The following is a 56,397-nucleotide window of genomic DNA, read 5'->3' as shown; positions in this document are numbered from 1 at the left end:
GAACCTGAAGCAGGCCTGCAACGTCGAACTGAGCTTCAACGTGGTCGAGTGGCAGGTGCTGCTGAATGCGAGCCGGGCGCTGCCGGACGCCCAGAGCCTCCAGGGCTCGATGGCGCTCAACGTGTCCTCGCCCTCCTCCGATGCCAGCGTGATGGCGCGCTACTTCGCGGGCGACCGATTCCCGCCGAACGGCTTCAACTTCCCCAACTGGAAGGACGATCAGTTCGACGCCGCCCTCAAGGCGCTCGCCGAGACCACCGACGCCAAGGTGATCGACGCGCAGACCACGATCGCCCACGAGCGCCTCGTGGACAACCCGCCCTGGCTGTTCGTCGTCCACGACCTCAATCCCCGTGGCATGTCCAAGAAGATCCACGGATTCGTCTCGCCGCAATCCTGGTTCGTCGACCTCACCCTCGTCAGCGTGCAGTAAAACCGATGCCCGATCTCGATCCCGTCCACGCCTCAGCGGCCGAGCTCGCCCGGGCGATCCGTGCGCGCAGCCTCTCGCCGGTCGACGCGGTCGACGCGCTGCTCGGACGCGTCGACCAGCTGGAGCCGAAGCTCCAGGCCTTCACGGAGGTCTTCTCCGCGGATGCACGCCTCGCCGCCGAGGGGGCGGAAAGGGCGATCCGGTCGGGCCACGCGGTGGGGCCGCTCCACGGCGTGCCGGTGGTGCTGAAGGACCTGATCGACCTGGAGGGCCGGATCACCATGGGCGGATCCGCCGCCCACCGCACGAGGCGGGCCGAACGCACCGCCACCGTCGCCCGGCGCCTGATCGCGCAAGGGATGATCGTGCTGGGCAAGACCCACACGGTGGAGTTCGCCTATGGCGGCTGGGGCACCAACCCGCATCTCGGCACGCCCTGGAATCCCTGGGATGCGGAGGTTGCGCGCACCCCCGGCGGGTCGAGCAGCGGCACCGGCGTGGCGGTGGCGGCCCGGATGGCGCCCTGGGGCATCGGCACCGATACCGGCGGCTCCGTGCGCCTGCCGTCGGCCTTCTGCGGACTGACGGGGCTCAAGGTGACGGTCGGGCGCGTCTCGACCTGGGGAATCGTGCCGCTCTCGACCACGCTGGACTCGCCCGGCCCGCTCGCCCGCACGGTGGAGGATGCGGCACTCCTCTACGAGGCGATCTCCGGCCCCGATCCGCTGGATCCGACGACCCGCGGCGTGGCGCCGGACTCCCCCTGGCCGACGCTCAACCGCGGGGTGCGCGGCCTGCGTTTGGGCCGCATGCCGGCGGTCGAGCGCGACGGCGTCGCCGCCGACATGCTGGCTGCCTACGACGACGCCCTCGACCAGCTCGCCCGCGCGGGCGCGGAGATCGTGGACGTGGCCCTGCCATTCCGGTTCAGCGACTGCGTGGCGATGAGCGCGATCACCAACGCAGAGGCCTATCTCGTCAACGGCGCCCTGGCGGAGGACCCGTCCTCACAGCTCGGCGATGCCGTGCGGGCGCGGATCCTGGCCGGTGCCACGGTCTCGGCGCAGGATTATCTCGCCACGCTCCAGCGCCGCGCCGCCATGAAGCAGGCCTATGCCGCAGCGCTCGATGGGATCGACGCCCTGCTGACGCCGACGACGGAATCAGCGGCCGTGCCGCTCGCCGCGGTCGACGAGGGGCATCTGCCTTCGCGCTTCACCCGGTTCGGGAACCTGCTCGATCTCTGCGCCCTGGCGCTGCCGAACGGCTACACCGCCGCGGGCCTGCCGCTCTCGCTGCAGATCGTCTGCCGCGGCTACGACGAGGCGATGGCGCTGCGGATCGGGCAAGCCTACCAGCAGGCCACCGAATGGCACCTGCGCCGGCCAGCCTTGTGAGGCGTGCGGTCGGGCAGCGCGTCACCGGTCGAACAAGCCCCCGATCGACGCGAGCCACCACCAGGCAAACCGATTGCTTCGCGCCGCTGGCAAAGACGCGCGGGCGCGCATCCCTCAAGCCGCCGGCGCCTGCCCGGCCACGACCACGCCGAGGGTTCCGAGCAGCGAGGACCGGGCCCGGCTCACCCGGCTCTTCACCGTGCCGACCTGACAGCCGAGCTTGCTCGCCGCCTCCTCGTAGGTGTGGCCCTCGGCGCCGACCAGCAGCAGCGCTTGCCGCTGCGCCGCGGGCAGCCCTTCGAGGCGCGCCCACACGACCTTGAGGGTGCTGGCATCCTCCTGATCGGCGAGGCTCGTCATCTGGCCGGCATGCGACCCGTCGACATCCTCGATCTCGCGCCGGGTCTTGCGCAACTCCGAGTAGAACTGGTTGCGCAGGATCGTGAACAGCCACGCGGTGAAGTTCGTGCCGGGGCGGAACCGCTCCTGATTGGCCCAGGCCTTCACGAACGTCTCCTGCACGAGGTCGTCGGCTCGATTGACGTCCCCCGCCAGCGACAGCGCGAAGGTGCGCAGGGCCGGCAGCGCCTTGATGATGTCGCCGCGGAAATCGAACGGCACGGTCTGGCCATGGGCCGCGACCGCGATCTCGAACCGCGCGACCAGATCGCTAAGCTGACCCGGCAGCGGCTCCTGCTCGACCAGCTTGAAATAGTCGCGGATGGGCAGGGCAAGGTGCTGGCCGATGGCCGTGGCGTAGCCGACGGCCGTCCGATCGCCCTCGCTCGACGGCTTCGCGGCGTCTTCGATCATGAACGTGTCCTGATCCCGTTACTGATATATTGGAACTGATCTAACGTCGGTAACCGCCGAATTATGAACCGATACCAAACGCTCCCGCCGGTATTGGTTGATAGGGCCAACGTGGCCATAACGGCCGAGGTTAATCCATCCATGCGTCGGGGCTGGCAGCGGCCTGTCCGCCGGTGCAGACTGCGCACCGTGAGGAGAGCGGGATGAGCCACCACCACGCGGATCACGATCACGTGCATCACGGCAGCGACCTTTCGCCGGTCGAGGCCCGGGTGCGGGCGCTGGAATCGCTGCTCACCGAGAAGGGCTATCTCGACCCGGCGGCCCTCGACGCGCTGGTCGAGCTCTACGAGACTAAGGTCGGCCCACACCTGGGCGCGCGGGTCGTCGCCCGGGCCTGGGTCGATCCGGCGTTCCGGGCGCGGCTGCTGGCCGAGGCCACGCCGGCGATCGCCGAGCTCGGCATCGGCGGCCGGGGCGGCGAGCACATGGTGGTGGTCGAGAACACCCCGGAGACGCACAACTTGGTCGTCTGCACCCTGTGCTCCTGCTATCCCTGGCCGGTGCTGGGCCTGCCGCCCGTCTGGTACAAGGCGCCGCCCTACCGGGCCCGGGCGGTGATCGACCCGCGCGGCGTGCTCGCCGAATTCGGGGTGACGCTGCCGGAGACGACGCGCATCACGGTCTGGGATTCGACCGCCGAGACCCGCTACATGGTCCTGCCGTTGCGCCCCGCCGGCACCGAGGGCTTCTCCGAAGAGGCCCTTGCCGCCCTCGTCACCCGCGATGCCATGATCGGCACCGGGCTGCCCAAGGCGCTCCCGGTCGAACCCGTGGAGATGCCGGTATGAACGGGGCCCAGGATCTCGGCGGCGCGCACGGCTTCGGGCCGGTGGTGCCGGAGCCGGACGAGCCGGTGTTCCACGCCGCCTGGGAGCGGCGCGTCTTCGCGATGGCGCTCGCCATGGGCTACACCGGCGCCTGGAACCTCGACGGCAGCCGCGCCGCCCGCGAGTCGCTGCCGCCGGCCGAGTACCTCGCGTCGAGCTACTACGCGATCTGGCTGAAGGCCCTGGAGAAGCAGCTCGCCGCCACCGGACTGGCCACACCCGCCGAGATCGAAACCGGCCGTGCCGCCGAGCCGGCCAAGCCCGTCGCGCGGGTCCTCGCCCGCGACGGCCTGGAGGAACGCTTCCGGGCCGGCTTCCCGAGCAGCCGGGCGACCGACGCCCCCGCCCGCTTCGCGCCCGGCGACGCGGTCCAGGCCCGCAACATCCACCCGACCACCCACACGAGGCTGCCGCGCTACGTCCGCGGCAAGCGTGGCCATATCGTGCGGGTCGACGGGGTCTTCGTCTATCCCGACACCAGCGCCCACGGGGCCGGCGAGAACCCGACCTGGCTCTACACGGTCGCGTTCAGCGCGCAGGAGCTGTGGGGCGAGAGCGGCGATCCCGGCGGGACCGTCACGGTGGCGGCCTTCGAACCCTATCTGGAGCCCGCGTGACCGAACCGTCGCCGAGCCCCTTCGCGGCCCCCTGGGAGGCCCAGGTCTTCGCCATGGTGGTGAGCCTGCGCGAGGCCGGGCTGTTCACGTGGTCGGACTGGGCGGAGCGCCTCGGCCGGGGGATCCGCCCGGCGGATGGCCCCGAGGGCGCCGCCGATTACGGCGCGTGGCTCGCGACCCTGGAGGGGATTCTGGCCGAGCGCGGCGTGGCCGAGGCCGAGAGCGTCGCGGCGCGCACGGAGGCGTTCCGTCGGGCCGCCGCGGCGACGCCACACGGGGAGCCGATCCGCCTGGAGAACGACCCGCTCTACCGGCCCTGAACCCGGAGGCTGTCGAGGGGCACCGGGGCCGCGTGCGACCGGCCGCTCATCAGCTGGTCGAGGAGCGCCAGCACCTCCGGCCGCCCGCAATTGCGCGCCGGCTCGAACGGTGTCCAAGTCTGCGCGAAGTCGAGGCGCTCGAACACGTCCCGGTAGCGGCGCAATTCGCTCGGCGTGAGCGGCACGCCGCGCACGAAGGCCTTGTGGGCCGAGATCGTGGTGGCGCGCCGAAAATCCGCCGGATCGAGCTCGAACTTCAGCGCGTCGCCGCAGAAGCAGATCTTTCGCGCGCGGTCGTACAGGATCGCGTGGCCGTCGAAATGACCGGCGGTGCGGTGCAGCTCCAGGCCGGGCAGCGGCTCCAGGAAATCGTCATAGGGCCAGCTCACCTGCAGCGCCGCGCTCCAGGTGAAGTCGGCGGCGGGCAGGCACAGTTCCGGATCGAACCGGTCCTGCAATTGCGGCAGCGCCCCGTAGGAATGAGGATGCGAGGCCGAGAGCACCGCCATGCCGCCGAGCCGCGCGATCTGATCGAGGGCGGCGTCGCTGAAGACCGGGCAGCCCTCGAAGCCCATATTCCCGTGCTCGGTCTGGATCAGGTAGGCGGAGGGACCGATGCCGGAGACCGGCTCGTTCCAGAACCGCCAGATTCCCGGCTCCAGTTCCTGCCAGTGGCAGGGGAAGGCGTCCTGCGCCTCCCGGGCGGTGCGGAAGCGCCAGCCGTCCTGCGGCACGACGTGGCGGGCGTCGAGGCACATCGGGCAGGCGGCCGGCGCCTCGAAATGGCGCTGCCAGAACCCGCAATTGTCGCAGGTATAGGCGGGCAGCTTCAGGGCCCCCGCGAAGGGCAGATAGCCGGGCATTTTTTCGGACCTCCCTCGGGGCTGCAGCTGTAGCAGGCGGTACGCTTGCGCGCAGCTGTCAGGTCCGGCCCGGCAGCCGGCGCGCCGAGCGGGCAGCGTGGATCGTGCCGGCGAGCCCGATCACCGCCAGCCCGGCGAGCCCGCCGACCACCAGATCCCGGGTGCGGCTCGTGACGAACTCGGCCCGGCTCGCCTTGGTCCGGCCGGAGAAACGGCCGTCGATCCCGACCGGGCCCGGCACGGGCTCGTAGAGGTTGCCCTCCATCTCGGGGATGGTCTGGTCGGAGAGCTGGGCCGACCACATAGAGGCGGCCTTGCGGTCGGCGAAAGCCGGGGCGAGCGCCTGCGCGGCCGCCATGATCATCGACGAGCGCCCGACCCAGACCTCCCGGCGCGGATGCTCGACAGCGTACAGGATCGCCTCGGCACAGAGCCGCGGGTCGAAGACCGGATCGGGGGCGTATTGCCGGTGCCCGGTCCGGTTGCGCGCCCAGTTGAACTGGGGCGTGTTGACCGCCGGCAGGTAGATGACGCTGAGGCTGACGTTCACCCGGTCGTGCAGCAACTCGCAGCGCAGGGCGTCGGTGAAGCCCGAGACCGCGAACTTCGCCGCGCAGTAGGGTGCCTGCAGCGGTGCGGCCCGGACCGCGAGGCCGGAGGAGACCTGAATGATCGCGCCCCGGTTACGCCGCTTCATGTAGCGCAGGGCGGCGAGCGTCCCGTAGACCTGGCTCAGATAGGTGGTCTCGGTGACCCGCCGGTACTCGTCCGGGGTGATCCGGTCGGCCGGATTCACCACGGTCGACATGGCGTTGTTCACCCAGGCGCGGATCGGCCCGAGCTCGGCCTCGATCCGCGCGGCGGCCGCGTCGACGGCCTCCGGGTCGGCGACATCGGCGCTGATCGTCAGCACCGGCTGCCCGTAGGCCGCGAGCGCCCGCTCGGCCGCGGCGAGCCGGTTCGCATCGCGCGCGATGACAGCCACCGACCATCCGCGCTCCGCGAAGGCGTGCGCCGTCGCCAGCCCGATGCCGGCCGTCCCGCCGGTCACGACCGCAACCCGAGCCATATCCACCTCGCCCTCGATGAAGATCCGGACGGCAACCCGGGATCGCGACGGTCGGTTGCGCTGCGGCATCGGGCCGGAACGTCACGGGGGTCCGAATTCGCATCCTGCGACGCAACGACCGAGTCCGGCCGCTGTTAACCGTCTGTGCTGCGTCATGCCGAACCACCGAGGGTCGAAGTCATGCGCTCCGGACGACATTTTTCCCTGCCGATCGACCCCTGGCCTCAGGCCTCTCTGGCCGAGCGGACGGCGGTCGGGATGGTGCTGACCTTCCTGCTGCTCCTGCCGGCCTGCGCGGCCGGCGCCGTGCTCGTCGTGATCTCGATGATCGCAACGCACATATACTGGTCCTACGATCTCGGCGCCTCCCTGCACGGCCTCATCGTCCGCCAGGCCCGCATCTTGGGCCGCCCCGGCCGGGTCGTCCGGAAGGTCTGAGGGCCGGGCCCTTTCCCGGGCGCATGGAGCGCCAGCGGAATGCGACCCGGGACCCAGCACACGACGTCGCGAAGCGTCGATCTGGATCACCCTGTGCCGCTGACGCGGCGCTTCGTGCGCTGGGTCCCGGATCAGGTTCCGCTTCGCTCCACCTGTTCGGGAAAGGCTGCGCGCGTCACGAGCCCGCGGGCGCCGATCCCCCGCCGCGCAGCCGTGCGGGTCCGCACGGCGAGGTCCCCCGCCGCCGCGATCTCTGTGTGTTGGCCGCGCGCTGATTTGACCTGACCGTATGGGTTGGGCCAGTCAGGTTCGGAACGAGAGATCGCCATGTTCCGTACCTTGATGACTGCGCGGCGCTTCGCGCCGCTGTTCTGGTGCCAGTTCTTCTCGGCGTTCAACGACAATTTCCTGAAGAACGCGCTGGCCTTCCTGATCCTGTTCGGGGTCGGCGGCGAGGCGGATGCCCATGCGGGCGTCCTCGTGACGCTCGCGAGCGCGGTGTTCATCGGGCCGTTCTTCATCCTGTCGGGCCTCGGCGGCCAGTGGGCCGACCGATACGACAAGGCGCTGATGGCCCGGCGGCTCAAATTCGCGGAGATCTTCGCGGCCGGCACCGCGGTGCTGGGCTTCCTCCTGCATTCCGTACCGGTGCTGTTCGTGGCGCTCGGCCTGTTCGGGACGATCGCGGCGCTGTTCGGCCCGATCAAGTACGGGATCCTGCCCGATCACCTGCGCCGCGAGGAGCTGCCCGCCGGCAACGCCCTGGTGGAGGCCGCGACCTTCCTGGCGATCCTGCTCGGCACGATCGCGGCCGGGGCCGCCTCGGCGATGGGCGGGTCCGGGCTGGTGTTCGGTATCCTGGTGATGGGCTTCGCCGTCCTGTGCTGGCTGTCGGCCCGGATGATCCCGGCGACCGGGGAGGGGGCGCCGGACCTGCATGTCGACCGCAACATCGCCCGCTCGACCGGATCGCTGCTGCGCGACCTCTGGTCCGATGCCCGGTTATGGCGCGGCTCGCTGATCGTGAGCTGGTTCTGGCTGGTCGGCGTGGTGGTGCTGTCGCTCCTGCCCGTGCTGGTGCGCGGCGCCTTCAACGGCACCGAGACCGTGATCACGCTGCTGCTCGCGCTGTTCTCGATCGGCATCGCGCTGGGCTCCGGCCTCGCCTCCTGGCTCGCCAGCGGCCGGATCGTGCTGCTGCCGACGCCGGTCGGCGCCGTGCTGATGGGCCTGTTCGGCCTCGACCTCGCCTGGACGATCGGTCACCTGCCGCCGTCGCCCGCGGCGCCGATCGGCCCGTTCGACTTCCTGGCGACCGGCCACGGCCTGCGCACCGGGATCGACTTCCTGGGACTCGCCATCTCGGGCGGCCTCTACATCGTCCCGTCCTTCGCGGCCGTGCAGGCTTGGGCCGAGAAGGCGATGCGGGCGCGGATCATCGGCGCAGTCAACGTCATGACGGCGGCCTTCATGGTGGCCGGAACCCTCGCGCTCGCCGCGCTCCAGGGCGCCGGCCTCTCGATCGCCAGCCTGCTCGCTCTGGTGGCGGTGCTGAACCTGATCGTCGGCGCCATCGTGTTCGCGACCCTGCCGACGAGCCCGTTCCGCGACGCCCTGTCGATCCTGTTCCGGGCGTTCTACCGGCTGGAGGTCCGCGGCTTCGACAACCTCGCGGCGGCCGGGCCGAACGCCATCGTGGCCCTCAACCACGTGTCGTTCCTCGATGCGCCGCTCGCCCTGTCGCTGCTCGATCAGGAGCCGGTCTTCGCGGTCGACAGCGGGATCGCCCAGCGCTGGTGGGTGCGGCCGTTCCTGCGGGTCACCAAGGCGATGCCGCTGGACCCGACGCGCCCGCTCGCCACGCGCACGCTGATCAACGCCGTCAAGAACGGCGAGACCCTGATCATCTTTCCAGAAGGCCGGCTCACGGTCACCGGCAGCCTGATGAAGGTCTATGACGGCGCCGGGCTGATCGCCGACAAGTCCGCCGCGATGGTGGTGCCGGTCAAGATCGACGGGCTGGAGCGCACCGTCTTCTCGCGGCTGTCGCGCCGGCAGGTCAGCCGCACGTGGTGGCCGAAGGTGATCGTGACGGTGATGCCGCCGGTCCGCCTGACCGTGGACCCCGCTCTCAAGGGCAAGGCCCGGCGGCAGGCGGCGGGCGCGGCCCTCTACGGGATCATGTCGGACCTCGTGTTCCGCACCACCGACATCGACCGCGGCCTGATGGCGGCGCTGATCGAGGCGGGCGACCTCCACGGCTGGCGCCGCAACGCCCTGGAGGACCCGGTCGGCGGGCGGCTGACCTACGGTCGGCTGGTCATGGGCGCCAACATCCTGGGCCGCAAGCTCATGCCGCTCGCCCCGGTGGGCGGCCGGATCGGCGTGATGCTGCCGAACGCCAACGGCGCCGCCGTGACGCTGTTCGCGCTCGCCTCCGCGGGCCGGGTGCCGGCGATGATCAACTTTTCCGCCGGCCCCGCCAACGTGCTCTCGGCCTGCCGGGCCGCGGAGGTGAGCAAAGTCCTGACGTCGCGCGCGTTCATCGAGAAGGGGCGCCTCGGGCCGCTGATCGAGGCGATCCGCGGCTCGGTCGAGCTGATCTACCTGGAGGACGTGCGGGCCGGCATCACGACCGGGGACAAGATCCGCGGCTTCCTCGCCCCCCGCCGCCCGCTGGTGGCGCGCTCCGGCGAGGATCCGGGGGCGGTGCTGTTCACCTCCGGCAGCGAGGGTACGCCCAAAGGCGTGGTGCTGGCCAACCGCTGCATGCTCGCCAACGTGGCGCAGGTCGCGGCCCGGATCGATTTCGGGCCGATGGACAAGGTGTTCAACGTGCTGCCGGTATTCCACGCCTTCGGCCTCACGGCCGGGCTGGTCCTGCCCCTGGTCTCGGGCGTGCCGGTCTATCTCTACCCGTCGCCGCTGCACTACCGGATCGTGCCCGAGCTGATCTACGGCTCGAACAGCACCGTGCTGTTCGGGACCGACACGTTCCTGACCGGCTATGCCCGGGCGGCCCATTCCTACGATCTGCGCTCGCTGCGCTACGTGGTGGCCGGCGCCGAGGCCGTGAAGGAGACCACCCGGAGGACCTGGGCGGAAAAGTTCGGCCTGCGCATCCTGGAGGGCTACGGCGTCACCGAGTGCGGGCCGGTGGTGGCGCTCAACACGCCGATGTTCAACCGCTTCGGCACGGTCGGGCGGATCCTGCCGGGCATCGAGACGCGGCTGGAGCCGGTGCCGGGGATCGAAGAGGGCGGCCGCCTCTCGGTGAAGGGCCCCAACATCATGCTGGGCTACCTGCGCGCCGAGGCGCCCGGGATGCTGGAGCCGCCGCCGGGGGGCTGGCACGACACCGGCGACATCGTGGCGATCGACGCGACGGGCTTCGTGACGATCAAGGGCCGGGCCAAGCGCTTCGCCAAGATCGCGGGTGAGATGGTGTCGCTCGCCGGTATCGAGGCGCTGGCGGCCGATCTCTGGCCCGACCGCCTGAGTGCCGTGGCGGCGGTGCCGGACGCGCGCAAGGGCGAGCGCTTGATCCTGTTCACGCAGGCGAAGGACGCGACGCGATCCGCCTACCAGAGCTTCGCCAAGGGCCGCGGCGCCTCGGACGTCGCGATTCCCGCCGAGGTGGTGGTGCTGGAGGCGATCCCGATGCTCGGCACCGGCAAGGTCGACCAGGTGGCGGTGACCAAGCTGGCGCTGGAACGGGCGAAGGAATCCGCCGCGGCCTGAGGGCTTTCCCGCGCCGGCCCGGAACCGTCACACCGCATCACCCAAACGGAGGATGCGACAACCCCTGGTATACATTCGTATCACGAATACAGTCCCGATTCGATCCTGTGACGCGATCGGGCCACCGGGCTGGATATCGTTGTCGCGGATGCATCGTGAGGGGCAGGTCATGGCGAAAGACGGGCACGTTCCGGCTTGGTTGGCGAGGCGGACGTATTTCAAGCGCATCGGGCGCTGGGTGAAGCCCGGCAAGGCCCGCGGGACCGGACCGGCGCCCGAGGCTGAGGCGGCGCCGCTCGTGTCGAACGTCGTGCCGTTCCCGGTCCGGATGGAGCGGTCGGACCGGCTGGACTTCGCGGGCCGGCTCAACATCGGCATCGCGTAGCCGGAGCCGCGCGCGCTCCCCGCCGCAGGGGACGCCGGTTCGGCGCATGGGAGCGTGTTTCGACGCGAGATCCGAGCCGGGCTTGCTTGCGCGGCGGGAACCGGGAATCCTGCGCGGCCGATGGCGGGTCCAGACCGCGGAGGAGACGTGCCGCAGGACGGGCCTGATCGCGACCGAGGAGCGCCCCCGGCGCGGCACGGATTCGCGGGCTCCGGCCCCGCGGTCGCAGGGCTCGGGCTGAGCCTGCTGCTGGCCGGCCTCGGCGCCGTCTGGGTCTATGCGGCCGCGCTGCCACTCCTCGACCGCGCGGCCGCGGCGGCGCGCTCCACCGTGGTGCTCGATCGGTCCGGGACGCTGCTGCGCCCCTTCGCGACCGCGGACGGGCGCTGGCGCCTGCCGGTCACCGCGGCGGCAGTCGATCCGCGCTTCCGCGCCATGCTGCTTGCCTACGAGGACCGCCGCTTCGCACACCATCCCGGCATCGACCCGGCAGCCCTGCTGCGCGCCGCGGGGCAATGGCTGACGCGCGGGCGCATCGTGTCGGGCGGCTCGACCCTGTCGATGCAGGTGGCCCGTCTGGTCGAGCCGCGGCGCGGTCGCTCCCTCGCCGCCAAATTCCGCCAGATGGTCCGCGCCGTGACCCTGGAGCGGCGCCTCGGCAAGCCCGGGATGCTCGACCTCTACCTCGCGCTCGCCCCCTATGGCGGCCCGCTGGAGGGCGTCCGGGCAGCGAGCCTCGCGTATTTCGGGCGGGAGCCCACGCGGCTGACGGCGGCGCAGGCCGCGCTCCTCGTGGCCCTGCCGCAGGCCCCGGAGGCCCGCCGGCCCGACCGCTTCCCGGATCGCGCCCGCGCCGCCCGCGACCGCGTGCTGGACATCGCCGGCGCCCGGGGCATCCTCACCGGAGCGGAGGCCGAGGCCGCTAAGGCGGAGCCGGTCCCGACCGGTCGAAGACCCTTCCCGATGCTGGCCGCGCACGCCGCCGAGGAGGCGGTGGCGGCCGATCCGGCGAACCCGGCGATCCGCCTGTCCATCGACGCGCCGCTGCAGGCACGGCTGGAGGCGCTGGCGGCCGAGCGCGCCGCCGCGGCCGGCCCGGATCTCTCGGCCGCGATCCTCGTCCTCGACAACCGGGACGGGCGCATCCTCGCCCAGGTGGGCAGCGCCGGCTACCTGGATCAGACCCGGCGCGGCGCCATCGACATGACGCTCGCGATCCGCTCCCCGGGCTCCGCGCTGAAGCCGTTCGTCTATGCCATGGCGTTCGAGGATGGCTTGGCCCATCCCGAGACGTTGCTGGAGGACCGCCCGACCCGCTTCTCGGCGAGCTACGCGCCCGAGAATTTCGACCTGACCTTCCAGGGCACGGTCACGGCCCGGCGGGCGCTGCAATTGTCGCTCAACGTCCCCGCGGTCGCGTTGATGGAGGCGGTCGGCCCGGCGCGCTTCATCGCTCGGCTGCGGGCCGCCGGTGCCGCGATTCAACTCCCGCGCGAGGCGGCTCCGGGTCTGCCGGTGGCGCTCGGCGGCCTCGGCATCACGCTTACCGACCTCGCGCGGCTCTATGCCGGGTTCGCCCGCGGCGGCACGCTGCCCGACCTCCAGCGCCGGGCCGAGCCGGCGGCGCCGGGGTCCGGGCACCGGATCGCAGGGCCCGTGGCCGCGTGGTACGTCGCCGACATCCTGCGCGGCACGCCGCCGCCGGAGAACGCGCTTCCGAACCGCATCGCCTACAAGACCGGCACCTCCTACGGCTACCGCGACGCCTGGGCGGCCGGATTCGACCGGCGCGTCACCGTGGCGGTCTGGGCCGGCCGGCCCGACGGGGCGGCGGTTCCGGGCCTCGTCGGACGGATCGTCGCGGCGCCGATCCTGTTCGACGCCTTCGCGCGCCTCGGCGGCGAGCCCGAGCCGGTTCCCCGGCCCGCCGACACCCTGATGGCCGCCTCCCGCAGCCTGCCGCCGCCGCTGCAGCGTCTCGGCCGCGACCCGGCCGGCGCACCGGGTCTCGCCCTGCGGATCGCCTATCCCCCGGACGGCGCGCGGATCGACCTCGGTCTGGCGCCGGGCGGCCACGACGGCGAGGCCGCGGCGCCGGGGCTCGCCCTGAAGGCTTCCGGCGGGGTGCCGCCGCTCACGTGGCTGATCGATGGCCAGCCGGTCGCACAGACGCTGCGGCACCGTGCCGAATGGTTTCCGCACGGGGCCGGCTTCGCACGTATCTCTGTGCTTGATTCAACTGGTGCGAGTGACAGCGTTGCGGTCAGGCTCGAATAGCCGGAGACGGCCGATTGCCTCGGGGAAGCTTGGCCGCACCCAAGTTTTGCATAGCGATGCACTTCCCGAGGCCGAAATATTCATAGGGAGATTCATCGGTCATCAACGAATAGGGGTATAAATACACCCCGTGAGGTTGATGATGGCGTGGAAGGTCGGCGCCGCGGTCGCGGCGATTCTCGGGTTCGTCGGGGTGGGCGTGGGGGTCGGCAGCGGTCCCGATCCGCGTCGCGCCGGCTGGCGCGATGCCTATCGGCCGCCCGCCGAGATTCCGTTCCCGGCCGGCAATCCGTACACGGCCGCCAAGGCCGAACTCGGCCGGCGCCTGTTCTTCGATCCGATCCTGTCGGGCGACCGGACCCGGTCCTGCGCGACCTGCCACGTCCCGGACCTCGCCTGGGCGGACGGCCGCGCCCGCGCGGCGACGCGCCAGCAGGGCGACATGGACCTGCGCACACCCACGGTCCTCAACGTTGCGTGGCAGGACGGCCCGCTCGGCTGGGACGGCAAGTTCCCGACGCTCGAATCGGTCTCCGCGATGCCGATCACGGCGCCGAGCAACATGAACCTGCCGATGGACGCGGCCTTGTCCCGGCTCTCCGCGGACCCGGACTACGTCGCGGCCTTCAGGGAGGCCTTCGCCGATCCCGCCGTCACCCGCGAACGGCTGGAGGCGGCCCTCGCCACGTTCGAGCGCCTGATCGTGGTCGAGCCGGCACCCTTCGACCGCTGGATCGCCGGCGAGGAGGACGCGATCACCGAGCCGGCGAAGCGCGGCTTCGACCTGTTCAACGGGCGGGCGGGCTGCGCCAACTGCCATTCCGGCTGGTCGTTCACCGACAACTCGTTCCACGATATCGGGGTCGGCTCGGGGACCGACATCGGACGCGGCCGCTTCAAGCCGACCTCGGTCGCGCTGCGCTACGCCTTCAAGACGCCGACCCTGCGGGAGGTCGGCGAGCGCGGCCCATACATGCACGACGGGTCGGTGCCGAACCTCGAAGCCGTGATCGATCTCTACGACCGCGGCGGAATCGACCGCCCGAGCCGCTCCCGGCTGATCAAGCCGCTCCATCTGACCGCCGGGGAGCGGAGCGATCTCCTGGCCTTCCTGGCGACGCTGTCGGCCCGCGCGGAGCGCGATCTGATGACCGCCTCGTTCTCGGCCCGGCCGCCGGCGCCCTGACGCGGGCGGATCAGCGGCCGGAATCGGAGCCGCGCGGCGGGCGTCCCGAACTGCGCTGCTCGCAGGCTTCCAGCGCGGCGGCGAGGCGGGCTTCGGTCGCGGCGGCGCCGTTGGAGAGGCCGAGCACCGTCGTCAGCGTCCAGGCCCCCGACAGAAGGGCGAGCGCCACAGCGCCGATCAGCCCGTAGGTCATCAGCCTGTTGCGGCGCAGGTCCTTCGTGAAGGCCTGGATCAGGTCGCGGTTGTCGTCGGCGAGCGTGTTCCGGGCGGCCACCAGCTCGTTGTACATGTTGGTGATGGCGTTGGTCGACATGTACACGAGGAGCAGGTGGACGACGAAGTCGTCGTCCGTCGTCGTGTTCAGGGCGGCCGCGATCCGCACCGCGAGCTGACGCTCCCAGGGCTGAAGATCGCGGCCGTGGACCGACCGGTAGAACCGCTCGAGGTTGGTCACGGCCGGAGCGCATCCCGCCAAGCGTTGTGGAAGTTGCGCCGGAGGCGGCGGCCCTCGACGCGCAGTCGCATCGGCGCCGTGTTGGCCAGGGTCTGCCAGGTCATGTTCTGAACGCGCAGGGCCTCGATCAGGCGCTCGCCGATCTTCTCGATCTCGATCACGCGAACATTCGGCAGCTTGCGCAGCCCCTGCACGAGGTCGGCGAATTCAAGATAGTCGAAGTTGGTCGCCTGGGCGGTGTTCTTCGCCAGGATCGCCCGGTCGCACTCGATCAGCATCGGCTTGAGTTCGCGCAGGACATCGAGGGCGGTCGGATCGACGGCGCCGGCCGCCACGACCACGCAGAGGCGGATGTTCGATTCCCGGCAGCTCTCCACGATGATCTCGGCGCAGCGACGGGTGGTCTCGGTGTCGCCGGCCGGGAAATCCACCACCACGAAGCGCTCGGCGGCCTCGATCACGTGCTCGATCATGTCCTGGCACAGGGTCGGGTCGACGCGGCCGGTGCTGTCCTCCGCGCGCAGGCGCTGGCGGAAACAGGTGATGCCGGTCCGGCGCGGGACGAACTTGTCGCTGCCGGGATTCGTCTCCTGCATCAACGCCGTATGGAAATGCCGGTTGGCCGGATCGGTATCGATCGCCAGCACGGGACCGACCTCGGCGCAGAGGTCGGCGACCTGAAGCGCGATGGTGGTCTTGCCGACGCCGCCCTTGCCGCCGAGGCACAGGACGAGGATCTTCGCCGCCGGACCGAGCAGGTCCCGCTGAATTCCCTGGATCTCGTCCGGGCTGTACCAGGCCGGAACCTTGGTCTGCGTCTCGTCGCTCATGAAGTCTCTCCTTGCTGATGGACCGGGCGACCGCCGCGCGCCGAGGCGCCCGGGAACCGTCCCGCGGGGATGTCAGGATTGATGCGGTGCGCCCGGGGCCGGACCACCGTCAGGGGCCGTTCCGGTCATCGCGGAGGCGCCGGCCATGCGTGGACGGACGATGGCCGACCCTGGCGATACGGCCGGGGCCGTGGGCGGCCGAGCGCTGGTGATCCTGCGCCGCGGTTCGGAGGGTCGCGTAGCCGCTGGGGGTCGACAGGTATGTCGGGCCTCGGAATGGCGTCCCTCCCCATCGCATGCACCCCGTCACGCGGCGCCTGCCTCCGGCGGACAGCCTCACCGGCATCACCTCCAGGGCCAAGATCAGCCAAGACGACGCGCGCACGCGCACAAGCTACAATCCTAAGCCTTGCGGTCTCCGCAGGCCTCTTCCCGCTACAGCCTAAACATTAACGAATCAATCGCGCCATATTTTAGGTTTCAAACTCCATTATTGACGCAATAACTAATGATAAAATGCTGCTTATATTGCATTTGTACGTCAATATGAATTATTATTGAGCCTGAATAACAGTCAATTTGAACCTGATATTCCGCATTGAATCGGTCCGATGCCACAATCAGCGGCGTCGGGACGGCGACCGGATCTGCGAGATGTGGCGGAACGCTCAGGCGGGACGTGCCCTGGACGGCTCAGAGACGCCGAAGACTGCCTATCCAGCAGCGGAACGGACCACCAGCCAAGTCTTCCATCGACCGACAGCGAGGCACGAGAGGGTTCACGCCGTCGCGCGGGCGCGCTGCAGCCAGAACGAGATCTGAAGCTACCTAAGCACAATCCACAGCGTTAACCTTCCGCTCATGTTCGTTAACAAACCCTTGGCTAAAATGCGCCGGATATAGCTAAGTAGTTCGGTAACCACGGTGTCGTTGCGCTGCGACGAGGGCTCAATGCCAATACCCAACAGGAAGCTGGTTTCGGTCACCAGCACCCTCGGCCTGACCGCCCCCCTGATCCTCGCGGGGACGAGCGCCGCCGATGCTCATGTCAAATGGTTCTGCGCCTACGACGTGGCCGGGCAGCCGCAGGGCCTCGAGCAGGTGCTCTGCCTCAACTTCGAGTGGCTCACCGGCCTCGCGCTGCTCTGCCTGACATTCGGGTGCCTGGCCGAGGGCACGCCCCTGGGCACCGCGCTGCTCAACGCCCTCGACCGCGTGACCACGCGGATCCGCACCGACAGCGAGTTGCTGGTCCGCGCCACGCTGGGCTTCTTCCTGGTCTCCTTGTACGATCTCGGCGGCATCATCCTGACGCCCGAGCTGAAGACCGATGTGGCCTGGATCCCGTGGCTCCAGCTCGCCCTGGCCGGTTGCCTGATCTGGCGCCGCACGATGCCGATCACGGGCCTGGGCCTCGTCTTCCTGTTCAGCTACGCGACCGCGCAGTACGGGCTGTTCCATCTCGCCGACTATCCGATCTTCCTGGGCATCGCCGTCTACCTGATCGCGCGGGGCCTCGACCTGAAGCCCTTCGACATCCGTCCCCTCGACATCGTTCGCTGGTCCGCCGCGATCACGCTGATGTGGGCCTCGATCGAGAAGTGGGCCTATCCGGAATGGTCGGCGCCGCTGCTCGCCGCCAAGCCGCAGATGACCATGGGCGCCACCCCCGAGCTGTTCATGCAGGCCGCCGGCGTGATCGAGTTCACCCTCGCCTTCGCCCTGATCTGGACGCCCCTGGTCCGGCGCTGCGCGGCGATCATCCTGGCGGCGATCTTCGTCTCGGCGGTGTTCGAGTTCGGCAAGGTGGACGCGATCGGCCATTCCGGGATCATCGTGGTGCTGCTGGCGATCGCCGCCGACAACGTCCGGGTTCCGGTCCGGGCACGCCAGGCGCTCCTGGCGCCGGCTTGGTACGGGGCGGCGCTCGCGGCCTTCCTGTTCCTCTACTACGTGGGCCACGCCGCCCTGTTCGGGGGCCTGAGCGAGATGCCGATCATCTGAGGACGGTCCAGCCCGACGTCATCGCGCCGCCAGCAGCGGCGCGATGACGTCCGTGAGGCCGTTGATCAGGATCTGCGTGCCGACGCAGAGCAGCAGGAACGCGAACAGGCGCCCGACCACCCGGGCGCGGGCCTGGCCGATGAGCGCCACCACCCGGTCGGCCGAGGCGTAGAGCAGGGTGACCGCGACGGCGACCGCGAGCGCCGACAGCGTGACGCCGAGGTAGAACCCAGTCCGCTCGGCATAGGCCGTCGGTCGGTTCGCCCCCAGGGTGATTGCTACCGCGATCGTGCCCGGTCCGGTGGTGAACGGCAGGGTCAGCGGGAAGAAGGCGATCTCCGAGAGGGCTGCGGGCACGGGCTCGGAGGGGACCACGGCGCCCCGGCCGGTCGAACCGGAGGCCTCGGCCTGCTTGCGCGCCTCGCGCGCCTCCGGCCGGTTGAGCTGGGTCCAGGCCGACGCCATCACCACCAGCCCGCCCGCGATGCGCAGGGCCGCCAGGGTGACGCCGAAGAAGTTGAGGATCGGTGTCCCGGCCCAGAGGGCGCCCAGCATCACCAGCGCCGCGTAGACGCCGATCCGGCGCGACAGCAGCACCCGCTCGGCATGGCTGTAGGCGACCGTAACCTGGGCGAAGATGAAGGCGCCGCCGATCGGGTTGACGATCGCGATCAGGCCCGAAAGGGCGAGCAGGAACTGTTGGACGGCGAAATCGAGGGTCATGGGAACCGGTTTCGAAAGGTCGAGACCTTTTGCGGGTGCAGGGTGGAACCCTGCAAGCCTGTCAGGGCCTTGCCCTGACGACCCACCAAAGGGCACAGCTCCTTGGAAACCCGGTCTCGTCCCCGGGATCGGGTCGATCGGCGGCGGCCGCTCAGCCCGGGGCGGGGGCCGGCACGAGCACCCGGGCCGGGGCGAGGCGGCGGGCGCGCCACACCTGCCGCACCGTCACCGGCCGGTAGAGCTGCTTCGTCGCGTCGACCACGTGCAGGCCCGCGAAGGGCAGGGACAGGCTGGTGCCGGTCCATTCCCAGGCCGGCCCGGTGCGCAGCATCAGGCGCGAGCGCACCGGCGGCATGTAGAGCGTCTCCGCCCAGTTCACCGGCGAGAACAGCGTGTCGCGCATCAGGCGCCCGAGCTGCGAGCGGCTGTAGGGCTGGCCGTGGCCGAAGGGCGTCGCCTCCCGCCGCGCCCAGACCCCCCGCCGATTCGGCACCACGAGGATCATCCGCCCACCGGGGGTGAGGGTCCGCCACACCTCCTGCAGCAGCTCCGAGGGGCTCTCCACGGCCTCGAGGGCGTGGATCAGGATGATGCGGTCGACCGCGGATTCGGGCAGCGGCATCATGGTGGGATCGGCCAAAGCCGTGCAGGACCGGCCGCTCGGCGGCCAGTTCACCACCCCTTGGCTCGTCGGCATGAACGCGATGGTGCGCTCGGCGATGCAGTGGACCGGACCGAGATACGGCATCGCGTACCCGATCCCGAGCACGCGCAGCCCCGAGACCGAGCCGAGAAACGCGTGGATCGAGCGGCCGACCACGCGATGCGTCGTGCGGCCCAGGGGGCTGGCATAGAAGGCCCGCAAGCCGTTGACGTCGAGACGCATGGAGAAGGAGGCTACCGACTCGGGAACGGTTGCCGTACTCAATGGTGACCCGAGCCGCCCGGGGCAAGCGTGACGGAACCCGGCCGCCGAACCGCCTGTTCACGGCGACAGCGTCTGTGCCCTGAGGAGATCCCCCCGATGGCCGCCGAGCCCGAGATCCGCACCTTCCTGTGCCGCAGCGACAATATCGGCGTCCTGATCCGCGACCCCGCCACCGGGGCCTGCGCGGCGATCGACGTGCCGGAGGCCGGCCCCGTGCTGAAGGCCCTCGACGAGACCGGCTGGCGGCTCACCGACATCCTCGTCACCCACAGGCACGGCGATCACGTCGAGGGCATCCCGGAAGTGAAGCGGGCCACCGGCGCCCGTGTCGTCGCCCCCGCCAAAGCCGGCGACGCGGTTCCGCAGGTGGATCTCGCCGTCCGGGAGGGCGACACGGTGCGGGTCGGCGACCTCGCAGCCCAGGTCTGGGAGACGCCGGGCCACTGCGCCGACCACGTGACCTACTGGTTTTCGAAGGCCGGCCTCGTCTGCGCCGGCGACACGCTCTTCACCCTCGGCTGTGGCCGGGTGATGGAGAGCCCGCCCGAGACCCTCTACCGGTCGCTGCGGCGCTTCGACGACCTGCCCGAGTCCACGCAGGTCTTCAGCGGCCACGACTACGTACTCGCCAACGCCCGCTTCGCCCTGGCGGCCGAGCCGGACAACGCAGCGCTCAAGGCCCGCTTCGCCGAGGCCGAAGCCGCGAAAGCGGAAGGCCGCTTCCTCGTGCCCTCGACCATGGGCGCGGAGCGCGCCACCAACCCGTTCCTGCGCTGCACAGTGCCGGCCCTGGCCAAATCGGTGGATCTGCCACCAGAGAGCGATGCAGAAATCGTCTTCGTCGCTCTTAGGGCGTGGAAGAACCGCTTCTGACGCAGGTGATAACGAGAAAAATTTGTTGCCTTCTCAACGCGAACTGACACATAGAAGTGTTTAAGCGGTCTTAATCCGCTCAGGTAACCGGGCTCCCGGGGGGAAGCCGCAACGTCAACGCGAAGCGCCGGGACGCTTCAGCCGGTATGATGGGGGTCCGTCTCGCCCTACCACCTGTCCACTTCCCGCCTTCCGCTGCCTTTCCTCAAGCCAGAATCCGACGGGTCCAAGGAGGAGGCGCTCAGCGCCAAAGCCAAGCTCTCCGTCGCCGAGGTCGCTGATTCCGGTACGCTCCGGGATGGCGGCGATGCGTCTGGCGGGTTACGGCCCCGCACGCCCGTGGCCGCCGATGTGCGGCTGCTCGGCATCGCCACGGAGCATCTCTCTCGGCTCGGACCCAAACGCGTGACGGTCGTGGCCGTCGCCGCCGAGGCGGGCATGACCCACGCCAACGTCTACCGCTACTTCCCGTCGAAGGACGCACTCCTCGATGCAGTGGCGGGGCGCTGGCTGCGCGAGGTCGAGGCCCGGCTCGCCGGGATCGCCGACGCGCCCGACCCGGCCGACGACAAGATCGAGCGTCTGCTCACCGCGCTGGCCACCGTGCAGCGCGACGCGCTGGTCGACGAGCCGAACCTGTTCGCGGTGCATCTCGACGCGACGGTGGCGGCCCGGCCGATCGCCCGGCGGCACCGCGTCCGCTTGCGCAGCCTCGTGGAGCGGGTGGTTGAGGAGGGGATCACCTCCGGGATCTTCTCGGCCCGGGACCGGGAGCGGGCGATCGCCTACATCTTCGACGCGAGCTATCGTTTCACGCATCCGCTGGCGATCCAGCACGATGCCGAGGTGCCGCGCGACCTGATCGAGGCCCGCTTCGGCGCCGTGATCCACGCGATCCAGCGGGTTCTGCGCTCCGGCGTTCTCTGAACACCCGCCCCATCGATGCGTCTGTGAAGGCCCGGACCTTGCGTCCGGGCCTTTCGCGTTTCCGGGCGGGCGACGCAGCGGAGGAGGCTCGAAATGACAGCTTTCCATATCTGTCATCCAAGCTGTGCGGGATATCCAAGCCTGGGTGCAGTGCACCTAAAACCTTCGCGACGTTGACGTTTCCTAACACGGCACGCCGCCCGTCCGGCGCACCCAGCCTAAAGGACGAGGGTCCTGCACACGCTGCATCGGGTTGAAGCGACGGTGCTTTTCGGCCACACAGCCGCGCAGATTTGAGGGCCGCGAATCCGACCGCACCTGCGGGCGGACGTGGCCCCGAGCACCGCCCGACGCATCCTCGAAGTCGACACGCAAGGGAGACGGATCCGACATGGCTCGCAACAAGATCGCGCTCATCGGCGCCGGCCAGATCGGCGGCACCCTGGCCCTCCTGGCCGGCCTGAAGGATCTCGGCGACGTGGTGCTGTTCGACATCGTCGACGGCGTGCCGCAGGGCAAGGCGCTCGACATCGCCGAGGCCGCCCCGGTTGAGGGTTTTGACGCGACCTACGCGGGCGCCAGCGACTACGCCGCCATCAAGGGCGCCGACGTGGTGATCGTCACCGCCGGCGTGCCGCGCAAGCCCGGCATGAGCCGCGACGACCTGATCGGCATCAACCTGAAGGTGATGCAGGCGGTGGGCGAGGGCATCAAGACCTACGCGCCGGACGCCTTCGTGATCTGCATCACCAACCCGCTCGACGCGATGGTGTGGGCGCTGCAGAAGTTTTCCGGATTGCCGACCAACAAGATCGTCGGCATGGCCGGCGTGCTCGACTCGGCCCGCTTCCGCCACTTCCTGGCGGAGGAGTTCAAGGTCTCGGTGGAGGACGTCACGGCCTTCGTTCTCGGCGGCCACGGCGACGACATGGTGCCGCTGACCCGCTACTCCACGGTCGCGGGCGTGCCGCTGACCGACCTCGTCAAGCTCGGCTGGACTACCCAGGAGAAGCTCGACGCCATGGTCGACCGCACCCGCAAGGGCGGCGGCGAGATCGTCAACCTGCTCAAGACCGGCTCGGCCTTCTACGCGCCCGCCGCCTCCGCCATCGCGATGGCCGAGAGCTACCTGCGCGACAAGAAGCGCGTCCTGCCCTGCGCCGCCTATCTCGACGGCCAGTACGGCGTGTCCGGCATGTTCATCGGTGTGCCGATCGTGATCGGCGCGAACGGCGTGGAGCGCGTGCTGGAGGTGACCTTCGACGCCGCCGAGAAGGCGATGTTCGACAAGTCGGTCGCCTCGGTGACGGGCCTGATCGAGGCCTGCAAGGGCGTCGACGCCTCGCTGGCGTAGTTCAGAGCGAATAGCGAGTAGCGAATAGGGCCTCGCTGGTCCGCTCGCTCCACTCGAACTATTCGCTACTCGCTATTCCCTATTCGCTCCTCCCCCACGAGGTCCCGATGAATATTCACGAATACCAGGCCAAGACCGTGCTGAAGGAGTTCGGCCTGCCCGTCTCCCGCGGCGTGGCCATCTTCAACCCGTCGGAGGCCGAGGCTGCCGCCAAGGAACTCGGCGGCCCCGTCTGGGTGGTGAAGAGCCAGATCCATGCGGGTGGCCGCGGCAAGGGAACCTTCAAGGGCGCGCCCGAGGGCGCCAAGGGCGGCGTGCGCGTCACCAAGTCGATCGACGAGGTGAAGCACTATGCCGGCGAGATGCTCGGCCAGACGCTGGTGACGATCCAGACCGGCCCGGCCGGCAAGCAGGTCAATCGGCTCTACATCGAGGAAGGCGCCCAGATCGCGGAGGAATTCTACCTCTCGATGCTGGTCGACCGCGCCACCGGCGGCGTCGCCTTCGTGGTCTCGACCGAGGGCGGCATGGACATCGAGGCGGTCGCCCACGACACGCCGGAGAAGATCCACACGATCGCGGTCGATCCGGCCACCGGCGTGATGCCGCATCACGGTCGCGCCGTCGCTAAGGCCCTCGGGCTCACCGGCGCCCAGGCCAAGGAAGCCGCCGCGGTCACGGAGAAACTCTACGCGGCGTTCGTCGCCAAGGACATGAGTCTCCTGGAGATCAACCCGCTGGTGCTGACCGCGGACGGGCACCTCAAGTGCCTCGACGCCAAGATGGCCTTCGATTCGAACGCCCTCTACCGGCACCCGGACATCGTCGCGCTGCGCGACGAGACCGAGGAGGACGCCAAGGAGATCGAGGCGTCGAAGTACGACCTCGCCTACATCGCCCTCGACGGCACGATCGGCTGCATGGTCAACGGCGCCGGCCTCGCCATGGCGACGCTCGACATCATCAAGCTCTACGGCGAGGAGCCGGCGAACTTTCTGGATGTCGGCGGCGGCGCGTCTGAAGAAAAGGTCACGGCGGCGTTCAAGATCATCACCGCCGACCCGAACGTGAAGGGCATCCTCGTCAACATCTTCGGCGGGATCATGAAGTGCGACGTGATCGCCAACGGCGTGATCGCGGCCGTGAAGGCGGTGGGCCTGCAGGTGCCGCTGGTGGTGCGCCTCGAAGGCACCAACGTCGAGGAGGGCAAGGCGATCATCCGGAATTCCGGCCTCAACGTGATCCCGGCGGACGACCTCGACGACGCCGCCCAGAAGATCGTCGCCGCCGTGAAGGGAGCCTGATCATGTCGGTGATGATCGACGCCAACACCAAGGTCATCTGCCAGGGTTTCACCGGCAAGAACGGGACCTTCCATTCCGAGCAGGCCATCGCCTACGGCACCAAGATGGTCGGCGGCACCTCGCCCGGTAAGGGGGGCGCGACCCATCTCGGACTGCCGGTGTTCGACACGGTGGCCGAGGCCCGCGAGGCCACGGGCGCCGAGGCCTCGGTGGTCTACGTGCCGCCGCCCGGCGCCGCCGACGCGATCTGCGAGGCGATCGCGGCCGAGGTGCCGCTGATCGTCTGCATCACGGAGGGCATTCCGGTGCTCGACATGGTGCGGGTCAAGCGGGCGCTCAACGGTTCGAAGTCGCGCCTCGTCGGCCCGAACTGCCCCGGCATCGTGACCGCGGGCGAGTCGAAGATCGGCATCATGCCGGCCAACATCTTCCGGCAGGGCTCGGTCGGCATCGTCTCGCGCTCGGGTACGCTGACCTACGAGGCGGTGTTCCAGACCTCGAACGCCGGCCTCGGCCAGACCACGGCGGTCGGCATCGGCGGCGACCCGGTGAAGGGCACCGAATTCATCGACGTGCTGGAGCTGTTCCTGGCCGATCCGAAGACCGAGTCGATCGTGATGATCGGCGAGATCGGCGGCTCGGCCGAGGAGGAGGCCGCGCAGTTCCTGAAGGACGAGGCCAAGCGCGGGCGGAAGAAGCCGATGGTCGGCTTCATCGCCGGGCGCACGGCACCCCCGGGCCGCCGCATGGGCCATGCCGGCGCGATCATCTCGGGCGGCAAGGGCGGCGCCGAGGACAAGATCGCCGCCATGGAGGCCGCGGGCATCCGCGTGTCGCCGTCGCCGGCCCGGCTCGGCTCGACGCTCGTCGAGGTGCTGAAGGGCTGAGGCCCCGCGGCCCTGCGTTGCGGCCATCGCAGGGCCGCGACGCCCATATGAAATGATTCAGCGGGGCGGGTCACCCGCCCCGTCTCGATGTAAGGGTGATCCGCCGCGCTGACGGAGAGCCTGAAGGGCAGGGCTCCTGCCCGCGCGACAGGATGGACGCACCATGGCACGCCAGGACGTGAACGAAGCGCTCCTCGAAACCTCGTTCCTCTACGGCGCCAACGCCGCCTACATTGAGGAATTGCAGGCGGCCTACGCCCGCAACCCGGCCTCGGTGGATCCGGAGTGGCAGAACTTCTTCAAGGCGCTGGGCGAGGACGAGACGCTCGTCGAGAAGAACGCCGCCGGCGCCTCCTGGGAGAAGCCGAACTGGCCGGTGCCGCTGAACGGCGAGCTGGTCTCGGCGCTGGACGGCAACTGGGGCGCCCTGGAGAAGGCCGTCGGCGACCGGATCGTCGCCCGCGACGCCAAGGAGGCGCGGCCCGGCAAGCCGCAGGACAGCGTCTCCGCCACCACCGGCGTCTCGGTGGAGCAGGCGGCCAAGGACTCGGTCCGGGCGATCATGCTGATCCGCTCGTACCGGATGCGCGGCCACCTGCACGCCAAGCTCGACCCCCTCGGGCTCGCGCCCCGCGGCGACCACGAGGAGCTGCACCCGCAGCATTACGGCTTCACCGAGGAGACCGACTGGGACCGGCCGATCTTCCTCGACAACGTGCTCGGCCTCCAGTTCGGCACGATCCGCGAGATCGTCGACATCCTGGAGCGGACCTACTGCCAGACGCTCGGCGTCGAGTTCATGCACATCTCCGATCCCGCCGAGAAGGCGTGGATCCAGGAGCGCATCGAGGGCAAGGACAAGGAGATTTCCTTCACGCCCGAGGGCCGTAGAGCCATCCTCAACAAGCTGATCGAGGCGGAGGGCTTCGAGAAGTTCCTGGACCTCAAGTACACCGGCACCAAGCGCTTCGGCCTCGACGGCAGCGAGTCGATGATCCCGGCGCTGGAGCAGATCATCAAGCGCGGCGGCGCGCTCGGCGTGCGCGAGATCGTGCTCGGCATGGCCCATCGCGGCCGGCTCAACGTGCTCACCACCGTGATGGCCAAGCCCTTCCGGGCGGTGTTCCACGAGTTCAAGGGCGGCTCGGCCTCCCCGGCCGAGGTCGAGGGCTCGGGCGACGTGAAGTACCACCTGGGCGCATCCTCCGACCGCGCCTTCGACGGCAACAACGTCCACCTGTCGCTGACCGCCAACCCGTCGCACCTGGAGATCGTCGATCCGGTGGTGCTCGGCAAGGTCCGCGCCAAGCAGGACCAGTGGGCCAAGCCCAATATCGAGCGCCGCACGGTGCTGCCGCTGCTGATCCACGGCGACGCCGCCTTCGCGGGGCAGGGCGTGGTGGCCGAGTGCTTCGGCCTGTCGGGCCTGAAGGGCCACCGCACCGGCGGATCGGTCCACTTCATCATCAACAACCAGATCGGATTCACCACCGATCCGCGCTTCTCGCGCTCCTCGCCCTATCCGTCCGACGTGGCCAAGATGGTCGAGGCGCCGATCTTCCACTGCAACGGCGACGATCCGGAGGCCGTCACCTTCGCCGCCAAGGTCGCGGTGGAGTACCGCCAGAAATTCGGCAAGCCGGTCGTGATCGACATGCTGTGCTACCGCCGCTTCGGCCACAACGAGGGCGACGAGCCGGCCTTCACCCAGCCGAAGATGTACCAGCGGATCCGCAAGCACCCCTCGGTGCTGGAGAATTACGGCCGCAAGCTCGTCGAGAACGGCTCCGTCACCCAGGAGGCGCTCGACACCCGCAAGGCCGAGTTCCGCGGGATGCTCGACAGCGAGCTCGACGTCGCCAACAGCTACAAGGCGAACAAGGCCGATTGGCTGGACGGCCGCTGGTCCGGCGTGAAGGCCGTGCACGAGGATGTGGACGATCCGCGCCGCGGCCGCACCGCCGTGCCGACCGAGACCCTGCAGGAGATCGCCCGCAAGATCACCCAGGTGCCCCCGGGCTTCCACTTGCACCGGACGATCCAGCGCTTCATGGACAACCGCGCCAAGGCGGTTGAGACGGGGGCCGGCATCGACTGGGCGACCGCCGAGGCGCTGGCCTTCGGGGCGACGCTGCTCGACGGCAACCGGGTCCGCCTGTCCGGCCAGGATGTCGAGCGCGGCACCTTCTCGCAGCGTCACGCGGTGGTGATCGATCAGGAGAACGAGCAGCGCTTCACGCCGCTCAACGCGATCCGCGAGGGGCAGGCCTCGATCGAGATCATCAACTCGATGCTGTCCGAGGAGGCGGTGCTCGGCTTCGAGTACGGCTACTCGCTGGCCGAGCCGAACGCCCTCGTTCTGTGGGAGGCGCAGTTCGGCGACTTCGCCAACGGCGCCCAGGTGGTGATCGACCAGTTCATCGCCTCCGGCGAGCGCAAGTGGCTGCGCATGTCCGGCCTCGTGCTTCTGCTGCCGCACGGCTACGAAGGGCAGGGCCCTGAACACTCCTCCGCCCGCCTGGAGCGCTATCTCCAGGCCTGCGCCGAGGACAACATGCAGGTCGCCAACGTCACGACGCCGGCGAACTACTTCCACATCCTGCGCCGGCAGCTCAAGCGCGACTTCCGCAAGCCGCTCGTGCTGATGACACCGAAGTCGCTGCTGCGCCACAAGCGCGCCGTGTCCAACCTCGACGCGTTTGCCGAGGGCTCGACCTTCCACCGCGTCCTCTGGGACGATGCCGAAGAGGAGGGCGCGCAGAACAAGCTGGTGCGCGACGACAAGATCCGCCGCGTCGTGCTGTCCTCCGGCAAGGTCTACTACGACCTGCTGGAGGAGCGGGAGAAGCGCGGCCTCAACGACATCTACCTGATGCGCGTCGAGCAGCTCTACCCGTTCCCGCTGAAGGCGCTCGCCACCGAGATGGCCCGCTTCCGCAACGCCGACGTGATCTGGTGCCAGGAGGAGCCCAAGAACATGGGCGCGTGGTCCTTCGTCGAGCCCTACCTCGAATGGGTGCTCGGCCAGGCCGGCTCCGCGGTGAAGCGCCCCCGCTATGTCGGCCGCCCGGCCTCGGCCTCGACCGCGGTGGGTCAGATGTCGAAGCACCAGGCACAGCTCCAGGCCTTCCTCAACGAGGCCCTGGCCGTCTGATTCTTCTTCAGAACGTGGCGGCGACCCGCTCGGGCCGCCGCCTCTGAATTCCAGGCCGTCCGGCACGGCCCAACCGATCCGGAAGTGCGAGACCTATGGCTACCGACATCCTCGTCCCCACGCTCGGCGAATCCGTCAGCGAGGCCACCATCGGCCGCTGGTTCAAGAAGCCCGGCGACCCGGTCGCGGCCGACGAGCCGATCGTCGAGCTCGAGACCGACAAGGTCACGCTGGAGGTCAACGCCCCGGCTGCCGGCCAGCTCGGCGAGATCCTGGTCAAGGATGGCGAGACCGTGGAGCCGGGGGCGCTGCTCGGCTCGATCGTCGAGGCCGGCGCGGGCGCCGCGCCGGCCAAGAAGGCGGCACCGAAGGCGGTCGCCGAGACCAAGGCCGAGAGCCGGAGCGAGGCCCCGAAGGCCGCTCCGCCCGCAAAGAGCGAGGCGCCGGCCCAGGAATCGTCAGCCGGCTACGGCAACCACGGCGATGCGGCGGCCCCGGCGGCCCCGGCGGCTCAGCAGCGCCCGACCGGCGACAACGGTCCCGCGGTCGCCAAGCTCGCCCGCGAGTCGGGTGTCGACCCATCGAGCGTGAATGGTTCCGGCAAGGACGGCCGCGTCACCAAGGGCGACATGCTGGGCGCCATCGCCAAGGGTCCGGCCGCCGCCCCCGCCAAGGAGGCCCGCCCGACCCTGCCGCGCGCGCCCTCGGCGCCGGACGACGCGTCGCGCGAGGAGCGCGTGCGCATGACGAAGCTGCGCCAGACCATCGCGCGCCGCCTCAAGGACGCGCAGGACACCGCGGCGATGCTGACGACGTTCAACGACGTCGACATGTCGGCCGTGATGGCGATGCGCAGCCAGTACAAGGACATCTTCGAGAAGAAGCACGGCACGAAGCTCGGCTTCATGGGCTTCTTCACCAAGGCGGTAATCGGCGCCCTCAAGGACGTGCCGGCGGTCAACGCCGAGATCGACGGGCAGGACCTCGTCTACAAGAACTACTACCACATCGGCATCGCGGTCGGGACCGATAAGGGCCTCGTCGTGCCGGTGGTGCGCGATGCCGACGACCTGTCGATCGCCGGGATCGAGAAGACGATCGCGGGCTTCGGCAAGAAGGCCCGGGACGGCAAGCTCTCCATCGAGGACATGCAGGGCGGCACCTTCACGATCACCAACGGCGGCATCTACGGCTCGCTGATGTCGACCCCGATTCTCAACGCGCCGCAATCGGGCATCCTCGGCATGCACCGCATCGAGGAGCGCCCGGTGGTCCGCGCCGGCAAGATCGAGGCGCGGCCGATGATGTACCTCGCCTTGTCGTACGACCATCGCATCGTCGACGGTAAGGAGGCCGTGACCTTCCTGGTGCGGGTGAAGGAGGCGCTGGAGGATCCGGCACGGCTCGTGCTGGATCTGTAAGGGCGCAGCCGCGATCGCGGCATCGATCGGAAGAGGGCTGATCGATGCCGACCATCGCGATCGTCGAGGGCGTTCGGATCGTGATATTCCTCAACGATCATCTGCCCGCGCTGTTCGCCGGCCAAGAAGCCAAGCTTTCGATCGCCACCGGAGAAGTCCTCAGCGGGACGCTGCCGCGCGAAACGCAAGACGATCCAGACGTGGCTGGCTGCCAACCGCGAAGAAGTCGCCTACATCTGGCGAGAGATCCGAGCCGGACGCTACAGCGGAGGGATGATCGCGTGACACCACATCGGATCGCCGCCGTGGAGGCTCTGGACTACCCGACGCTCCGCATCACGTTCGATGACGGTCTCGGCGGCATTCTCAATTTGTCGGATCTGATCGCCGACGGACCCGTCTTCGCGCCGCTGAAGGACGAAGCGTATTTCCGGACGGTTGCGATCGGTGAGCACGGCTGGAACCTCGATGTCGAGGGCGAGGAAATCGATTTCTGTCCCGACGCGACGCGGATCCGGATCGAGACCCAGATCGTCGAGGATTTGGCGAGCCGGTTCGAGACGCGACGCATTGCAGCCGCATGAGTGAACCGATGAAAGAATCCCGCGTCGCCATCGTCACCGGCGGCAGCCGCGGCATCGGGCGGGCGGTGTCGCTGCTGCTGGCCGAACGCGGCTACGCCGTCTGCCTGAGCTACGTGTCGGATGCCGCCGCGGCACAGGCCGTGATCGACGCGATCACCGCCAAGGGCGGCCGAGCGCTCGCCGTGAAGGGCGATGTCGGCAGCGAGGCCGACGTGCTCGCCCTGTTCCAGGCCGCCGACGGCCTCGGCCGCCTCGCGGCGCTCGTCAACAATGCCGGCGTGGTCGACGTGAAGTCGGACGTGGCCGATATGAGCCTGACCCGGCTCCAGCGGATGATGACCACCAACGTGGTCGGCAGCTTCCTGTGCGCGCGCGAGGCGGTGCGGCGGATGTCGACCAAGCGCGGCGGGGACGGGGGCGCGATCGTGAACCTGTCCTCGGTGGCGGCGCGTCTCGGCGGCCCCGGCCAGTTCGTGGACTATGCCGCCTCGAAGGGTGCCATCGACTCCTTGACCATCGGCCTCGCCCGCGAGGTCGCGGGGGAGAGGATCCGCGTGAACGCGGTCGCCCCCGGCATCATCGCCACCGAGATCCACGCCAGCGGCGGCGAGCCCGACCGGGTGGAACGCCTCGGCCCCGGCCTCCCGATGGGCCGGGCCGGCACCGCCGAGGAGGTCGCCGCGCCGATCGTGTGGCTCCTCTCGGAGGAAGCCTCCTACACCACGGGCGCCATCCTCGATATCGGCGGCGGCCGCTGATCCCGACCTGACTTTCCCTGCCCGTCCTCACGCGGCACGACCGAGCGGAAGCGAACGCACATGTCCTACGACCTCGTCGTCATCGGCACCGGCCCCGGCGGCTATGTCTGCGCGATCCGCGCGGCGCAGCTCGGCCTGCGGACCGCCGTGGTCGAGAAGCGCGCGACCCACGGCGGCACCTGCCTCAACGTAGGCTGCATCCCGTCGAAGGCGCTGCTCCACGCCTCGGAGGCCTTCGAGGAGGCCAACAAGCACTTCGCCGATCTCGGCATCGAAGTCAGCGGCGTGAAGCTCGATCTCAAGAAGATGATGGGCTTCAAGGCCGAGGGTGTCGCCGGCAACACCAAGGGCGTCGAGTTCCTGCTGAAGAAGAACAAGGTCGAGACCTTCCACGGCACCGGCCGGATCGCCGGGGCGGGCCGTGTCGAGGTGATCGCCGAGGATGGCGGCAACCAGATGCTGGAGACCAAGAGCATCGTCATCGCCACGGGCTCGGACGTGGCGCGGCTGCCGGGCGTGACCATCGACGAGAAGGTCGTGGTCTCCTCGACCGGCGCCCTGGAGCTCGATCGGGTACCGAAGAAGCTTCTGGTGATCGGCGCGGGGGTGATCGGGCTGGAACTCGGCTCGGTCTGGCGCCGGCTCGGCTCCGAGGTGACGGTGGTCGAGTATCTCGACCGGGTGCTGCCCGGGATGGACGGCGAGGTCGGCAAGCAGTTCCAGCGGATCCTGACCAAGCAGGGCATCGCCTTCAAGCTGTCGACCAAGGTGACGGGCGTGGAGGTCGGCAAGAAGGGCGGGGCGAGCGTCACCGTCGAGCCGGCCGCGGGCGGCGCCGCGGAGACGCTGGCGGCCGACGTGGTGCTCGTCTGCATCGGCCGGACCCCCTACACGGAAGGCCTGGGCCTCGACACGGTCGGCGTCCAGCGGGACGACAAGGGGCGGATCCTCACGGATGCCCACTATGCCACCAACGTCACCGGGATCTACGCCATCGGCGACGTGATCGCCGGCCCGATGCTCGCCCACAAGGCGGAGGACGAGGGCGTGGCGATCGCCGAGATGCTGGCCGGCCAGTCGGGCCACGTGAATTACGGCGTGATCCCGAACGTGGTCTACACCTTCCCGGAGGTCGCCTCGGTGGGCAAGACCGAGGAGGAGCTGACCAAGGACGGCATCGCCTACAACGCGGGCAAGTTTCCCTTCACGGCGAATGGCCGCGCCAAGGCCAACGGCACCACGGACGGGTTCGTGAAGGTGCTGGCCGATGCGAAGACCGACCGGGTCCTTGGCGTCCACATCGTTGGCGCGGATGCCGGCAACCTGATCGCCGAGGTGGCGGTGGCGATGGAGTTCGGCGCCTCGTCGGAGGACATCGCCCGCACCTGCCACGCGCACCCGACGCTCACCGAGGCGGTCAAGGAAGCGGCGCTGGCGGTGAACAAGCGCGCGATCCACGTCTGACGGCGAAAGCCCGGCGCGGGATCAGGCGATCTTGCGCCGGGGATTCGGCAGATCGACGATCCGCAGCAGCGCGCTCGGCGCGGGCGGAGCCGTCAGGGCGTTCAGCAGGTACGGTCGGCGCAGGCCCAGCGCATTGTGCAGGGCGAGGTCGATGTCGCGGGCATAGAACGGCATCCGCAGCACCGCGTCGACGCCGAAATAGCGGCCGGCCTGGGCGACCGGCTCCAGCTCGGCGGTGGTCAGGAGCGTGATGCGGGTGGCCAGGCCCAGGGGTTGGATCTGGCAGGCGAGTTCGAGCCCGTCGATGCCGCCGAGCTTCACGTCGATGAAGGCGAAATCGTAGGCCGCGAACTTCAACTGCTTGAGGGCATGGCGGCCGTCATCGGTCTCGTCGAGTTCGATCATGAAGCCGCTGCGGGCCACCACGCGGCTGATCGCCGAGCGCCCGGCCGGGGAGGAACAGGCCAGCAAGGCCCGCGTCGGGGCCCGGCGGCGGGCGTTGGCGTGAAGCAGTTGCTCGATGTGATTCGGATCGAGCGGCGTCTTCAGAACTTCGTAGGCGCCGAGGCTCGTGGCGATCTCCTGCCACTGGGCCAGAACACGGTTGGCCACGAGGACGAGGCAGGGCGGCTCGGCCCCCGCCCGTCGCGCCACCGCGACCGCCTCGGGCCCGCTCAGATCCTCGAGCTGGACGCCGACGAAGGCGAGGGTCGGTCGATGCCGGAGCAGCAGGTCGCACAGGGCCTGACCGGAGGTCGCCTCGTGGATCACAGCCCGGGGATCGAAGCGCTGGACGACATCGCTGAGGACCGCCCGGCGGCCCGCGTCACAATCGGCGATCACGACCCGTGTGGGCGTCTGCGCCTTCTCAAGCTCCATGACGACCGTCCGCGCCGACCCATTCCCAAGTCAGCCAGAATGGGCACGGATGGTGACGAAGCCATTAAAGAAAACTGCTGTTCACTCGATACAGCCTATGAGCTTAGCGTTTTGGCGACAAATAGCCGCCGAATGTGCAGAATGAGCCATCTAGATTAGCGTCCAGCCCGCGGATGGGCGGCCGCGTAGGCGCTCATCAGCCTGGCGGCATCGACCTGCGTGTAGAGCTGCGTGGTCGACAGGGAGGCGTGGCCCAGAAGTTCCTGGATCGCGCGCAGCTCGCCCTGGCGGGCGAGGAGATGCGTGGCGAAGGAGTGGCGCAGGGCGTGGGGTGTGGCGCTCTCCGGCAGGCCGAGGGCACCCCGGGCTCGGGCGACCGTGTACTGGATAATTCGGGGCGAAAGCGGGCCGCCGCGGGCGCCGACGAACAGGGGGCCCTCCGGCGGCAGCGGCAGCGGGCAGGCGGCGACATAGTCGGCGACCGCCTGGGCCACCACCGGCAGGATCGGCACCATGCGCTGCTTGCCGCCCTTGCCGAGCACCGTGACCTGATCGATGCCCGGCAGCGGGGCATCGCGGCGGGTGAGGCCCAGGGCCTCCGAGATGCGCAGGCCGGCGCCGTAGAGCAGCGCCAGCACGGCGGCATCCCGGGCGAGCACCCATGGCTCCCGCTCCTCGCCGGCGCGGATCCCGGTATCGGTGAGCGCCACCGCGGCGGAGACCGGCAGGGGACGGGGCAGCCGCCGCGGGACCTTTGGCGAGCGCACGCCGCCGAGCGCCGAGACGGTGCCGTGGCCCTCGCGTTCGAGGAAGCGCGCGAAGGAGCGCAGACCTGCCAGCATGCGCATCAGCGAGCGCCCGGAGACCTCGTCGGCACGCCGCGCCGCCATGAAGGCGCGGATGTCGCGCACCTTCAGGGCGACCAGCATCGGGAGGGTCGGCGTGCCGAGCCGCCCCGCGAGGTGCTGGAGGAACTGGCGCAGGTCGCGGCCATAGGCCTCGACGGTGTTGGGCGCCATCCGCCGCTCGCGCGCCAGCCCGTCGAGCCAAGCGAGGACCACGGCGCGCAGGCGCGCATCGCCGGGGAACAGCAGGAGATCGTCGGTGGTCGTGGGCGCGCTCATGGTGCCAATCGATCGGATCGGCCTTGCCGGAGATTTAACGCGGGCCGCCATTCACGCCCCAAGCTCGCCGCGCGCGACGCTCCGTGCCAAGCTTCGTCCATGACGCTCCTCGCCTATGCCGGCGCCGCCCTCGCGGAGATCGCCGGATGCTTCGCGTTCTGGTCCTGGCTCCGGCTCGGGCGCTCCGCCCTGTGGGTGCTGCCGGGCTTGGCCTCGCTCGCGCTGTTCGCGTTCCTGCTGACCCTGGTGGACAGTCCGGCGGCGGGGCGGGCCTTCGCGGCCTATGGCGGGGTCTACATCGCCGCCTCGCTCCTCTGGCTGTGGCTCGCCGAGGGCCAGCGGCCGGACCGCTGGGACCTCGCGGGCGGCGCGGTCTGCCTCGTCGGCACGGCGATCATCCTGCTGGGCCGCCGGGCCTGACTCAGCGCCCCATCGCGTAGAATTCGTCGTTCGGCCGCAGCTCCGCCACGCTGGCGATCCGGTTCGACAGGGCGAAGAGGGCGGTGATCGACGCGATGTCCCAGATGTCGTCCGGGCTGAACCCGTGCGCGGCCAGCGTCGCGTGATCCTCCGCCCCCACGGCCTGGGCGCGGGTCGCCACCGTGACCGCAAAATCCAGCATGGCGCGCTGGCGCGGGGTGATGTCGGCCTTGCCGTAGTTGACCGCGATCTGATCGGCGATCCGCGGATCCTTGGCCCGCACCCGCAGGATCGCCCCGTGGGCGACGACGCAGTAGAGGCAGTCGTTGGCCGCGCTGGTCGCCACCACGATCATCTCGCGCTCGGCCTTGGTCAGGCCGCCGGGCCGGTCCATCAGCGCGTCGTGATAGGCCAGGAAGGCGCGGAACTCCTCCGGGCGATGCGCCAGCGCCAGGAAGACGTTGGGCACGAAGCCCGCCTTCTCCTGCACCAGGGCGATCCGGGCGCGCAGATCCTCCGGCATCTCGGAGAGCTGCGGCACCGGGAAGCGGCTGATCGGGGCGTCCGGGCTCATGATCGTCCTCGCAGGCGACGGAGTTTGGTGAAACCAAGCGTTCACGATACGTACGGCAGCCTCGGGCCGTTCGTCGAGCTGTTCGTCGGCCTGTGGAGCATCATGACCAGCCCCGTCCGCATCCTCGGCATCGATCCCGGGCTCCGCCGCACCGGCTGGGGCCTCATTACCGCGCAGGGGAGCAAGCTCACCTACGGCGCGTGCGGCGTCGTCACCTCGGACGGCGACCTGCCGCTGGCCCTGCGCCTGCGCGAGCTGTTCGAGGGGGTGGGGCGCATCGTCGAGAGCCAGCAGCCCGACGAGGTCTCCGTCGAGGAGACCTTCGTCAACAAGGACGCGCAGGCGACGCTCAAGCTCGGCCACGCCCGGGCCATGGCGCTGGTGGTGCCGGCGCTCGCCGGCCTGCCGGTGTTCGAATACGCCGCCAACCTGATCAAGAAGACCGTGGCGGGCTCCGGCCACGCCGAGAAGGTGCAGATCCAGGCGATGGTGCGCTTCCTGCTGCCGAAGGCCGAGTTTCGCGTGGCCGACGCCGCCGACGCGCTGGCCATCGCGATCACCCATGCCAGCCACCGGGACGCGCACGCGCTCCGCAAGGCGCACCTGCCGACGGGCAAGCGCCGCAGCCTCACGGGCCAGGCGGCCGCGGGGCAGGGGCTCGAAGGGAAGGGCTTTTCCGCCGCCGCCGCCGCGCGCATCGAGGCGGCGCTGGCGAAACAGGGCTGACGGGATCGGGATCGACCTGGTGGGGCAGAACTTGGTGGGGGAAGTAGGACTCGAACCTACGAAGCTTACGCAGCGGATTTACAGTCCGCCCCCTTTGCCGCTCGGGACATTCCCCCAAGGCGGGCTTTTTGGCCCGCGGCGCCCTTATGGTGAGGGGTAGGCCGGGTGTCAACGTGTCTCGTGCGCCGAGGCGGCACCGGCTGTGCGGAGCCGCCCTGCGCGCACGGAGAAGCGACCTCCGCTCGGAAGAAAACGCGAACGTTCCGCGACGGAAGGGATTCACAAAGGAATCGCGATCGGCCACGGTACGGGGATGTCGCCCTGCTTCGCCGGCCATTGACCCGTCCTGCCCCGTCGCTGCGGTCGCACCAGCGCACGCTGATGGCCCTTGTGGCGGCCATGGCGAGCGGGCAGGCGGGCCACGTCCGCGACATCCTGGCGGCGGTGACGCCCGGCGGCGGCAAGTCGCTGCTGCCGGTGATCGCCGCGCACCAGCTGATCGCGGCGGGTCTGGTCGAGCGCGTGGTCTGGGTGGTACCGCGGGATTCCCTGCGCCTGCAGGCCGAGGAGGCGTTTGCCGATCCGCTCTGGCGGGCGGCCTTCGGGCATGCGCTGAGCGTGCGCGCCGCCGACAACGAGCGCGATCCCGCCCGGGGGCTTTCCGGCTACATCACCACCTATCAGGCGGTCGCCGCCGCCCCGGCGCTGCATCTTGCCGAAGCGCGAGCGCATCGCACCGTGCTGGTGATCGACGAGGTCCATCATCTGCCGGCGCCCGGCCGGCCAGGGGCGGACGAGACCCATGCCGAGGACGCGGAGGCCGGGGCGTGGTCCCGGGCGATGCTTCCCGTGATGGAGGCGGCCGCGTTTCGCCTCTACCTGTCCGGGACGCTGGAGCGGGCGGACGGCAAGCGCATCCTGGGCCTGCCCTACCACCCCGCGGCGCCGGGGCGCGGGCCCGAACTCGATCTCGACGCCCCGGGGCTGGCGGTGATCGGCTATTCCCGGGCGCAGGCGCTGGCCGAGCGGGCGGTGCTGCCGGTCACCTTCGGGGCCATCGACGGCGAGGCGAGCTGGCTCGAAGGCGGCCGGATCGCCGGGGACAGCCCCCGGGTCGGGCCGCACCGGCTGGGCGCCGGCTCCGTCCGCGTCACCACCCGGCCGGCCCTGTTCACGGCGCTCCGCACCGGCTTCGCCCGGGATCTTCTGAGCGAGGCGTTCCACGCCACGAAGCGCCTGCGCGCCCGCCGCCGGGGCGAGCGGTGCCTGCCGCCCGGCGCGGCGGTGCGGGGGCTCGGCAAGCTCCTCGTGGTGGCGCCGGATCAGGCCAGCGCCCGCACCTACCTCGAAACCCTCCGGGGCTGGATGCCGGCGGGGCAGGGGATGCGCGATGTCCGCCTCGCCACCTCCGGCCAGGGCGACGCCCACGCGGCGCTGGCCGCCTTCCGCCTGACGCCGGAGCCGGCGATCCTCGTGACCGTGGCGATGGCCTACGAGGGGCTCGACGCACCCGAGGTCGCCGTCGTGGCGGCCCTCACGCATATCCGCTCGCGCCCCTGGCTGGAGCAGATGCTGGCCCGGGCCACCCGGGTCGATCCCCATGCCGGCGCCTACGACGCCCAGCAGGCGCTGGTCTTCCACCCCGACGATCCGCTCTTCGCCCGGTTCCGCCTGGAGCTGGAGACCGAGCAGGGCAGCAGCATCCGGCCCCGGCGGGAGCGGCCGGTCAGCGCGGTCGTGCCCGAGCGGACACGGTGGCGCGACGACGACGAGCCCGCCGGGATCACGCCCCTGGAGAGCAACGCGATCGGCCTGCGCTACGCCCTGCTGCGCCCACGCCTCGCCGAGCCCGCGCCGGGGGCGCCGGCGCCCGAATTGCCGTCCGTCACCGAGCGGACCCTGCGTCAGCGCCTCGGCGCCGCGGTGGCGGCCCAGGCGGTGGAGGACGAGATGTCCCTACGGGTGCCGCGCGGCGGCAACCTTGCGCACCGCTACAACGCCGTGCTCAAGCGCGTGCTCGGCAAGGGCCGGGCGACCATGACCCTGCCCGAGCTGGAAGCGGCGCTCGGCTGGCTTGAACGCAACCGCCTGTCGGACCATCTCGACTGTCTCGACGGGGACGCCCGCTACGCGTGGTCCGCCCGCCAGCGCCGGGGCCGCTGGCCGCAGGAACGCGCGGCCCGGCGCTGAGCCGCCGCGGGACGCGAGGAGAGCGTCGTGACCGAGAGCCTGCCCGCCGCCTTCACGGCGACCCTGACCGCGGACGCCCCGCCGGCAACGTGGACGGCCGCGCTGGCCGCGCTCTGGTGGCTGGCCAGGGACCCGTCCGGACCGGGCTCGGCCGGCTGGGATCAGGCGCACGCCCTCGTGCAGGCGGAACCGGGCCGCGATGCGGCCTGGGTCCACGCCCATCTCCATCGCATCGAGGGCGATGCGGGCAATGCGCGATACTGGTATGGCCGCACCGGCCGCGCGGAACCGCGCGGGACCGTGGCGGAGGAGCGCGCCACGATCGTCTCGGCCCTGATCGATCGGGCCTAAATCCCAGTTTTGTGAGGGATCGAAATCTGGCCTGCCGCCGTTCCTGGCGGCATCCATGCGCGCGGCCATCAATGATGAGCGTTTCAGATCTCGTAAAAACGGCGATGGGTTATTTTACGTGATGACCAGGTCGGCCGCCCGAGTGACAGGAATTTCACATTCGTCAGGCGCACGGCGTTACAACTTCAGATTATCATCTTGAAGCCCAGAACACGCTCTCGTGGTCGGATCTCCGAAATTGTCCTAACCCAAATCGACTACGCTATTTTTTGACTCGCATAAGCACGAGAACTGATTATGGCTACGCGCACCAAATCCGGAATCAGGGGAAAACGCTGGTCGTCGCGATGAGTTTGGCATGTTTGATTGGCGGGGTGGCCCTCGCACGCATTTCGCTCCACGATCCCGCCCGCGCCGCCGCGCTGGAGCGCTGGAGCGGGGTATGCCTCGTGCTCGGCCTGAGCCTCCTCGGCGTCGCGCTTCACCGCGCGCACGGTTAGGATCCCGCCGCGGTGGCCGAGTCGCGGTGCCGAATCGCGGAACGCCCGGCTGGAACCACCCGTTGAACGCCCACCCGGCGCGTCAGGCCGGGCCGTATTATCGGAGTGGACCCATGAGCCTCCTCGGCAGCATCGTCGGCAAGATCCTCCATCCGTTCGGCGGCGGGACCGCGGATGCCGCGCCTGCGCCCACAGCCGGCTCGGGCGGCCCAGCCGGCACCAGCACCCCGTCGACACCCTCGGCCCCCGGGACCGCGGGCGGCAGCGAGCCCGTGGACGTCGCGGCGGTCCTCACCAGCCTCGCCGAGAAGAACCCGCAGACGCTCGACTGGCGCCACTCCATCGTCGACCTGATGAAGCTGCTGGACCTCGATTCCGGCCTCGCCTCGCGCAAGCAGCTCGCCGACGAACTGCACTACACCGGCGACAAGGAGGACTCGGCCACGATGAACATCTGGCTGCACAAGCAGGTCATGCAGAAGCTCGCCGAGAACGGCGGCAAGGTGCCGGACGACCTCAAGCACTAGGATCCCGCAAGCGGGGAGCCGGCGTGCCGGCTCCCCGCTCAGCGCCCGGTCCGGACCCGGGTCCAGAGCCGGGTGATGAAGCGCTGGGTGCGGTCGTCCCAGGCGGTGTTGGTGGAGAGGCGCTGCATCGTCGCCTCGTCCGGGTAGATGCCGGGATTGTTCAGGATCTCGGGCTTCACGTAGCGCTTCGCCGCGAGGTTGCCGCTGGCATAGGACACGAAGTTGCTGTTGGCCGCCGCCACCTCGGGCCGCATCATGTAGTCGATGAAGGCCAGCGCCTCGGCCGGGTGGGCCGCATCCTTCGGGATCGCGAAGGTGTCGAACCACATCAGCGCGCCCTCCTTCGGCACCACATAGGCGATGTCGATCCCGTTCTTGGCCTCCTCGGCCCGGCGCTTGGCCTGCATCACGTCGCCGGAATAGCCCACCGCCACGCAGATATCGCCGTTGGCGAGCGCCTGGATGTACTCCGAGGAATGGAACTTCCGTACGGTGCCACGCACCTTGTAGAGGGCGTCGGTCACCAGGGTCATGTCGTCCCAGCGCTTGGAATCCGCCTTGGCGCCGAAGGCCGGCAGCATGCTGGGAATCAGATCCTCCGGACTGTCGAGCATCATGATCCCGCACTCCTTCAGCTTGTTGGCCGAGGCGGGGTTGAGGACGAGGGACCAGGAATTCACCGCCGCGCCGGCGCCCAGGCGCTCGCGCACGGCGGCGACGTTGTAGCCGATGCCGGTGGTGCCCCACATGTAGTCGACGGCGTAGGTGTTGCCGGGATCGTAGGCGGCGAGACGGCTGGTGACCTCCGGCCAGAGATTGCCGAGGTTCTTCAGCTTGGACTTGTCCAGCGGCAGGAAGGCGCCGGCCCGGATCAGGCGCTGCAGGTAAGGCCCTGACGGCACGACGATGTCGTAGCCGGAGCGGCCGGCGAGCAGCTTGGTCTCCAGAATCTCGTTGTTGTCGTAGGTGTCGTAGACGACCCTGATCCCGGTCTCCCGGGTGAAGGATTCGAGCACCTGCGGGTCGATATAGTCCGACCAGTTGTAGATGTTGAGCACCCGCTCCTCCGCGGCGCGGGGCCTCGCGCCGAAGCCGAGCGCCGCCAGGACGGCGAGGGCGACGGCCGCCAGGAGGGTGCGGCGGGGGCCGCTCACCGGCTTCTCGCCGCCACGACGACGATCTCGACGCGATATTCCGGGGCGGCGAGCTTGGCCTCGACGGTGGCGCGGGCCGGCGGGTTCTCCGGGGAGACCCAGGCATCCCAGGCGGCGTTCATCTCCCCGAAGGTCGTGATGTCGGCGAGATAGATCGTGGCCGAGAGGATGCGCTCCTTGTCGCTGCCGGCCGCCGCCAGAAGCCGGTCGATCTCGGACAGGATCTGCTGGGTCTGGATCGTCACCCCGGTCCCGACCGTGTCGGACGCGACTTGGCCCGCGAGGTAGACCATGTCGCCGAAGGTCACGGCCTGCGCCATGCGCTTGCCCGGCTCGATCCGCTGAATGTCCATACCCGTCTCCGACACCGTCCGAACCGGCGTATCTGCCGCCGCGGCCGGGCCTGCGTAAAGGGCGGCGCGGCCGCGCATCGCGGGCAGCGGAGGAAATTTGTCGTCTTGTCGCAGGCTGCGGGCAACCGTCGCGGGCCGCAGCGCGTTCTGCCGGCATCGACAATCAAGCACTGGGGTTTGTCATGGGTATCCTCTGGACCGTCATCATCGGGTTCCTCGCCGGCGTCATCGCCAAGTTCCTCATGCCGGGGCCGAATGAGCCGGCCGGCTTCATCCTGACCACGATCCTGGGCATCGTCGGCGCCTTCGTGGCGACCTTCCTGGGCCAGGCGATCGGCTGGTACGGACCCAACCAGGGTGCGGGCTTCATCGGCGCCATCGTGGGTGCCGTCGTGGTGCTGTTCATCTACGGCCTGATCGCCGGCCGCCGCACCACGACGTACTGATCGGTCCGACGGACCGGACACGACGAGGGGCGCCCCGCGGGACGCCCCTTTTTTATGTCCGCGCTTCGGGTCGCGGCTCAGAAGTGCTCGGAGGCCGCCTTCACGGCGCAATGGCCGGTAGCGCCGCGCACCGCCAGCCCGACGCCGACCACGAGCGCCAGAAGGCTCAGGAGCTTGTTGGGCCGGGGCTGCGCCGCCGCGGCGGCGATGCCGAGGCCCAGAGCCACCGAGACGGCCCGCTCCGTGGTGGACAAGTTCTGCTGCCCGCTGAAGATGTCGTGCATCATGTCGTTGGCCATACGTGCTCTCCGGTTGGGAAGTCGCCGGGGAACGCGGCATCCGGCGCCCCGTTCCCGGCCGCAGGGCCGGAGCGACCACGCGCCGGGCCATGAAAAAGGGCGCGGCCCCGGAGGACCGCGCCCTGTTCGGACATCCTGCGGCGGCCGGAGCCGACGCGCGTCGTGACGCTTACTCGCCCGCCTCGCGGCGGCGCTCGCCCCGGTGGCGGCCACCCTCGCGGGGCTCGCGCGGCTCGTCGCCGCGCTCGGTCCGGTCGGCGTCGCGCTGGGCCTTCACCTTCTCGGTGATGTCCTCGCCGGTCTCCTGATCGACGACCTTCATGGACAGGCGGATCTTGCCCCGGTCGTCCTGGCCCAGGAACTTCACCTTGACCTTGTCGCCTTCCTTGACGACGTCGGTCACCTTGGCGACGCGGTTGGCGGCCAGTTCGGAGATGTGGACGAGGCCGTCCTTGGCGCCGAAGAAGTTCACGAAGGCACCGAACTCCATGCACTTCACGATCGTGCCGTCGTAGATCACGCCGACCTCCGGCTCCGCCACGATCGAGCGGATCCAGTTGTAGGCCGCCTTGATCGCCTTGCCGTCGGCCGAGGCGATCTTGACGATGCCGGTATCCTCGATGTTGATCTTGGCGCCGGTCTTCTCGACGATCTCGCGGATCACCTTGCCGCCGGTGCCGATCACGTCGCGGATCTTGTCGGTCGGGATCTGCATCGTCTCGATGCGCGGCGCGTACTCGCCGAGCTCCGGACGGGCCGCCGTCAGGGCCTTGGCCATCTCGGCCAGGATGTGGGCGCGGCCCTCCTTCGCCTGGGCGAGGGCGATCTTCATGATCTCCTCGGTGATCCCGGCGATCTTGATGTCCATCTGGAGCGAGGTCACGCCCTCGTCCGTGCCGGCCACCTTGAAGTCCATGTCGCCGAGGTGATCCTCGTCGCCCAGGATGTCGGACAGGACCGCGAAGCGCTCACCCTCCAGGATGAGGCCCATGGCGATGCCCGCCACCGGACGGCGGAGCGGCACGCCGGCATCCATCAGCGACAGAGAGCCGCCGCAGACCGAGGCCATCGAGGACGAGCCGTTGGACTCCGTGATCTCCGACACGACGCGGATCGTGTAGGGGAACTCGTGGGCCGGCGGCAGGACCGGGCGGATCGCCCGCCAGGCGAGCTTGCCGTGGCCGATCTCGCGGCGGCCCGGGGAGCCCATCCGGCCGGTCTCGCCGACGCTATAGGGAGGAAAGTTGTAGTGGAGCAGGAAGCGCTCCTTGTAGGTGCCTTCCAGCGCGTCGATGAACTGCTCGTCCTCGCCGGTGCCGAGCGTCGCGACGACGAGCGCCTGGGTCTCGCCGCGGGTGAACAGGGCCGAGCCGTGGGCGCGCGGCAGCACGCCGACCTCGGAGAGGATCGAGCGGACCGTCTTCACGTCGCGGCCGTCGATGCGCGCGCCGCTGTCGAGGATGTTCCAGCGGACCACCTTCGACTGGGCCTCCTTGAAGGCCGCCTTGACCTTCTCGGCCGGGTATTTCTCGGCGCCCTCGGCGCAGAGGGCGGCCATCACCTTCGCCTTCACGGCGTCGACGGCGGCGTAGCGCTCCTGCTTGACGGTCTTGGTGTAGGCGGCGCGCAGTTCGCTCTCGCAGACCGCGAGGACGGCCGTCTCGACGTCGGCGTTCTCGGGGGCCTTGAAGTCGCGCGGCTCCTTGGCGGCCTTCTCGGCCAGGCGGATGATCGCCTCGATGACCGGCTGGAAATGCTTGTGGCCGAACATGACGGCGCCGAGCATCACGTCCTCGGACAGCTCCTTCGCCTCCGACTCGACCATCAGCACCGCGTCCTGCGTGCCGGCGACCACGAGGTCGAGGCTGGACTCTTCCTTGGTCTCGGTGACCGACGGGTTCAGCCGGTACGAGCCGTTGACGTAGCCGACGCGGGCACCGCCGATCGGGCCCATGAACGGCACGCCCGAGATGGTCAGCGCCGCGGAGGCCGCCACCATGGCGACGATGTCGGGATCGTTCTCGAGATCGTGGGTCAGGACCGTGACGACGACCTGAGTGTCGTTGCGCCAGCCCTCGACGAAGAGCGGGCGGATCGGGCGGTCGATCAGGCGGGAGACCAGGGTCTCCTTCTCCGAGGGACGGCCCTCGCGCTTGAAGTAGCCGCCGGGGATCCGGCCGGCCGCGTAGGCGCGCTCCTGGTAGTTCACGGTGAGCGGCATGAAGTCGATGCCGGGCTTCGGCTCCTTCGTGGCGACCACGGTGGCGAGCACCGAGGTCTCGCCGTAGGTGGCGAGCACGGCGCCGTCGGCCTGCCGGGCGACCTTGCCGGTCTCCAGGACGAGCTTGCGGTCGCCCCACATCAGCTCTTCGCGTTGAACGTCGAACATTCGTCTATCTCTTCCTTGCCTGCGGCGGGCTCAAGCCCGGCGCCGCCGGGGGCAAGACGGCGAGACACTTCCCGAATGAAGTGTCTCGCGATCCTGCCCCGATGCCGACGCCTCGAAGCGGCCCGCTTGCCGGGCGGCCGGACCCATTCCGGCAGCCCGCGATCGTAAAACGCGGCCCCGGGCCGGGCCCGGAACCGCGCGAGAACCGCCCTAGCGGCGGATGCCGAGACGCTCGATGAGGGCGCGGTAGCGGGCCTCGTCCTTGCGCTTGACGTAGTCGAGCAGCGAGCGGCGCTGCGAGACCAGCTTCAGGAGGCCGCGCCGGGAATGGTTGTCCTTGGCGTGGGTCTTGAAGTGGCCGGTCAGGTTGGTGATCCGCTCGGTGAGGATCGCCACCTGGACCTCCGGGGAGCCGGTGTCCTTGGCGTCCTTGCGGTGTTCCTTGATGAGCGCGGTCTTGCGCTCTGCCGTGATCGACATCGCGTGCCTTTCGGGTTTGGCTGGTCGGGTGCGGCGTCCCGTATCGGGAGCGCGCGAGCTCGGCGTTCGGCCGGTGCCGGGATGTCGTCCAGCACGGTCACAGCGCCTAGCGGCTGAAACCCCGCCCGGAAACCCGGGTCGAGGCCCGTCGATCCATACACGAAACCGGGGGATATGCCAGCCCTGCGGTGGCGCGCGGTCGAGCCGCCGACAATCAGACGGTCTCCCGAGGAAACGGTTAACGCCCCGATGCTAAGCGGGAGCGCGCACGAAACGCGGCCCTGTGATGAACGGCACCCTCTCGGATGCGTGCGGTGTCCTGCTCGCGGCGCTGCTCGGCGTCCCCCTCGTCCTTCTGCCGGGCTACGCGCTGGGCACGATCACCGGCGTGCTCGAATTCCGGACGCTGCCGCCGGGCCGGCGCGCCCTGTGCGCGGCGCTCCTCGGCATTGGGCTCCTGCCCGCCCTCGACGCGCTAATGATCCAGGCGGCCGGCGTCCCGGTGGCGGCCCTGGCCAACGCGATGCTCGGGCTCGCTGCCCTGCGCCCGGCCCTGAGAGACTGGCGCGGTCCGCTCGACCGGCCGGCCCTGGCGCTCGGCGCGCTCTGGCTCGGGATCGTGAGCTACGCGCTGATCGACCTCGACACCGGCACCGCCCTCTACCAGCCGCTCACGATCATCGACCTCGTCAAGCATGCGGCCCTGACCCGCGCGATCGTCGCGCACGGCCTGCCGCCCGTGGACCCGTTCTTCGCCCGTCCCGAGCGGGCCGGATACTACTATGACTTCTACACGCTCACCGCCCTGGTGGACTGGGCCGGCGGCCGGCTGGTCGACGGGCGCACCGCCTTCGCCGGGCTCGCCGCCTGGACCGGGTTCGCACTCCTCGGCCTGCTGGATCGGCTGCTCGCCGCCACCGGGCTCGCGCGGGACGTCTCACCCCGGCTCCTGCGCCGGGCGGTGCTGCTGCTCCTGCCGGCGGGCGGCCTCGACATCCTGCTGGTCCTCCTGGACCGAGCCGCGTCGGGCTTCTGGATCCCCATCCCGGAATGGCTGAACGAGCAGGTCGTCAACTGGCCGACCTCGCTGGTCTGGGTGCCGCACCACGTGGCGGCCACCCTGGCGGGCTGGCTCGGCCTGCTGGTGCTGGCCGAACGCGCCGATCAGGCGCAGGCGGATCGCCGCGCGGAGACCGCCGCCATCGCCACGGCCGGGATCGCCTTCGCGGCCTGTGCGGGGCTCTCGGTCTGGGTCTGCCTGGGCACGGTTGCGGCGGCGGCGATCTGGCTGGCGCTGCTCGGGTTCGAGCGCCGCTGGCGCGGCGTGGCCGGACTCGCGGCAGCCGGGCTCCTCGGCGCGGTTTTGGCCGCGCCCTACCTCGGCAGCGTCCTGGCGAATCGGGCCGATACCGGCGGGACGATCCGGTTTGCGATCCGACGCTTCGGCCCCCTGGAGCAGATCTACGGCGGGCCGGGCCTCGATCTGCTCCGGCTGATCCTGCTGCCGATGAACTACTACGTGGCGCTGGGCGTGTTCGCAGGCGGCGCGCTCCTGTTCTGGCAGGTCGTGCCGCGCCGGGAGGCCCACGCCCGCGAGGCGGGCCGGCTGCTCACGATCTGCGCGGCAGCAGGCCTGCTGCTCGGCGGCTTTTTCCGTTCGGCGATCCTCTACAACGACCTCGGCGCCCGCGTGGTGCTGCTGGCGCAGGTCTCGGCGCTCGTCTGGACCGTCCTGGCCCTGGCCCGAACCGGATCGGGCACGCGGCTCAGGCTCTCGGGATCGCTCGGCGCGCTGCTGCTCCTCGGCTACGCCTCGACGCTCTACGGCTTCGTCGGGATGCGCGCCTATCCGGCCGCCGACCATCCGCAATTCGCCATCCTCAACCGGCACCCGGACATCGATCGGTCGCTGCGCGCGGCCTACGCCTGGGCCGGCACGCACCTGCCCCGGGATCTGGTGCTGCAGGCCTCCCCGCTCCCCCGGCGCGTGTTCGATTTCGGCCTCTACGGGATGCAACCCGTGGCGGTGGCCGACCGCGAGGCGCGCCTGTTCGGCGCGGCCCCCGAGGCGGTGGCGGCGCGGCTCGCCCTGGTGGCGCCGATCTTCGACGCGACGCTGAGCGCCGCCGACGTGCGCCGGGCGGCGGTCGCGGCCGGGATCGGCGCGCTGGTGGTCACCGCGGCGGATGCCGCCTGGGGCGAGCCTGAATCCTGGATCTGGCGCACGCGGCCTGCCTATGCGGACCCGCGCGTCCGGATCCTGCGCGTCGAGGATCTCGATGACTGACGTCTTCCATTCCGGCGGCGGACGAGCCCTGCGCTGGCTCGGCGCCCAGGCGCTGCTGCACCTTGGCGCCCTCGCCCTCGGCTTCGGCACCTTCGTGCTGCTGTTCCAGACGGAACTCTGGTCCGGCGTGACGATCCTGTTCTACCGCGGCCTGCTCCTGCTGGTCGTGGCCTTCCTGGTCACGCTGGCGGCGACGGCGGCGTTGGCCGGCCTCGGCCGCGCCTGGGGGCTGCGGCGGCGCGACGCCCTCGGGGCCTGCATGCTGTCCCTGTCCCTGAACCTGAGCGGCTTCGTGATCCTGCCCGTCACGGTCGACCGCTCGGTCAGCGTGTTCCTGCTCGGGCAGATGGCGGCGCATCCCGGCGAGAGCTTCGATGCGGCGCGCGCCCGGACGGTGTTCGACGCGGTCTATCTCGGCACGTTCCGCCAGGTCGAGCGGCGGCTGGCCGAGCAGGAGGCCTCTGGCAACGTGGCGCCGACCGCGGACGGCTACGTGATCACCGCGCAGGGCCGCGCCTTCATCCGCTTCGCCGGCGTGGTCGCCCGAATCTTCCGCACCGATACGAGGCTGATCGCGGGGACGTCTGCGCCGGGGGCGGTGCCCGCGCCGACCCTGAGCCTGAACCGGAAGCAGCCGGAATAGGCGCCTCGACGGGTGACATCGCGGGTGATCCAGTCAGCGTCGCGGGCTCGGGCGGCGCGCGTCTTGCCCGGCCGGATACCGGGGTGATCAGGGAGCACGCGCACGATGGCGGAATCGACGGGGGCCGGCGCCGCGTCCGGGGAGGACCGGGCGCTGGCCCGGAGCCTCACCGCCCCGGGCCTCGTGGCCATCGGGCTCGGCGCCACGATCGGGGCAGGGATCTTCGTGCTCACCGGGACCGCGGCGGCGCAGTATGCGGGGCCGGCGCTCAGCCTGTCCTTCGCGATCGGGGGACTCGCCTGCGGCTTCGTCGGCCTGTGCTACGCCGAGTTGGCGGCCATGATCCCGGAGGCCGGCTCCACCTACACCTATACCCGCGAGAGCCTGGGGCGGTTTCCCGCCTGGATCATCGGCTGGGACCTCGTCCTCGAATTCGCCGTCGCGGCCGCCACGGTGGCGGTCGGCTGGTCGGGCTACGCGCAGTCGCTCGCCGCGGAGTTCGGCCTGCGCCTGCCAGCGGCCCTCGCGGGGGCGCCGGGCGACGGCGGGATCGTCAACCTGCCGGCCGTCGCCATCGTGCTGCTGCTCACCGCCCTGCTGACCCGCGCCACCCGGGAGGCCTCCCTGGTGAACGGGCTTCTGGTCGCCTGCAAGGTCGCGATCATCCTGGCCTTCGTGGGCGTCGGCGCCGCCCATCTCCGGCCGGAGCTGTGGCACCCCTTCGTGCCCGACAATGCCGGGCGCTTCGGCGCCTATGGCTGGAGCGGCATCTTCCGCGGCGCCGCGGTGGTGTTCTTCGCCTTCGTGGGGTTCGAGACGGTGGCGACCGCCGCGGGCGAATGCCGGGCGCCGCAGCGCGACGCGCCGGTGGGGCTGATCGGCTCGCTCCTGATCACCACGGTGCTGTACGTGGCGATGGCGGCCGTGCTCACCGGCCTCGTCCCCTACCGCGACCTCGACGTCGCCGATCCGGTGGCCAAGGCGGTCGACGCCATCGGGCTCTCGGCCTTCGCGACCGTGATCAAGATCGGCGCCCTGATCGGCCTGACCACCTCGGCGCTGACCGCCCTCTACGGGCAGGGCCGGATCTTCTTCGCCATGGCCCGCGACGGGCTCCTTCCGAACGTCTTCTGCCAGGTCCATCCGGTGACGCGGGCGCCTGCGGCGAGCCAGATGGTGATCGGCCTGTTCACCGCTGCGGTGGCCGGGCTCGTGCCGATCGACATCCTGGGCGAGATCGTGAGCATCGGCACGCTGCTCGCGTTCTGCCTCGTCTGCGCGACGGTGCTGATCCTGCGCCGGACCGATCCGGGCCGGGCGCGCCCGTTCCGGGTTCCGGCGGCGCCGCTCACCGCCGGGCTCGGCATCCTGTCCTGCCTCGTCCTGATGGCCTCGCTGCCGGCCGAGACCTGGATCCGCCTCGGGCTCTGGCTCGCGATCGGGCTCGCCATCTACGCCGGCTACGGACGGCGCCACGCCCGGATCAACTGAGGAGGTCGAGCGTCGCCTGATTCAACTTGTCGAGGATGCCCGAGGCGCTGAGATTGGCCTGGTAGTTCCGGACGACCGTCTGCAGATCGGCGGTCTCGGTGGCGGCGTTCACGTTCGGCAGTTGGACGTAGCCCCGGCGGTCGGCGGCGACGTTCGACGGGTCGTAGCGGCTGCGGAACGCGCCGGTGTCGCGCACGACGCGACCCACCGGATCGCGCGGATCGTCGGCGGCCACGGGGGCGAACACCGCGATCTTGCGGGTGTAGGGCGCGCCGCCGGGCGTATCGGGCAGCGAATCGGCGTTGGCGAGATTCTCGGAGATGGTCCGGATCCGGCCGCCCTGGACCTGCCGGCCCGCGGCCAGAACGTCGGACGCCGCGTGGAGGGCGCTGGTATCCGGCATGCGGAAAGCCGCTTCGGTGGGAAGGGATATTCCGAACAAAGTCTTGCCAAACAGACTTAACCAGCGGTTAAACCGCCCGCCCCGACAGGCTCACCGCCTCCCGCAGATCCCGCCCGTCGGTGAGCCGAAGTCCCCGGCGGCGCAGGGAGGCCAGCATCGCGCGGTTCGGGAACGGACAATAGGGCAGGACCTCGAAGCGCCGGCCCTCCGGCAGGGCGCCGGTGCGGGCGATGTCATCGAGCAGCCGGTCCAGCATCCCGCGCCCGTGGGCGTGGAGCGCCACGGCGGCCCGGGTCGCGGTGGTGCCGGGGGGCAGCGTCACCGCCTCCTGGGACAGGATCGCCCCGGCATCGATCGCGGCGTCGAGCCGGTGCAGGGTCATGCCGAAGCTGCCGGGTCCCTCCGCCAGGGCGTGGATCGTCGGAACCGGGCCGCGATGGCGCGGCAGCAGGCCGGGATGGCCGTTGATGCCGCCGAGCCGCGCCAGCCCGATCGTCTCCGGCTTCAGGATCTGGTCGAAATGGTAGGTGAGGATCAGGTCGGGCGCCGTCTCGCGCAAGGTCTGCGCGACCTCGGGGCCGTTGACGTCGTCGACCGTCAGGGTCGGGATGCCGAGGCGGCGGCACAGGGTCCTGAGCGGCGTCGCCTCGGGCGCATCGCGGCTGCCGGAAGCCGCCTGGGTGAGGGGCGCGAGCGGGCGCAGCAGATCCGGCAGGCCGAAATTGACCGCGAGATAGGGCAGGATGCCGGGGCCCGAGCGCCCGAGGTGCCGTCGGATCTGCCCGGTCAGGCCGCCGGTCGACGGCCGCTCGGCGTTGGACAGGCCCACGACGGCGATGTCGGCCCGGTGATCGGCGACGAACCGGCGCACCACCCGGGCATTCGGCAGCGCCTCCAGGACGAACAGCGCGATCCGGGGCCGGGCCATCAGCGCCGCTTCCGCCGCTGGAACCGGAAGGCGTAGAGGCCGGCCTTGCGGACGCTCTCCGGTAGGAGCAGCACGGTCCGGGCCAGCGCCGTCAGGATGAACGGGAAGGCGATCACGTCGCGATTGGCGGCGATGCCCTTGGCGATGCGCACGGCCGCATCCTCCGCGCTGATCTCCAGCGGGCGCCAGCCCTTCAGCTCGCCGCCCATCGGGGTCTTCACGTAGCCGGGGGTGACGACATTCACCTTCACGCCCCGCGGCCCCACCTTCTGCCGCAGGGCGAGGCCGTGGGCGACGAGCGCCGCCTTGGCGCCGCTGTAGGCCGGCGCGTCCTGGAGCGGGGCGTAGGCCGCCAGCGACGACAGCAGGACGATCTGGCCGCGCCCGCGCTGGAGCATCAACGTCAGGGTGGGCAGCACCACGTTGAGCGAGCCCGTGTAGTTGATGTCGGCGGTCTCGAAGGCCACGTCCTCGGCCTCGACCCGCCCCTCCTGGTTGCCGCCGTTCACCGCCGCGTTGGCGATGACGAGATCCAGGGGGGCTTCCGCATCCGTCCGGTGGACGAGCGCCACCGCGGCGGCGCGGTCGCGGGTATCGAGGCGGTCGATCTCGACGACGGCGCCCTTGGCGCGGCAATCTTCGGCGACCCGTTCGAGGCGCGCGGCGTTGCGGGCGATGAGGATGAGGCTCACGCCGGACTGCGCGTAGTGACGCGCCAGCGCAGCGCCGATGCCGCTCGACGCGCCGGTAATCAGAATGCGAGGCATCCGGCGGGTTACGCCGCTCCGGCCGAAAAGATCAAGGGCCGGCAGGACTCACGGACCAGGAAAGCTCTTGGTTGAAAGCGCTCAGTAGACCGGCGCCAGCTCGCCGTTCCGCTCCGCGGCCTCGCGGATCGCCCGCGCCGCCGCCAGCATCGCGTCGGGCAGGGCGGCCTCCATCCGCGGCACCGAGCCGGCCACGGCCCGGTCGATGGCCTCCTTGGAGAAGAAGCCGCCGTTGACCTGTGTCCGATGCAGCACGACCCGGCGGAAATCCGCCATCAGGTCCATCTCGGGCGGGGTCGGGTTCTTCCAGAAGCCGTCGAGGTCGCCCTGATGGGTGAGGCCGGCCATGTTGTAGATCGCGGTGCCGACCGCGTGGGTCGGGCAGCCCATCTCCAGGGACAGCATCCCCACCGTCGAGTTGACGATGACCACGCCGCGGGCGCCCTTGATCAGGGCCGGCAGGTCGCCGCCGTCGATGAAGTCGAGCCGGTCGCTGACGCCGTGGCGCCGGGCGGAGGCGCGGGCGAACTTGCGCCAGTTGATCAGGCCGCTGTCCAGCGGGTGCAGCTTCACCAGCAACCGCGTCGGCGCCGCCGAGGCGTCCGCGAACGACTTGATCACCCGGTCCATGAAGCCCTCGACGCCGAGGAACGGCGAGTGGACCCGGATCTGGTAGTCGCTGTCGAGCTGGAGCGGCAGCAGGAAGTAGTCGCAGCCGACCGCGCGGTAGATCTCGTCGCAGCGCGCCGCCTCGCGGCGGGTATGGGCGCGGCGGGCGAACTTCTTGATCCAGCCCGCGTACTCGGCCGCGATGTGGGTCGGCCGATGGCTGCGGAAATGCGGGTAGAGATAGGGGAACAGCACGTTGGCGAGGTTGTAGCCGACGTCCCAGATGCTCCGGCGCGCCATGTCGCCCGTGGAGGGCATCGCCCGGCCGGGCTGCGGCAGGCGCCGGGCGAGGGCGCGGATCTCCGCGGCCGTCCGCGGCAGGGTCGAGAAGCCGTTCACGCCGCCGAGCTCGCAGGTGATCCAGTTCGGGCGGATGTAGCCCTCCTCGAACACGTGGACCCGCAGGCCGCGATCCTCGGCGATCATCCGCGCCGCCTTGTGGAACGGCCGGCAGTCGCCGAACAGCACGATGTCGGTGATGCCCTCGCGGGTCAGATAGTCTTCGAGGTAGATGCCCCACGCCTCGCGGCGGCCGCGGTAATTGTCGGCCGCACCGTTCCAGAACAGCCAGTCGCCGGGGCAGAGATTGATGCGGCGGACGCTGTGGCCCCGCGCGCGCAGCGCTCTCCCGAGATCCGAGAAGAACGGCGTGGCGATTCCCTGCAGGAACAGGAAGGTCGCCGGGCGGTCGCGGAGGGCGTCGGAGGCGGGCTGTTGCATTCCGCGGCGCTTCTTCCTTAACCCTGAGATCGACCAAACTGGCCCGGCACGTGACCGTGAGGTGGCACGAGGCCCGGCGGCCCCGCAATCCGAGGCCATGCCGCAGCACGGCTTTTCCGCATCCGCGTGTCCCGTCTGCAACGGTCGCGCTTTTGCGGCTCCGACACGGATTGAGCGACCAATCACGGCGACGATATGTCCAAATCCTTTCCTGCGCGTGGCACAGCTGCGGACGCGTCGCCGTTGTCCCCGAGATCCCACACATCCCTCCCCACGCCATCCGCGGGAAAATGCGCTACAGGCGGGCGAACCTCATGGCCGTGCGGAGCCGGACAGCCAGATATGCCCCGAGACCATGCCCGTTGAACCGATCCCGTCGCTCTACGCGACCGGCCGGACGATCCGGCGCCTGCGGGCGGAGATCGAGGCCGCGACGGGCCTCGCCTTCGGGCGGGCGCGTCCCGGCGCCATCGGCGCCGTCTGGCGCGCGGGAAGCGTGCCCGACCAGTTGCTCAGGCTGACCGGGCGACGCCGCCTCGTGGTCGCCCCGGGCCCGCTTCTCAGTCCCTACGATGATCCGGAACGCGGCTTCGCATCCCTGCGCATCAGCCTCGACGGCAGGCCGCTCGGCGGGGAGGGCGGCGTCCACTACCTCGATCCCTGGACCCGGGCGCCGGTCGACCGCGCGGCCTGTGCCGCGCGGGTCGCGTGGCTGCAGGCGCGCTTCGCCGAGAACGACCGGCGGGTGATCTATGTCGGGATGTCGCGCTGGAAGCGGCCCGCCCTCGACGTGCTCGGAGCGGGACCCGCCGGGCGCCCGGTCCACACCATGACCACCGAGGCTGCGGTTGCGGCGGGGCGGCGCCACGGCGGCCGCGTCCTCGCCTGGGCGACCCGGGCGCCGGGCCAGCTGGAGGCGGCCTGCGCGGAGGCCGGTCTGCCCCTCGCCCGGGTGGAGGACGGGTTCCTGCGCTCCGTCGGCCTCGGCGCGAGCCTCCAGCCCGGTGCCTCCATCGTGGTGGACGATCTCGGCATCTACTACGACCCGCGCCGGGAGAGCCGGCTGCAGCGTGTGCTGGCGGGGTCGGACTTCACCCCGGACCTCGTCGCCCGGGCGAAGCGCCTGCGCGAGGAGGTCGTGGCGCGCCGGCTCAGCAAGTACAATGTCGGGCTCGACGCGGCCGCCCTCGACTGGCCCGCCGGGCGCAGGATCGTGCTGGTACCCGGCCAGGTGGAGGACGACGCCTCGGTGCGGCACGGCTCTCCGCTGGTCCGATCGAACCGGGCGCTCCTGGAGGCGGCGCGGCGGCGCAACCCGGACGCGTTCCTGCTCTACAAGCCGCACCCCGACGTGGAGGCGGGCTTCCGCCCGGGCATCATCCCGGAGGCGGAGGCGCTGACGCTGGCCGACCGGATCGTCGCCGGCATCAGCATCGTCGATCTCCTCGACCGGGTGCACCACGTCGAGACCATGACGTCGCTCGCCGGGTTCGAGGCGCTGATCCGGGGCCTGACCGTGGCGACCCACGGCCGGCCGTTCTACGCGGGCTGGGGCCTGTCGGAGGATCTGGCACCCGGCGCCGATCGAGGCCGCAGGCTCGGCCTCGACGAGCTGGTGGCGGGGGCGATGATCCTCTATCCGCGCTATCTCGACCCCGTCGCGATGAAGCCGTGCAGCCCGGAGCAGCTCCTCGACCGCCTGAGCGCGGCCCGGGAGGCGTCCCCACGCAGCGCGCTCTCGATCGGCCGCACCGCCCGTTGGGTGATGCGCGCGCGCTACGGCCTGCTCAACCCGGTCGTGCGGGCGCTGCGCAGCCGCCGGGGCGTCGGCCGCGAGGCCGGGCCACGGTAGGGCGTGGTATGTCGACGACATCAAAGCGATAGCGCGTGCTGCTAACCTCGACCGTCAGCGGATCGCCCCGGATCGACTTCCATCCCATTGGATCAGGAACGGCCCGCAACACCTTGTCCCCATGCATCTTTTCCGGCCGCGATGAAGCCGCCCCACGCCAAGTGATCGAATCTTGACGACGTTCCTCACCGCCACCGGCCTCGCCCTCGCGCTCTGCCTCGCCCTGGAATTTTTTGCGGGCGATTCGATCACCCGGGCGCGCCTCGCCCCGCGCGACCTCGCCCTGCGGCTCGCCGGCTACCTGCTGATCCTGCTGTTCTGGTTCGCGTTCTCGTGGCGGCCCTGGCTCGCCGGGCTGACCCTGGTGATCTCGGTCACGGCGCTGATCGTCGTCAGCCGGGCCAAGCGCTCGGTGATCGGCGAGCCGCTGCTGTTCAGCGACTTCGCCCTGCTGCCGCAGGTGCCGCGCCATCCGCAGCTCTACTACATCCCGCCCCTGTGGCACCCGCGCGTGAGCATCCCCGTCCTCGCGACCTTGGGCGCGACGGTGCTGTGGTACCGGACCGAGCCGAGCGTGCTGCCGGGCGCCGCGTTTCCTCGGGTCGTGGCGCTCGTCGGCCTGCCGGTGCTGCTCGCTCTCCTGGCCTGGGCCGCGCCGCGTCCCCCGCTGGCCCGGCTGATCGCGCACTGGTTTCCGCAGCCCGATCTCGAAGCGGACGTGGCCCGGGTCGGCCTGCCGGCGAGCCTGCTGGGCTACACGGCCCGGGCCTTCGCGGGCAGCGAGCCGGTGCCCGCGCCGCCCGCGCTGCCCCCCGGGCCGGGGGACGACGTGGTGGTGGTGATCCAGCTCGAATCGTTCATCGACCCGGAGCGCCTGGGCGGCCCGGCCCTGCCGGTGATGGAGCTGTTCCGCAGCCGGGCCGCGCAGTACGGCCGTCTCCAGGTCCCGGCGCACGGTGCCTACACGATGCGCAGCGAGCACGCCGTGCTGACCGGGCGGCCCTCCGACGCCCTCGGCTTCGGCCGCTACGACCCCTACACCTCCCGCAGCGGCGACGAGCCGACGAGCCTCGCGCGGCTGGCCGGCGGCCGCGGCTACGATACCCTGTTCCTGCACCCGTTCCACCGGGACTTCTTCCGCCGGGCGCAGGTGATGGAGGCCTTCGGCTTCACGGACCTCGTGATGGAGGAGGCCTTCGGGGAAGCCGAGCGGGTCGGCCCCTATGTCGGCGACGTGGCCTTGGGCGGGCGCCTCCTGGCGGAGGTCCGAGCGCGGCGCACGCCCCTATTCCTGTTCTGCGTGACCATGGAGAACCATGGCCCGTGGAAGCCCGGACGGCTCCCCGGCCTCGACGATCCGCAGGCGCAGTACATGCACCACGTCGCCCATACCGGGCAGATGGTGGAGGCGGTCGTGGCCGGGCTCGATCGTTTGGCCGGCGAGCGGGACCAGACAATGACGCTCTGCGTGTTCGGCGACCACGCCCCCTCGCTGCCCGCCTGCACGCCGGGATTCGGCGGTCGGACCACCGACTACGCCGTGTTCCGGTTCGGCCGGCCGGCGGCGCCCCCGAGACGGCTCGACATCGCGGCCGACGCCCTGGGGCGGGATCTGCGTGGCGCCCTCGCCAGCGGAGCTGCGGACATCCCCGCCGCGACGTGATACAGCCAAGCTTGCCGGGGCGAAGCGTGGCGGTGCCATGCTGGTGACGCATTACCGACGGATGATGCAGCCCTCCGCAAGGGCGGTCGCTCGGCCGTTAAAGCGATCGCAGCCTTTGGCGATCTAACTGGATGTCCCGGTCCGGGCCAGCGATGGTGCGGGATCGGCTGGAGAAGACTTGAGTGATGCTGCGTAAGACGGCGCGCACTGCCCTGATGGCTGCCCTGGCGGCCGGATCCGCCGGCGGGTGCACGTACCTGCCTGCGGCGGGTCCGACGGCGAGCGCGATCCAGGCGGGGTCGGAGGTGGCCACCGCCGACGGCGGTTTGCTGGCCCGCTACGAGATCATCGACGTCACCCCCGCGGTGATCGAGGCCCTGCGCGGCCGCCCGCTCGACAGCCTGCTCGCCTCCTTCGGCGACCACCGCCCCTCCGCCGAGCCGGTCATCGGCATCGGCGACATGGTCT

Annotated in this window: 52 protein-coding genes, 1 tRNA gene and 1 pseudogene (1 of these 54 only partly in view); 34 read left to right on the top strand and 20 right to left on the bottom strand. The window is 70.3% G+C overall.

The annotated features are described in order from the left end of the window. Positions 1–433: the final stretch of an ABC transporter substrate-binding protein gene (locus MKK75_RS08555; RefSeq protein WP_244042163.1), read on the top strand. It extends 1,163 nt beyond the left edge of the window; 433 of the gene's 1,596 nt are visible here — the last part of the coding sequence; its start codon lies beyond the left edge, outside the window; the stop codon is at positions 431–433. Between the two features lie 5 nt (positions 434–438). Next, positions 439–1,830, top strand: a complete 1,392-nt coding sequence (locus MKK75_RS08550) for an amidase (RefSeq protein ID WP_244042162.1) — start codon at positions 439–441, stop codon at positions 1,828–1,830. 114 nt (positions 1,831–1,944) lie between these two features. Here MKK75_RS08550 and MKK75_RS08545 read toward each other — a convergent pair whose 3' ends face one another. Then, positions 1,945–2,643, bottom strand: a complete 699-nt coding sequence (locus tag MKK75_RS08545) for a sigma-70 family RNA polymerase sigma factor (protein ID WP_244042161.1) — start codon at positions 2,641–2,643, stop codon at positions 1,945–1,947. A gap of 203 nt (positions 2,644–2,846) precedes the next feature. Here MKK75_RS08545 and nthA point away from each other — a divergent pair, with 203 nt between their 5' ends. Genes nthA through MKK75_RS08530 form a run of 3 tightly spaced genes read left to right on the top strand, consistent with a single transcriptional unit; the run spans position 2,847 to position 4,470 of the window. Beyond that, the gene (gene nthA / locus MKK75_RS08540; protein WP_244042160.1) at positions 2,847–3,494 is read left to right on the top strand and encodes a nitrile hydratase subunit alpha; all 648 of its coding nucleotides are present in this window, start codon (positions 2,847–2,849) and stop codon (positions 3,492–3,494) included. Continuing rightward, a complete protein-coding gene (gene nthB, locus MKK75_RS08535) occupies positions 3,491–4,150 on the top strand; it encodes a nitrile hydratase subunit beta (RefSeq protein ID WP_244042159.1) in 660 nt (219 codons plus the stop codon). The genes nthA and nthB overlap by 4 nt, the downstream gene beginning before the upstream one ends. Beyond that, a complete protein-coding gene (locus MKK75_RS08530) occupies positions 4,147–4,470 on the top strand; it encodes a nitrile hydratase accessory protein (protein ID WP_244042158.1) in 324 nt (107 codons plus the stop codon). Before nthB ends, MKK75_RS08530 begins: the two co-directional genes overlap by 4 nt. Here the strand turns inward: MKK75_RS08530 and MKK75_RS08525 are convergent. Further along, a complete protein-coding gene (locus MKK75_RS08525) occupies positions 4,458–5,333 on the bottom strand; it encodes an MBL fold metallo-hydrolase (protein ID WP_244042157.1) in 876 nt (291 codons plus the stop codon). The two genes, MKK75_RS08530 and MKK75_RS08525, sit on opposite strands and share 13 nt — an antisense overlap. A 58-nt stretch (positions 5,334–5,391) precedes the next feature. Continuing rightward, a complete protein-coding gene (locus MKK75_RS08520; RefSeq protein WP_244042156.1) occupies positions 5,392–6,402 on the bottom strand; it encodes an SDR family oxidoreductase in 1,011 nt (336 codons plus the stop codon). 180 nt (positions 6,403–6,582) lie between these two features. Between MKK75_RS08520 and MKK75_RS08515 the strand changes: the two genes are divergently transcribed. From MKK75_RS08515 to MKK75_RS08495, 5 genes are all read left to right on the top strand, one after another. After that, entirely contained in the window at positions 6,583–6,840 is a 258-nt protein-coding gene (locus MKK75_RS08515; RefSeq protein ID WP_244042155.1) for a hypothetical protein, read from the top strand. A gap of 327 nt (positions 6,841–7,167) precedes the next feature. Continuing rightward, positions 7,168–10,581, top strand: coding sequence for an acyl-[ACP]--phospholipid O-acyltransferase (locus MKK75_RS08510; protein ID WP_244042154.1), 3,414 nt, complete (start codon positions 7,168–7,170; stop codon positions 10,579–10,581). A 169-nt stretch (positions 10,582–10,750) separates the two neighbouring features. Further along, complete coding sequence (locus MKK75_RS08505) at positions 10,751–10,966, top strand: hypothetical protein (protein WP_244042153.1); 216 nt, start codon at positions 10,751–10,753, stop codon at positions 10,964–10,966. Positions 10,967–11,113: 147 nt separating this feature from the next. Further along, the gene (pbpC, locus tag MKK75_RS08500; RefSeq protein ID WP_409567541.1) at positions 11,114–13,243 is read left to right on the top strand and encodes a penicillin-binding protein 1C; all 2,130 of its coding nucleotides are present in this window, start codon (positions 11,114–11,116) and stop codon (positions 13,241–13,243) included. Between the two features lie 142 nt (positions 13,244–13,385). Next, positions 13,386–14,429 carry a cytochrome-c peroxidase gene (locus MKK75_RS08495; protein ID WP_244042167.1) on the top strand — a complete coding sequence of 348 codons (1,044 nt, stop codon included), beginning with the start codon at positions 13,386–13,388 and terminating at the stop codon, positions 14,427–14,429. Positions 14,430–14,439: 10 nt separating this feature from the next. Here the strand turns inward: MKK75_RS08495 and MKK75_RS08490 are convergent, their stop codons facing one another. Then, entirely contained in the window at positions 14,440–14,883 is a 444-nt protein-coding gene (locus tag MKK75_RS08490) for a hypothetical protein (protein WP_244042151.1), read from the bottom strand. Then, positions 14,880–15,713, bottom strand: coding sequence for an ArsA-related P-loop ATPase (locus MKK75_RS08485; RefSeq protein WP_244042150.1), 834 nt, complete (start codon positions 15,711–15,713; stop codon positions 14,880–14,882). Before MKK75_RS08485 ends, MKK75_RS08490 begins: the two co-directional genes overlap by 4 nt. A 951-nt stretch (positions 15,714–16,664) precedes the next feature. Between MKK75_RS08485 and MKK75_RS08480 the strand changes: the two genes are divergently transcribed. Beyond that, the gene (locus MKK75_RS08480) at positions 16,665–17,717 is read left to right on the top strand and encodes a hypothetical protein (RefSeq protein ID WP_244042149.1); all 1,053 of its coding nucleotides are present in this window, start codon (positions 16,665–16,667) and stop codon (positions 17,715–17,717) included. Positions 17,718–17,735: 18 nt separating this feature from the next. Here MKK75_RS08480 and MKK75_RS08475 read toward each other — a convergent pair whose 3' ends face one another. Continuing rightward, entirely contained in the window at positions 17,736–18,440 is a 705-nt protein-coding gene (locus MKK75_RS08475) for a MarC family protein (RefSeq protein ID WP_244042148.1), read from the bottom strand. A 151-nt stretch (positions 18,441–18,591) separates the two neighbouring features. After that, positions 18,592–19,326: a methyltransferase domain-containing protein gene (locus MKK75_RS08470; RefSeq protein ID WP_244042147.1), complete on the bottom strand. Its 735-nt coding sequence runs from the start codon at positions 19,324–19,326 to the stop codon at positions 18,592–18,594. Between the two features lie 138 nt (positions 19,327–19,464). Between MKK75_RS08470 and gloB the strand changes: the two genes are divergently transcribed. From gloB to lpdA, 10 genes are all read left to right on the top strand, one after another. Continuing rightward, positions 19,465–20,241 carry a hydroxyacylglutathione hydrolase gene (gene gloB, locus MKK75_RS08465; RefSeq protein WP_244042146.1) on the top strand — a complete coding sequence of 259 codons (777 nt, stop codon included), beginning with the start codon at positions 19,465–19,467 and terminating at the stop codon, positions 20,239–20,241. 339 nt (positions 20,242–20,580) lie between these two features. Next, the gene (locus tag MKK75_RS08460; protein ID WP_244042145.1) at positions 20,581–21,168 is read left to right on the top strand and encodes a TetR family transcriptional regulator; all 588 of its coding nucleotides are present in this window, start codon (positions 20,581–20,583) and stop codon (positions 21,166–21,168) included. 391 nt (positions 21,169–21,559) lie between these two features. Beyond that, positions 21,560–22,522, top strand: a complete 963-nt coding sequence (gene mdh, locus MKK75_RS08455) for a malate dehydrogenase (RefSeq protein ID WP_244042144.1) — start codon at positions 21,560–21,562, stop codon at positions 22,520–22,522. A 107-nt stretch (positions 22,523–22,629) separates the two neighbouring features. Further along, on the top strand, positions 22,630–23,826 hold the full coding sequence (gene sucC / locus MKK75_RS08450; protein ID WP_244042143.1) for an ADP-forming succinate--CoA ligase subunit beta: 1,197 nt from the start codon (positions 22,630–22,632) through the stop codon (positions 23,824–23,826). Between the two features lie 2 nt (positions 23,827–23,828). Further along, complete coding sequence (gene sucD / locus MKK75_RS08445; RefSeq protein WP_244042142.1) at positions 23,829–24,713, top strand: succinate--CoA ligase subunit alpha; 885 nt, start codon at positions 23,829–23,831, stop codon at positions 24,711–24,713. A gap of 163 nt (positions 24,714–24,876) precedes the next feature. Further along, positions 24,877–27,867, top strand: coding sequence for a 2-oxoglutarate dehydrogenase E1 component (locus MKK75_RS08440; protein WP_244042141.1), 2,991 nt, complete (start codon positions 24,877–24,879; stop codon positions 27,865–27,867). Positions 27,868–27,962: 95 nt separating this feature from the next. After that, entirely contained in the window at positions 27,963–29,288 is a 1,326-nt protein-coding gene (gene odhB, locus MKK75_RS08435) for a 2-oxoglutarate dehydrogenase complex dihydrolipoyllysine-residue succinyltransferase (protein WP_244042140.1), read from the top strand. Between the two features lie 44 nt (positions 29,289–29,332). Continuing rightward, positions 29,333–29,872: a DUF2442 domain-containing protein gene (locus MKK75_RS08430; protein WP_244042139.1), complete on the top strand. Its 540-nt coding sequence runs from the start codon at positions 29,333–29,335 to the stop codon at positions 29,870–29,872. A gap of 8 nt (positions 29,873–29,880) precedes the next feature. After that, positions 29,881–30,630, top strand: a complete 750-nt coding sequence (locus tag MKK75_RS08425; RefSeq protein ID WP_244042138.1) for an SDR family oxidoreductase — start codon at positions 29,881–29,883, stop codon at positions 30,628–30,630. A gap of 60 nt (positions 30,631–30,690) precedes the next feature. Further along, entirely contained in the window at positions 30,691–32,094 is a 1,404-nt protein-coding gene (gene lpdA / locus MKK75_RS08420; RefSeq protein ID WP_244042137.1) for a dihydrolipoyl dehydrogenase, read from the top strand. Positions 32,095–32,115: 21 nt separating this feature from the next. Here the strand turns inward: lpdA and MKK75_RS08415 are convergent, their stop codons facing one another. Continuing rightward, positions 32,116–32,973 carry a response regulator gene (locus MKK75_RS08415; RefSeq protein ID WP_244042136.1) on the bottom strand — a complete coding sequence of 286 codons (858 nt, stop codon included), beginning with the start codon at positions 32,971–32,973 and terminating at the stop codon, positions 32,116–32,118. A 155-nt stretch (positions 32,974–33,128) separates the two neighbouring features. Beyond that, positions 33,129–34,097, bottom strand: a complete 969-nt coding sequence (locus tag MKK75_RS08410; RefSeq protein ID WP_244042135.1) for a tyrosine recombinase XerC — start codon at positions 34,095–34,097, stop codon at positions 33,129–33,131. 99 nt (positions 34,098–34,196) lie between these two features. On the opposite strand from MKK75_RS08410, the gene MKK75_RS08405 reads away from it, so the two are divergent. After that, complete coding sequence (locus MKK75_RS08405) at positions 34,197–34,517, top strand: YnfA family protein (RefSeq protein WP_244042134.1); 321 nt, start codon at positions 34,197–34,199, stop codon at positions 34,515–34,517. 1 nt (position 34,518) lies between these two features. On the opposite strand, the gene MKK75_RS08400 is transcribed toward MKK75_RS08405, so the two are convergent. Next, the gene (locus MKK75_RS08400; protein ID WP_244042133.1) at positions 34,519–35,091 is read right to left on the bottom strand and encodes a peroxidase-related enzyme; all 573 of its coding nucleotides are present in this window, start codon (positions 35,089–35,091) and stop codon (positions 34,519–34,521) included. A gap of 102 nt (positions 35,092–35,193) precedes the next feature. Between MKK75_RS08400 and ruvC the strand changes: the two genes are divergently transcribed. After that, positions 35,194–35,817 (top strand): crossover junction endodeoxyribonuclease RuvC, encoded by a 624-nt coding sequence (gene ruvC / locus MKK75_RS08395; protein WP_244042166.1) that lies wholly within the window; start codon positions 35,194–35,196, stop codon positions 35,815–35,817. 32 nt (positions 35,818–35,849) lie between these two features. Here ruvC and MKK75_RS08390 read toward each other — a convergent pair. After that, a tRNA-Tyr gene (locus MKK75_RS08390) sits at positions 35,850–35,933 on the bottom strand. Positions 35,934–36,153: 220 nt separating this feature from the next. On the opposite strand from MKK75_RS08390, the gene MKK75_RS08385 reads away from it, so the two are divergent. The 4 genes from MKK75_RS08385 (at position 36,154) to MKK75_RS08375 (ending at position 39,385) form a co-directional block, all read left to right on the top strand. After that, complete coding sequence (locus tag MKK75_RS08385) at positions 36,154–38,007, top strand: DEAD/DEAH box helicase (protein ID WP_279593701.1); 1,854 nt, start codon at positions 36,154–36,156, stop codon at positions 38,005–38,007. 27 nt (positions 38,008–38,034) lie between these two features. Then, positions 38,035–38,358, top strand: coding sequence for a hypothetical protein (locus MKK75_RS08380; protein WP_244042131.1), 324 nt, complete (start codon positions 38,035–38,037; stop codon positions 38,356–38,358). Positions 38,359–38,732: 374 nt separating this feature from the next. Next, the gene (locus MKK75_RS35655; RefSeq protein WP_279593700.1) at positions 38,733–38,858 is read left to right on the top strand and encodes a hypothetical protein; all 126 of its coding nucleotides are present in this window, start codon (positions 38,733–38,735) and stop codon (positions 38,856–38,858) included. Positions 38,859–38,971: 113 nt separating this feature from the next. Next, on the top strand, positions 38,972–39,385 hold the full coding sequence (locus MKK75_RS08375; protein WP_244042130.1) for a DUF3597 domain-containing protein: 414 nt from the start codon (positions 38,972–38,974) through the stop codon (positions 39,383–39,385). Positions 39,386–39,423: 38 nt separating this feature from the next. On the opposite strand, the gene MKK75_RS08370 is transcribed toward MKK75_RS08375, so the two are convergent. Together MKK75_RS08370 and MKK75_RS08365 are read right to left on the bottom strand one after the other, a co-directional pair. Beyond that, complete coding sequence (locus MKK75_RS08370; protein WP_409567540.1) at positions 39,424–40,539, bottom strand: polyamine ABC transporter substrate-binding protein; 1,116 nt, start codon at positions 40,537–40,539, stop codon at positions 39,424–39,426. After that, positions 40,536–40,892: a RidA family protein gene (locus tag MKK75_RS08365; RefSeq protein WP_244042129.1), complete on the bottom strand. Its 357-nt coding sequence runs from the start codon at positions 40,890–40,892 to the stop codon at positions 40,536–40,538. Before MKK75_RS08365 ends, MKK75_RS08370 begins: the two co-directional genes overlap by 4 nt. 182 nt (positions 40,893–41,074) lie before the next feature. On the opposite strand from MKK75_RS08365, the gene MKK75_RS08360 reads away from it, so the two are divergent. After that, positions 41,075–41,338 (top strand): GlsB/YeaQ/YmgE family stress response membrane protein, encoded by a 264-nt coding sequence (locus MKK75_RS08360; RefSeq protein ID WP_244042128.1) that lies wholly within the window; start codon positions 41,075–41,077, stop codon positions 41,336–41,338. A 77-nt stretch (positions 41,339–41,415) separates the two neighbouring features. On the opposite strand, the gene MKK75_RS08355 is transcribed toward MKK75_RS08360, so the two are convergent. The 3 genes from MKK75_RS08355 to rpsO form a co-directional block, all read right to left on the bottom strand. Continuing rightward, complete coding sequence (locus MKK75_RS08355) at positions 41,416–41,637, bottom strand: YgaP-like transmembrane domain (protein ID WP_244006940.1); 222 nt, start codon at positions 41,635–41,637, stop codon at positions 41,416–41,418. 169 nt (positions 41,638–41,806) lie between these two features. Beyond that, positions 41,807–44,026, bottom strand: a complete 2,220-nt coding sequence (gene pnp / locus MKK75_RS08350; protein WP_244042127.1) for a polyribonucleotide nucleotidyltransferase — start codon at positions 44,024–44,026, stop codon at positions 41,807–41,809. Positions 44,027–44,236: 210 nt separating this feature from the next. Beyond that, positions 44,237–44,506, bottom strand: a complete 270-nt coding sequence (gene rpsO, locus MKK75_RS08345; RefSeq protein WP_010685305.1) for a 30S ribosomal protein S15 — start codon at positions 44,504–44,506, stop codon at positions 44,237–44,239. Positions 44,507–44,792: 286 nt separating this feature from the next. Here rpsO and MKK75_RS08340 point away from each other — a divergent pair, with 286 nt between their 5' ends. The 3 genes from MKK75_RS08340 (at position 44,793) to MKK75_RS08330 (ending at position 48,927) form a co-directional block, all read left to right on the top strand. Further along, positions 44,793–46,793 carry a hypothetical protein gene (locus tag MKK75_RS08340; RefSeq protein WP_244042126.1) on the top strand — a complete coding sequence of 667 codons (2,001 nt, stop codon included), beginning with the start codon at positions 44,793–44,795 and terminating at the stop codon, positions 46,791–46,793. Further along, positions 46,786–47,436 (top strand): hypothetical protein, encoded by a 651-nt coding sequence (locus MKK75_RS08335; protein WP_244042125.1) that lies wholly within the window; start codon positions 46,786–46,788, stop codon positions 47,434–47,436. The genes MKK75_RS08340 and MKK75_RS08335 overlap by 8 nt, the downstream gene beginning before the upstream one ends. 105 nt (positions 47,437–47,541) lie before the next feature. Then, positions 47,542–48,927, top strand: a complete 1,386-nt coding sequence (locus tag MKK75_RS08330) for an amino acid permease (protein ID WP_244042124.1) — start codon at positions 47,542–47,544, stop codon at positions 48,925–48,927. Here the strand turns inward: MKK75_RS08330 and MKK75_RS08325 are convergent. From MKK75_RS08325 to MKK75_RS08310, 4 genes are all read right to left on the bottom strand, one after another. Then, positions 48,920–49,330 carry a flagellar basal body rod C-terminal domain-containing protein gene (locus tag MKK75_RS08325; RefSeq protein ID WP_244042123.1) on the bottom strand — a complete coding sequence of 137 codons (411 nt, stop codon included), beginning with the start codon at positions 49,328–49,330 and terminating at the stop codon, positions 48,920–48,922. The two genes, MKK75_RS08330 and MKK75_RS08325, sit on opposite strands and share 8 nt — an antisense overlap. Positions 49,331–49,397: 67 nt before the next feature. After that, positions 49,398–50,258 (bottom strand): formyltransferase family protein, encoded by an 861-nt coding sequence (locus tag MKK75_RS08320; RefSeq protein ID WP_244042122.1) that lies wholly within the window; start codon positions 50,256–50,258, stop codon positions 49,398–49,400. Further along, positions 50,258–51,025, bottom strand: coding sequence for an SDR family NAD(P)-dependent oxidoreductase (locus MKK75_RS08315; protein ID WP_244042121.1), 768 nt, complete (start codon positions 51,023–51,025; stop codon positions 50,258–50,260). The genes MKK75_RS08320 and MKK75_RS08315 overlap by 1 nt, the downstream gene beginning before the upstream one ends. A gap of 81 nt (positions 51,026–51,106) precedes the next feature. Further along, positions 51,107–52,414, bottom strand: a complete 1,308-nt coding sequence (locus MKK75_RS08310; RefSeq protein ID WP_244042120.1) for a capsule biosynthesis protein — start codon at positions 52,412–52,414, stop codon at positions 51,107–51,109. A 355-nt stretch (positions 52,415–52,769) separates the two neighbouring features. Here MKK75_RS08310 and MKK75_RS08305 point away from each other — a divergent pair, with 355 nt between their 5' ends. The 3 genes and pseudogenes from MKK75_RS08305 to MKK75_RS08295 form a co-directional block, all read left to right on the top strand. Then, positions 52,770–54,266: a capsular biosynthesis protein gene (locus MKK75_RS08305; RefSeq protein WP_244042119.1), complete on the top strand. Its 1,497-nt coding sequence runs from the start codon at positions 52,770–52,772 to the stop codon at positions 54,264–54,266. A 172-nt stretch (positions 54,267–54,438) separates the two neighbouring features. Continuing rightward, positions 54,439–55,929, top strand: a complete 1,491-nt coding sequence (locus tag MKK75_RS08300) for an LTA synthase family protein (RefSeq protein ID WP_244042118.1) — start codon at positions 54,439–54,441, stop codon at positions 55,927–55,929. A gap of 185 nt (positions 55,930–56,114) precedes the next feature. Next, positions 56,115–56,397, top strand: a pseudogene (locus tag MKK75_RS08295) (sugar transporter); the annotation flags it as partial.

It is taken from the genome of Methylobacterium sp. J-030, from assembly GCF_022829545.1.
Taxonomy (GTDB): domain Bacteria; phylum Pseudomonadota; class Alphaproteobacteria; order Rhizobiales; family Beijerinckiaceae; genus Methylobacterium.
Note: the sequence above shows the minus strand (reverse complement) of the source record. Positions and strands in the feature narration are given on the sequence as shown.

Coding starts and splice junctions, on each gene's coding strand:
- MKK75_RS08550 (WP_244042162.1), top strand. CDS start 439: ATGCCCGATCTCGATCCCGTCCACGCCTCAGCGGCCGAGCTCGCCCGG.
- MKK75_RS08545 (WP_244042161.1), bottom strand. CDS start 2,643: ATGATCGAAGACGCCGCGAAGCCGTCGAGCGAGGGCGATCGGACGGCC.
- nthA (WP_244042160.1), top strand. CDS start 2,847: ATGAGCCACCACCACGCGGATCACGATCACGTGCATCACGGCAGCGAC.
- nthB (WP_244042159.1), top strand. CDS start 3,491: ATGAACGGGGCCCAGGATCTCGGCGGCGCGCACGGCTTCGGGCCGGTG.
- MKK75_RS08525 (WP_244042157.1), bottom strand. CDS start 5,333: ATGCCCGGCTATCTGCCCTTCGCGGGGGCCCTGAAGCTGCCCGCCTAT.
- MKK75_RS08520 (WP_244042156.1), bottom strand. CDS start 6,402: ATGGCTCGGGTTGCGGTCGTGACCGGCGGGACGGCCGGCATCGGGCTG.
- MKK75_RS08515 (WP_244042155.1), top strand. CDS start 6,583: ATGCGCTCCGGACGACATTTTTCCCTGCCGATCGACCCCTGGCCTCAG.
- MKK75_RS08510 (WP_244042154.1), top strand. CDS start 7,168: ATGTTCCGTACCTTGATGACTGCGCGGCGCTTCGCGCCGCTGTTCTGG.
- MKK75_RS08505 (WP_244042153.1), top strand. CDS start 10,751: ATGGCGAAAGACGGGCACGTTCCGGCTTGGTTGGCGAGGCGGACGTAT.
- MKK75_RS08495 (WP_244042167.1), top strand. CDS start 13,386: ATGGCGTGGAAGGTCGGCGCCGCGGTCGCGGCGATTCTCGGGTTCGTC.
- MKK75_RS08485 (WP_244042150.1), bottom strand. CDS start 15,713: ATGAGCGACGAGACGCAGACCAAGGTTCCGGCCTGGTACAGCCCGGAC.
- MKK75_RS08480 (WP_244042149.1), top strand. CDS start 16,665: ATGCCAATACCCAACAGGAAGCTGGTTTCGGTCACCAGCACCCTCGGC.
- MKK75_RS08475 (WP_244042148.1), bottom strand. CDS start 18,440: ATGACCCTCGATTTCGCCGTCCAACAGTTCCTGCTCGCCCTTTCGGGC.
- MKK75_RS08470 (WP_244042147.1), bottom strand. CDS start 19,326: ATGCGTCTCGACGTCAACGGCTTGCGGGCCTTCTATGCCAGCCCCCTG.
- gloB (WP_244042146.1), top strand. CDS start 19,465: ATGGCCGCCGAGCCCGAGATCCGCACCTTCCTGTGCCGCAGCGACAAT.
- mdh (WP_244042144.1), top strand. CDS start 21,560: ATGGCTCGCAACAAGATCGCGCTCATCGGCGCCGGCCAGATCGGCGGC.
- sucC (WP_244042143.1), top strand. CDS start 22,630: ATGAATATTCACGAATACCAGGCCAAGACCGTGCTGAAGGAGTTCGGC.
- sucD (WP_244042142.1), top strand. CDS start 23,829: ATGTCGGTGATGATCGACGCCAACACCAAGGTCATCTGCCAGGGTTTC.
- MKK75_RS08440 (WP_244042141.1), top strand. CDS start 24,877: ATGGCACGCCAGGACGTGAACGAAGCGCTCCTCGAAACCTCGTTCCTC.
- odhB (WP_244042140.1), top strand. CDS start 27,963: ATGGCTACCGACATCCTCGTCCCCACGCTCGGCGAATCCGTCAGCGAG.
- MKK75_RS08430 (WP_244042139.1), top strand. CDS start 29,333: ATGCCGACCATCGCGATCGTCGAGGGCGTTCGGATCGTGATATTCCTC.
- MKK75_RS08425 (WP_244042138.1), top strand. CDS start 29,881: ATGAAAGAATCCCGCGTCGCCATCGTCACCGGCGGCAGCCGCGGCATC.
- lpdA (WP_244042137.1), top strand. CDS start 30,691: ATGTCCTACGACCTCGTCGTCATCGGCACCGGCCCCGGCGGCTATGTC.
- MKK75_RS08415 (WP_244042136.1), bottom strand. CDS start 32,973: ATGGAGCTTGAGAAGGCGCAGACGCCCACACGGGTCGTGATCGCCGAT.
- MKK75_RS08410 (WP_244042135.1), bottom strand. CDS start 34,097: ATGAGCGCGCCCACGACCACCGACGATCTCCTGCTGTTCCCCGGCGAT.
- MKK75_RS08405 (WP_244042134.1), top strand. CDS start 34,197: ATGACGCTCCTCGCCTATGCCGGCGCCGCCCTCGCGGAGATCGCCGGA.
- MKK75_RS08400 (WP_244042133.1), bottom strand. CDS start 35,091: ATGAGCCCGGACGCCCCGATCAGCCGCTTCCCGGTGCCGCAGCTCTCC.
- ruvC (WP_244042166.1), top strand. CDS start 35,194: ATGACCAGCCCCGTCCGCATCCTCGGCATCGATCCCGGGCTCCGCCGC.
- MKK75_RS08375 (WP_244042130.1), top strand. CDS start 38,972: ATGAGCCTCCTCGGCAGCATCGTCGGCAAGATCCTCCATCCGTTCGGC.
- MKK75_RS08365 (WP_244042129.1), bottom strand. CDS start 40,892: ATGGACATTCAGCGGATCGAGCCGGGCAAGCGCATGGCGCAGGCCGTG.
- MKK75_RS08360 (WP_244042128.1), top strand. CDS start 41,075: ATGGGTATCCTCTGGACCGTCATCATCGGGTTCCTCGCCGGCGTCATC.
- MKK75_RS08355 (WP_244006940.1), bottom strand. CDS start 41,637: ATGGCCAACGACATGATGCACGACATCTTCAGCGGGCAGCAGAACTTG.
- pnp (WP_244042127.1), bottom strand. CDS start 44,026: ATGTTCGACGTTCAACGCGAAGAGCTGATGTGGGGCGACCGCAAGCTC.
- rpsO (WP_010685305.1), bottom strand. CDS start 44,506: ATGTCGATCACGGCAGAGCGCAAGACCGCGCTCATCAAGGAACACCGC.
- MKK75_RS08340 (WP_244042126.1), top strand. CDS start 44,793: ATGAACGGCACCCTCTCGGATGCGTGCGGTGTCCTGCTCGCGGCGCTG.
- MKK75_RS08335 (WP_244042125.1), top strand. CDS start 46,786: ATGACTGACGTCTTCCATTCCGGCGGCGGACGAGCCCTGCGCTGGCTC.
- MKK75_RS08330 (WP_244042124.1), top strand. CDS start 47,542: ATGGCGGAATCGACGGGGGCCGGCGCCGCGTCCGGGGAGGACCGGGCG.
- MKK75_RS08325 (WP_244042123.1), bottom strand. CDS start 49,330: ATGCCGGATACCAGCGCCCTCCACGCGGCGTCCGACGTTCTGGCCGCG.
- MKK75_RS08320 (WP_244042122.1), bottom strand. CDS start 50,258: ATGGCCCGGCCCCGGATCGCGCTGTTCGTCCTGGAGGCGCTGCCGAAT.
- MKK75_RS08315 (WP_244042121.1), bottom strand. CDS start 51,025: ATGCCTCGCATTCTGATTACCGGCGCGTCGAGCGGCATCGGCGCTGCG.
- MKK75_RS08310 (WP_244042120.1), bottom strand. CDS start 52,414: ATGCAACAGCCCGCCTCCGACGCCCTCCGCGACCGCCCGGCGACCTTC.
- MKK75_RS08305 (WP_244042119.1), top strand. CDS start 52,770: ATGCCCGTTGAACCGATCCCGTCGCTCTACGCGACCGGCCGGACGATC.